Source organism: Bacillus sp. MYb56 (assembly GCF_002976445.1).
GTDB lineage: Bacteria > Bacillota > Bacilli > Bacillales > Bacillaceae_G > Bacillus_A > Bacillus_A mycoides.
The window spans coordinates 1-57,671 of record NZ_PCOH01000024.1 but is presented as its reverse complement, the minus strand read 5'-3'; the positions used below and the strand labels follow the sequence as shown (position 1 = coordinate 57,671).

At 35.8% G+C, this 57,671-nt stretch carries 57 protein-coding genes; 38 read left to right on the top strand and 19 right to left on the bottom strand.

Going from position 1 to position 57,671, the window contains the following annotated elements:
- Positions 1-42 precede the first annotated feature (42 nt).
- The gene (locus tag CQ058_RS23205; RefSeq protein ID WP_105589999.1) at positions 43-459 is read right to left on the bottom strand and encodes a pyridoxamine 5'-phosphate oxidase family protein; all 417 of its coding nucleotides are present in this window, start codon (positions 457-459) and stop codon (positions 43-45) included.
- A 179-nt stretch (positions 460-638) separates the two neighbouring features.
- Between CQ058_RS23205 and cax the strand changes: the two genes are divergently transcribed.
- Positions 639-1,694 carry a calcium/proton exchanger gene (gene cax, locus CQ058_RS23200; RefSeq protein ID WP_002191840.1) on the top strand — a complete coding sequence of 352 codons (1,056 nt, stop codon included), beginning with the start codon at positions 639-641 and terminating at the stop codon, positions 1,692-1,694.
- An 81-nt stretch (positions 1,695-1,775) separates the two neighbouring features.
- Positions 1,776-2,573, top strand: coding sequence for a YfkD famly protein (locus CQ058_RS23195; RefSeq protein WP_002125017.1), 798 nt, complete (start codon positions 1,776-1,778; stop codon positions 2,571-2,573).
- Positions 2,574-2,765: 192 nt separating this feature from the next.
- Here the strand turns inward: CQ058_RS23195 and yfkAB are convergent, their stop codons facing one another.
- The gene (gene yfkAB / locus CQ058_RS23190; protein ID WP_002125019.1) at positions 2,766-3,893 is read right to left on the bottom strand and encodes a radical SAM/CxCxxxxC motif protein YfkAB; all 1,128 of its coding nucleotides are present in this window, start codon (positions 3,891-3,893) and stop codon (positions 2,766-2,768) included.
- 213 nt (positions 3,894-4,106) lie between these two features.
- Between yfkAB and CQ058_RS23185 the strand changes: the two genes are divergently transcribed.
- The 6 genes from CQ058_RS23185 (at position 4,107) to truA (ending at position 10,205) form a co-directional block, all read left to right on the top strand.
- Positions 4,107-4,289: an SE1561 family protein gene (locus CQ058_RS23185; RefSeq protein ID WP_002010264.1), complete on the top strand. Its 183-nt coding sequence runs from the start codon at positions 4,107-4,109 to the stop codon at positions 4,287-4,289.
- A gap of 352 nt (positions 4,290-4,641) precedes the next feature.
- A complete protein-coding gene (fumA, locus tag CQ058_RS23180; protein WP_002091168.1) occupies positions 4,642-6,165 on the top strand; it encodes a class I fumarate hydratase in 1,524 nt (507 codons plus the stop codon).
- A 126-nt stretch (positions 6,166-6,291) separates the two neighbouring features.
- Entirely contained in the window at positions 6,292-7,074 is a 783-nt protein-coding gene (gene pdaA, locus CQ058_RS23175; protein ID WP_002029593.1) for a delta-lactam-biosynthetic de-N-acetylase, read from the top strand.
- 59 nt (positions 7,075-7,133) lie between these two features.
- On the top strand, positions 7,134-7,994 hold the full coding sequence (locus CQ058_RS23170) for a DNA-3-methyladenine glycosylase family protein (RefSeq protein WP_002191841.1): 861 nt from the start codon (positions 7,134-7,136) through the stop codon (positions 7,992-7,994).
- A gap of 10 nt (positions 7,995-8,004) precedes the next feature.
- On the top strand, positions 8,005-9,384 hold the full coding sequence (gene rlmD, locus CQ058_RS23165; RefSeq protein ID WP_002029595.1) for a 23S rRNA (uracil(1939)-C(5))-methyltransferase RlmD: 1,380 nt from the start codon (positions 8,005-8,007) through the stop codon (positions 9,382-9,384).
- Positions 9,385-9,467: 83 nt separating this feature from the next.
- Positions 9,468-10,205: a tRNA pseudouridine(38-40) synthase TruA gene (gene truA / locus CQ058_RS23160; RefSeq protein WP_002125027.1), complete on the top strand. Its 738-nt coding sequence runs from the start codon at positions 9,468-9,470 to the stop codon at positions 10,203-10,205.
- Between the two features lie 52 nt (positions 10,206-10,257).
- On the opposite strand, the gene CQ058_RS23155 is transcribed toward truA, so the two are convergent.
- Together CQ058_RS23155 and CQ058_RS23150 are read right to left on the bottom strand one after the other, a co-directional pair.
- Positions 10,258-10,455 carry a hypothetical protein gene (locus tag CQ058_RS23155; protein WP_002140273.1) on the bottom strand — a complete coding sequence of 66 codons (198 nt, stop codon included), beginning with the start codon at positions 10,453-10,455 and terminating at the stop codon, positions 10,258-10,260.
- A gap of 81 nt (positions 10,456-10,536) precedes the next feature.
- Positions 10,537-11,940 (bottom strand): sigma-54 interaction domain-containing protein, encoded by a 1,404-nt coding sequence (locus tag CQ058_RS23150; protein ID WP_002191842.1) that lies wholly within the window; start codon positions 11,938-11,940, stop codon positions 10,537-10,539.
- Between the two features lie 301 nt (positions 11,941-12,241).
- Here CQ058_RS23150 and CQ058_RS23145 point away from each other — a divergent pair, with 301 nt between their 5' ends.
- The 3 genes from CQ058_RS23145 (at position 12,242) to CQ058_RS23135 (ending at position 15,406) form a co-directional block, all read left to right on the top strand.
- Positions 12,242-12,496, top strand: a complete 255-nt coding sequence (locus CQ058_RS23145; protein ID WP_002010281.1) for a biotin/lipoyl attachment domain-containing protein — start codon at positions 12,242-12,244, stop codon at positions 12,494-12,496.
- A gap of 106 nt (positions 12,497-12,602) precedes the next feature.
- Entirely contained in the window at positions 12,603-14,024 is a 1,422-nt protein-coding gene (locus CQ058_RS23140; protein ID WP_002125032.1) for an amino acid permease, read from the top strand.
- 47 nt (positions 14,025-14,071) lie between these two features.
- A complete protein-coding gene (locus CQ058_RS23135; protein WP_105589998.1) occupies positions 14,072-15,406 on the top strand; it encodes an acetylornithine deacetylase in 1,335 nt (444 codons plus the stop codon).
- An 84-nt stretch (positions 15,407-15,490) separates the two neighbouring features.
- Here CQ058_RS23135 and CQ058_RS23130 read toward each other — a convergent pair whose 3' ends face one another.
- Positions 15,491-16,144, bottom strand: coding sequence for a helix-turn-helix domain-containing protein (locus CQ058_RS23130; protein ID WP_002029602.1), 654 nt, complete (start codon positions 16,142-16,144; stop codon positions 15,491-15,493).
- A gap of 137 nt (positions 16,145-16,281) precedes the next feature.
- On the opposite strand from CQ058_RS23130, the gene ytaF reads away from it, so the two are divergent.
- Positions 16,282-16,893, top strand: a complete 612-nt coding sequence (ytaF, locus tag CQ058_RS23125) for a sporulation membrane protein YtaF (protein ID WP_002191844.1) — start codon at positions 16,282-16,284, stop codon at positions 16,891-16,893.
- A gap of 163 nt (positions 16,894-17,056) precedes the next feature.
- Here ytaF and CQ058_RS23120 read toward each other — a convergent pair whose 3' ends face one another.
- Together CQ058_RS23120 and glsA are read right to left on the bottom strand one after the other, a co-directional pair.
- A complete protein-coding gene (locus CQ058_RS23120; RefSeq protein WP_002139535.1) occupies positions 17,057-17,401 on the bottom strand; it encodes a DUF3969 family protein in 345 nt (114 codons plus the stop codon).
- Positions 17,402-17,575: 174 nt separating this feature from the next.
- On the bottom strand, positions 17,576-18,505 hold the full coding sequence (gene glsA / locus CQ058_RS23115) for a glutaminase A (protein ID WP_002029606.1): 930 nt from the start codon (positions 18,503-18,505) through the stop codon (positions 17,576-17,578).
- 324 nt (positions 18,506-18,829) lie between these two features.
- On the opposite strand from glsA, the gene nagE reads away from it, so the two are divergent.
- From nagE to CQ058_RS23050, 12 genes are all read left to right on the top strand, one after another.
- Positions 18,830-20,323, top strand: a complete 1,494-nt coding sequence (nagE, locus tag CQ058_RS23105) for an N-acetylglucosamine-specific PTS transporter subunit IIBC (RefSeq protein ID WP_002191847.1) — start codon at positions 18,830-18,832, stop codon at positions 20,321-20,323.
- 264 nt (positions 20,324-20,587) lie between these two features.
- A complete protein-coding gene (locus CQ058_RS23100) occupies positions 20,588-21,838 on the top strand; it encodes a serine hydrolase domain-containing protein (RefSeq protein WP_002191848.1) in 1,251 nt (416 codons plus the stop codon).
- Positions 21,839-22,178: 340 nt separating this feature from the next.
- Entirely contained in the window at positions 22,179-22,580 is a 402-nt protein-coding gene (locus CQ058_RS23095; protein ID WP_002125041.1) for an LSm family protein, read from the top strand.
- Between the two features lie 16 nt (positions 22,581-22,596).
- Complete coding sequence (locus CQ058_RS23090) at positions 22,597-22,791, top strand: LSm family protein (RefSeq protein ID WP_002125042.1); 195 nt, start codon at positions 22,597-22,599, stop codon at positions 22,789-22,791.
- A gap of 13 nt (positions 22,792-22,804) precedes the next feature.
- Positions 22,805-24,352: a glycosyltransferase family 2 protein gene (locus tag CQ058_RS23085; protein WP_002140281.1), complete on the top strand. Its 1,548-nt coding sequence runs from the start codon at positions 22,805-22,807 to the stop codon at positions 24,350-24,352.
- On the top strand, positions 24,342-25,586 hold the full coding sequence (locus CQ058_RS23080; RefSeq protein WP_002191850.1) for a nucleotide sugar dehydrogenase: 1,245 nt from the start codon (positions 24,342-24,344) through the stop codon (positions 25,584-25,586). Before CQ058_RS23085 ends, CQ058_RS23080 begins: the two co-directional genes overlap by 11 nt.
- The gene (locus tag CQ058_RS23075) at positions 25,583-26,548 is read left to right on the top strand and encodes an NAD-dependent epimerase/dehydratase family protein (protein WP_002140285.1); all 966 of its coding nucleotides are present in this window, start codon (positions 25,583-25,585) and stop codon (positions 26,546-26,548) included. The genes CQ058_RS23080 and CQ058_RS23075 overlap by 4 nt, the downstream gene beginning before the upstream one ends.
- The gene (locus CQ058_RS23070; RefSeq protein ID WP_002191851.1) at positions 26,541-28,085 is read left to right on the top strand and encodes a glycosyltransferase family 2 protein; all 1,545 of its coding nucleotides are present in this window, start codon (positions 26,541-26,543) and stop codon (positions 28,083-28,085) included. The genes CQ058_RS23075 and CQ058_RS23070 overlap by 8 nt, the downstream gene beginning before the upstream one ends.
- Positions 28,057-28,275 (top strand): hypothetical protein, encoded by a 219-nt coding sequence (locus CQ058_RS23065; RefSeq protein ID WP_002125049.1) that lies wholly within the window; start codon positions 28,057-28,059, stop codon positions 28,273-28,275. Before CQ058_RS23070 ends, CQ058_RS23065 begins: the two co-directional genes overlap by 29 nt.
- Before the next feature lie 152 nt (positions 28,276-28,427).
- Entirely contained in the window at positions 28,428-30,677 is a 2,250-nt protein-coding gene (gene pflB, locus CQ058_RS23060; protein ID WP_002029623.1) for a formate C-acetyltransferase, read from the top strand.
- Positions 30,678-30,746: 69 nt separating this feature from the next.
- Entirely contained in the window at positions 30,747-31,478 is a 732-nt protein-coding gene (pflA, locus tag CQ058_RS23055) for a pyruvate formate-lyase-activating protein (protein ID WP_002191852.1), read from the top strand.
- A 411-nt stretch (positions 31,479-31,889) separates the two neighbouring features.
- Positions 31,890-33,056, top strand: coding sequence for a diglucosyl diacylglycerol synthase (locus CQ058_RS23050; protein ID WP_002139554.1), 1,167 nt, complete (start codon positions 31,890-31,892; stop codon positions 33,054-33,056).
- A gap of 449 nt (positions 33,057-33,505) precedes the next feature.
- Here CQ058_RS23050 and CQ058_RS23045 read toward each other — a convergent pair whose 3' ends face one another.
- The 4 genes from CQ058_RS23045 to CQ058_RS23030 form a co-directional block, all read right to left on the bottom strand.
- Positions 33,506-33,625 (bottom strand): YfhE family protein, encoded by a 120-nt coding sequence (locus CQ058_RS23045; RefSeq protein WP_000358484.1) that lies wholly within the window; start codon positions 33,623-33,625, stop codon positions 33,506-33,508.
- A gap of 110 nt (positions 33,626-33,735) precedes the next feature.
- On the bottom strand, positions 33,736-34,293 hold the full coding sequence (locus CQ058_RS23040; protein ID WP_002091129.1) for a GNAT family N-acetyltransferase: 558 nt from the start codon (positions 34,291-34,293) through the stop codon (positions 33,736-33,738).
- A 240-nt stretch (positions 34,294-34,533) separates the two neighbouring features.
- Positions 34,534-35,664 (bottom strand): amidohydrolase, encoded by a 1,131-nt coding sequence (locus CQ058_RS23035; RefSeq protein WP_002010318.1) that lies wholly within the window; start codon positions 35,662-35,664, stop codon positions 34,534-34,536.
- A gap of 147 nt (positions 35,665-35,811) precedes the next feature.
- A complete protein-coding gene (locus tag CQ058_RS23030) occupies positions 35,812-36,717 on the bottom strand; it encodes a TIGR01777 family oxidoreductase (protein ID WP_002191853.1) in 906 nt (301 codons plus the stop codon).
- Between the two features lie 81 nt (positions 36,718-36,798).
- On the opposite strand from CQ058_RS23030, the gene recX reads away from it, so the two are divergent.
- A complete protein-coding gene (gene recX, locus CQ058_RS23025) occupies positions 36,799-37,611 on the top strand; it encodes a recombination regulator RecX (RefSeq protein WP_002029629.1) in 813 nt (270 codons plus the stop codon).
- 9 nt (positions 37,612-37,620) lie between these two features.
- The gene (locus CQ058_RS23020) at positions 37,621-37,938 is read left to right on the top strand and encodes a YfhH family protein (protein WP_002010323.1); all 318 of its coding nucleotides are present in this window, start codon (positions 37,621-37,623) and stop codon (positions 37,936-37,938) included.
- Positions 37,939-38,000: 62 nt separating this feature from the next.
- Here the strand turns inward: CQ058_RS23020 and CQ058_RS23015 are convergent, their stop codons facing one another.
- Both CQ058_RS23015 and CQ058_RS23010 read right to left on the bottom strand, forming a co-directional pair.
- Positions 38,001-38,153, bottom strand: a complete 153-nt coding sequence (locus CQ058_RS23015) for a YpzG family protein (RefSeq protein ID WP_002010325.1) — start codon at positions 38,151-38,153, stop codon at positions 38,001-38,003.
- 32 nt (positions 38,154-38,185) lie between these two features.
- On the bottom strand, positions 38,186-38,344 hold the full coding sequence (locus CQ058_RS23010; RefSeq protein ID WP_002191855.1) for a small, acid-soluble spore protein K: 159 nt from the start codon (positions 38,342-38,344) through the stop codon (positions 38,186-38,188).
- A 122-nt stretch (positions 38,345-38,466) separates the two neighbouring features.
- On the opposite strand from CQ058_RS23010, the gene CQ058_RS23005 reads away from it, so the two are divergent.
- Positions 38,467-38,733 carry a YfhJ family protein gene (locus tag CQ058_RS23005; protein WP_002010328.1) on the top strand — a complete coding sequence of 89 codons (267 nt, stop codon included), beginning with the start codon at positions 38,467-38,469 and terminating at the stop codon, positions 38,731-38,733.
- A gap of 24 nt (positions 38,734-38,757) precedes the next feature.
- Here the strand turns inward: CQ058_RS23005 and CQ058_RS23000 are convergent, their stop codons facing one another.
- Positions 38,758-39,738 carry a metal-dependent hydrolase gene (locus CQ058_RS23000; protein ID WP_002029634.1) on the bottom strand — a complete coding sequence of 327 codons (981 nt, stop codon included), beginning with the start codon at positions 39,736-39,738 and terminating at the stop codon, positions 38,758-38,760.
- A gap of 149 nt (positions 39,739-39,887) precedes the next feature.
- Between CQ058_RS23000 and mutY the strand changes: the two genes are divergently transcribed.
- Positions 39,888-40,985 (top strand): A/G-specific adenine glycosylase, encoded by a 1,098-nt coding sequence (gene mutY, locus CQ058_RS22995; RefSeq protein WP_002191856.1) that lies wholly within the window; start codon positions 39,888-39,890, stop codon positions 40,983-40,985.
- 239 nt (positions 40,986-41,224) lie between these two features.
- Here mutY and CQ058_RS31885 read toward each other — a convergent pair whose 3' ends face one another.
- Positions 41,225-41,401 carry a hypothetical protein gene (locus CQ058_RS31885; protein ID WP_002091123.1) on the bottom strand — a complete coding sequence of 59 codons (177 nt, stop codon included), beginning with the start codon at positions 41,399-41,401 and terminating at the stop codon, positions 41,225-41,227.
- 125 nt (positions 41,402-41,526) lie between these two features.
- On the opposite strand from CQ058_RS31885, the gene CQ058_RS22985 reads away from it, so the two are divergent.
- The 4 genes from CQ058_RS22985 to CQ058_RS22970 all read left to right on the top strand — a co-directional run bounded on the left by CQ058_RS22985 (position 41,527) and on the right by CQ058_RS22970 (position 44,916).
- The gene (locus tag CQ058_RS22985) at positions 41,527-41,808 is read left to right on the top strand and encodes a gamma-type small acid-soluble spore protein (RefSeq protein ID WP_002125062.1); all 282 of its coding nucleotides are present in this window, start codon (positions 41,527-41,529) and stop codon (positions 41,806-41,808) included.
- A 188-nt stretch (positions 41,809-41,996) separates the two neighbouring features.
- Positions 41,997-42,251, top strand: a complete 255-nt coding sequence (locus CQ058_RS22980) for a YgaB family protein (RefSeq protein WP_002010338.1) — start codon at positions 41,997-41,999, stop codon at positions 42,249-42,251.
- 319 nt (positions 42,252-42,570) lie between these two features.
- Positions 42,571-43,101 carry a nucleoside tri-diphosphate phosphatase gene (gene ntdP, locus CQ058_RS22975; protein WP_000506630.1) on the top strand — a complete coding sequence of 177 codons (531 nt, stop codon included), beginning with the start codon at positions 42,571-42,573 and terminating at the stop codon, positions 43,099-43,101.
- A gap of 54 nt (positions 43,102-43,155) precedes the next feature.
- Positions 43,156-44,916: an ABC transporter ATP-binding protein gene (locus CQ058_RS22970; protein WP_002191857.1), complete on the top strand. Its 1,761-nt coding sequence runs from the start codon at positions 43,156-43,158 to the stop codon at positions 44,914-44,916.
- A 13-nt stretch (positions 44,917-44,929) separates the two neighbouring features.
- On the opposite strand, the gene CQ058_RS22965 is transcribed toward CQ058_RS22970, so the two are convergent.
- From CQ058_RS22965 to hemL, 3 genes are all read right to left on the bottom strand, one after another.
- Positions 44,930-46,018: an aromatic acid exporter family protein gene (locus CQ058_RS22965; RefSeq protein WP_002063696.1), complete on the bottom strand. Its 1,089-nt coding sequence runs from the start codon at positions 46,016-46,018 to the stop codon at positions 44,930-44,932.
- Between the two features lie 269 nt (positions 46,019-46,287).
- The gene (locus CQ058_RS22955; protein WP_105589996.1) at positions 46,288-50,724 is read right to left on the bottom strand and encodes a glutamate synthase-related protein; all 4,437 of its coding nucleotides are present in this window, start codon (positions 50,722-50,724) and stop codon (positions 46,288-46,290) included.
- 203 nt (positions 50,725-50,927) lie between these two features.
- Positions 50,928-52,226, bottom strand: coding sequence for a glutamate-1-semialdehyde-2,1-aminomutase (gene hemL / locus CQ058_RS22950; protein WP_002191859.1), 1,299 nt, complete (start codon positions 52,224-52,226; stop codon positions 50,928-50,930).
- Between the two features lie 127 nt (positions 52,227-52,353).
- Here hemL and CQ058_RS22945 point away from each other — a divergent pair, with 127 nt between their 5' ends.
- The 6 genes from CQ058_RS22945 (at position 52,354) to perR (ending at position 56,648) form a co-directional block, all read left to right on the top strand.
- Positions 52,354-53,367 carry an ABC transporter ATP-binding protein gene (locus CQ058_RS22945; protein ID WP_105589995.1) on the top strand — a complete coding sequence of 338 codons (1,014 nt, stop codon included), beginning with the start codon at positions 52,354-52,356 and terminating at the stop codon, positions 53,365-53,367.
- The gene (locus CQ058_RS22940) at positions 53,360-54,151 is read left to right on the top strand and encodes an ABC transporter permease (protein ID WP_002140292.1); all 792 of its coding nucleotides are present in this window, start codon (positions 53,360-53,362) and stop codon (positions 54,149-54,151) included. The genes CQ058_RS22945 and CQ058_RS22940 overlap by 8 nt, the downstream gene beginning before the upstream one ends.
- A 4-nt stretch (positions 54,152-54,155) precedes the next feature.
- Positions 54,156-54,941 carry an ABC transporter permease gene (locus CQ058_RS22935; protein ID WP_002125070.1) on the top strand — a complete coding sequence of 262 codons (786 nt, stop codon included), beginning with the start codon at positions 54,156-54,158 and terminating at the stop codon, positions 54,939-54,941.
- A 72-nt stretch (positions 54,942-55,013) separates the two neighbouring features.
- Entirely contained in the window at positions 55,014-55,418 is a 405-nt protein-coding gene (locus CQ058_RS22930; RefSeq protein ID WP_002125072.1) for a potassium channel family protein, read from the top strand.
- Between the two features lie 44 nt (positions 55,419-55,462).
- Positions 55,463-55,918 (top strand): thioredoxin-dependent thiol peroxidase, encoded by a 456-nt coding sequence (gene bcp, locus CQ058_RS22925; RefSeq protein ID WP_002029647.1) that lies wholly within the window; start codon positions 55,463-55,465, stop codon positions 55,916-55,918.
- A gap of 301 nt (positions 55,919-56,219) precedes the next feature.
- Positions 56,220-56,648 (top strand): peroxide-responsive transcriptional repressor PerR, encoded by a 429-nt coding sequence (gene perR / locus CQ058_RS22920; RefSeq protein ID WP_000237831.1) that lies wholly within the window; start codon positions 56,220-56,222, stop codon positions 56,646-56,648.
- Between the two features lie 203 nt (positions 56,649-56,851).
- On the opposite strand, the gene CQ058_RS22915 is transcribed toward perR, so the two are convergent.
- Positions 56,852-57,208 (bottom strand): YgzB family protein, encoded by a 357-nt coding sequence (locus CQ058_RS22915; protein ID WP_002125074.1) that lies wholly within the window; start codon positions 57,206-57,208, stop codon positions 56,852-56,854.
- Between the last annotated feature and the right edge of the window lie 463 nt (positions 57,209-57,671).

Sequence of the window (57,671 nt, the reverse complement as noted above, 5' to 3'; positions counted from 1 at the left end):
CTTTCGACAAAACAAGCCCACCTAAGGGGGCTTGTTTTTATTTTATAGTCGTAAAAACTCGGGCTCGGTCGTACCAGCACCATCGATGTAATAAATTGTATCGGGATTGATTTTTATTAGTACGTAATTAGGGTCTTCCGCACCGAGTAACCAGCGTTTTAAGCTATTAGTCCAAAATTTGTTTTTTAATGTTTGATCTTCTTCGATGGAAGCTATGCCTTCAACTTCAATGTAATCCTCATCTAATTTCTTTCCTTCACGTCCAAGTAGCACATGTACATTGGAATTTTTTTCAATATCTGTTATCTTTTTTGAATTTCGATCTGTTGCAACATATAGTACAAAATCTTCGTGGAAAAACATCATAAAGGCGCTATGTGGCTTATCGTTACGTACAGTAGATAATACACCAGTGCGTTGACCTTGAATAATAGTTGCGATTTTTTCTTTTAAGTACATATTTTTTGCCTCTTTTCATAATTCATAATTTTTTCTGTCTGGACAAGATAATTTAAATATCTTTCATACTGTTTTCTTCAATCCGATTTTTTAAACGTAATTGTGATGAAATCGGACAAGTTAGGAGATGAATAATAATAATATCGAGGAGAAATACATACGATGGAAGGATGAAAAGCATGTTTAATAAAATATTTCTCATAGTAGCGCTTATAGGTGTACCACTTTCTGTAATCGGAAAAACACTTCATTGGCCACAAACTATTATGTTTGCTGTATACTGCATTACTATTATTGCATTAGCTGGTTTTATGGGGAGGGCGACAGAAAGTTTAGCAATTGTTTCTGGGCCTCGGATAGGTGGTTTATTAAATGCAACTTTCGGTAATGCCGTGGAACTTATCATTTCAATTTATGCACTCCAGGCAGGATTAACAGAAGTTGTTTTAGCTTCCTTAACTGGTTCTGTACTTGGAAACTTATTACTGGTAGGAGGGTTATCCTTCTTTATAGGTGGCCTTAAGTATAAAAGACAAAGTTTCAATGTTTATGATGCAAGACATAATTCAGCTTTATTAATATTTGCTGTTGTCGTAGCTTTTGTTATTCCAGAGATTTTTTCAATGAAGATGGATGCTGGAAAGACGTATCAATTAAGTATTGGTGTTTCTATTATCATGATCATTATGTATCTTGCTGCATTGCTATTTAAGTTAGTTACGCACCGCGGTGTATATCAACATAAAAGTGATGAAGTAGCGCATGAGGAAGAGCCAGAGTGGTCCAAAGGTAAAGCGCTACTCATTTTAGCGATAGCAACACTTGCAGTTGCTTATGTGTCAGAGGCACTCGTACATACTTTTGAAACGGTCGCAAAGTCGTTTGGCTGGTCAGAGTTATTTATAGGGGTTATTATCGTTGCAATTGTTGGTAATGCAGCAGAACATGCATCTGCGATTATTATGGCATATAAAAATAAAGTAAATATCGCAGTAGAAATTGCAGTAGGTTCTACATTACAAATCGCCATGTTTGTTGCTCCTGTTTTAGTACTTCTTTCGATGTTTTTTGCACAAAAGATGCCGTTAGTATTTACAATACCAGAGCTTGTTTCCATGATTACAGCTGTTTTCTTAACTATTGCTATTTCAAATGATGGGGATACAAACTGGTTTGAAGGAGGCACTTTATTAGCTGCGTATGTCATTATGGGAATTGGTTTTTATTTATTATGAAAAATAGGGATAACAATGCTTCAGAGGGAAAACACTAAATACAGTAATTTATATACCTTTACATAGGAAGGAGCCAGACAGGTGAAACGAGTATACAGCATATGTCTTTCAACCATGGTCTCGTTTATTTTATTATTTCCTAACAGTAGTTTTGCAAAGACAACGGTAGAAGTAAAAATGCCTTCATCTGTTTTAAATATTTCAAAGGATAATACATTTCCAAATGATGCACAAGATTTACCGCGTTTACAGCCAAGTAAGTTTGCGCAAGAACTATTGAAAACAGCAAATATCAAAATTGAAAACCCAGATTTAATTCGAATGTTTAATGAAACGACAATTTCGAATGCGCCGCTTGCAGTAGGGTACCGAGCGAAAATTTATTTAGGGCAATGGGCATTAAATTATGAGTCAATAGACACATCGATTAATTGGGAATATAAGCAAGTAAATCGAAATGTATATGATAATCGCGGAGGGGATCGCTTATACCCACTTCGCTATAAGCAAGAAACCCAAAAGACAATCGAAGGTGATTTAACAGCAGATATGAAAGATACTACAGATGTGAAAAAAATGATGCTTCTAAAAGCGCTTGAAAAAGTACAATTGCCACTTTCATTTAAAACAACCATTGGTTATGGTACCGGACATGAGCGTGTTTATAATATTAGTCCAAGTCAACTTGGATATTTATATGCGTATACACCAGCAGTAAATGAAAAAGGAAAAGTAACATTTGGAGAAGTCTACCTTGTGTTAAAAGGGAATCAAAAAAAGCTTGTCGTGAAAAATATTACATCTCAAGGAATCGGAGCCGCTATTCCAATTCATGATCATTTATTTTTTAAATTTGTTTCTTCATCGCATGCACAATGAAATAAAAAACGTCAGCCTATAAGCTGACGTTTTTTATTTATCCCGCTATTTGCGGGCAGTAAAACTCCCACCTCAAAATTCGGCTGGAGCAAAGAAGTTAGGTGGGAGGCCCTGCTGCCCGTAAACTCCCGATTGGTGTGGGCTAATAATCAGTGGGGGATGAACAAAACAACCACTGATTAAAGTTTCACTTTATAACATAATGTTTGATGTTTTTGATAAGAAATCTTCTTTTGGATAGTAGCTATTTTTTACAAGAACGTTTGGTCCAAGGCATTTCACGGCAGGACAATGGCAACTTAATGATTTTGCTGTTTTTGAGTCACACCATTTGTCGTAAGCTTCTTGTAGTGTATTTGTTTGTACATTACCTAGAAGCGGGACATCACCGAAGTCGGTCACGATAATATTTCCATCGAAAATATTTACGTTCAAACGAGAACGACCATCTGGATCATTGCGGACAGTTACATTTTTACTTTCATGTAATTTCTTTAGTGTAGCTAAATCGTGTTCATTATCACTACATGCATAGAAAGGTAATGTTCCGAATAACATCCACACATTTTCATCACGGATCTCTAATAAATGTTCAACTGCATTTCGAATTTCTTCTTTTGTTAAAATTTCAAGTGTGCTAGCGAAGTCACTCGGATACATCGGGTGAACTTCATGACGTTTACAGCCCATTTCTTCAACGATTTGACGGTGAATATGTTCAATATGTGGTAGAGTTCGTTTGTTTAACATAGTTTCGGCTGATACGAGTACACCTGCCTCTGATAGAGCTTTACTATTTGTAATCATTCTTTCAAATAATTTAGCGCGCTGTTCATAAGTAGGCTTACGCTCCATCATTGCAAATCCGCCTTCAACGAAGTCATCGATTGTTCCCCAGTTATGTGAAATGTGCAATACATCTAAGTAGGGAATAATTTGTTCGTAACGTGCTAAATCTATAGTTAAGTTTGAGTTAATTTGAGTGCGAACGCCTCGTTCATGGGCGTATTTTAAGAGTGGTGTTACATAGTTGTCGACGGATTTTTTTGAAAGCATAGGTTCTCCGCCTGTAATACTTAAAGAACGTAAATGAGGAATCTCATCTAATCGTTTTAATAAAAGCTCCATCGGAAGCGGGTTTGGATCTTTCGGCTGTAATGTGTAACCAACAGCGCAATGCTCGCAACGCATATTGCATAACGTCGTCGTTGTAAACTCAACGTTTGTTAATAGTAGTTTGCCGTACTCTTCAAGGTCCATATACGCTTCCCATGGATCGTAAGAAGGAGTAATCGGCTTCATTATTTGTGATATCGTCATATGAAATACTCCTTTGACTATTGAAATAACAATTTGTCCATTCTCTATAATAGAAGAATATGAGCTTTTTATAAAGTGAAACTTTTTTGTGAAAAAAGAGAGAGGGCTTACATTATAATGAATTACTGTGACGAAATTGATGAAATTACATGCCCATAGCAATCATTTTTGCGGTATAATAAAAGCAACTCGAATTAAAAGGAGAGTGCCTTCATGGGAAAAGCAATTCAAGGTAAAGATTCACAACTAGTATATTTGAAAGAACGTTTAAATATGTTCATTGAAGTAATTGATACGATTGAACCAGAAGAGGTAGAATTAGAAGATGTAGATCGTCTTCTTGCAATGTTAGATGAATTAGAACTGAAATGTGAGCAATTTAAAAAAGACGAATAATATATTAAAAAGGCTGCCACTACAAAATTGGCAGCCTTTTTCTGTGCGAATAATAGAAGGAATATAGAAAAAAAGGTATAATCAAGTTGTGAAAAATTTCATTTATACTTTAATAGCGTGAAATAAAGTGAAACTTTACTCAGTGGGGGGTCATTCCCCACTGAGTATTAGTTGAACCAATCGGGCGTTTACGGGCAGTTGATCTCCAACCTAACTTCTTTGCTCCACCTGAATTTTGAGGTGGGAGTCTTACTGCCCGTTAATGCGGGATAAATAAAAAGCTGAAGAGCATAACAATGGAATTTTCATCTCATAACGTTTTGGTAGCGTTCACAATTGAGGGGGAAGTACAATGGAAAAGCTTCAAGAAAGCATGTATCAACTAGTTGTTGAAACGTCAACGAACTTACCGAAGGATGTTCGTCGTGCGATTCAACAAGCGAAAGAGCGAGAAAATGCAGGGACTCGTTCAGCGATGGCACTTGGCACAATTACGAATAACATTAAAATGGCAGATGATAATATCTCGCCAATTTGCCAAGATACAGGGATGCCAACGTTTAAAATTTATACACCAGTTGGTGTGAATCAATTAAAACTGAAGGAAGCTATCTATAGTGCGCTTGAGCGGGCGACAAAAGATGGTAAACTTCGTCCAAACTCTGTTGATTCTCTTTTTGGAGACAATAGCGGAAACAATTTAGGACCAGGTACACCTGTTATTAAGTTTGAACAATGGGAAAAAGATTACATTGATGCACGTTTAATTTTAAAGGGCGGCGGTTGTGAGAATAAAAATATTCAATATAGCCTGCCTTGTGAAATAGAAGGACTTGGACGAGCTGGGCGTGATTTAGAAGGAATTCGTAAATGCCTTCTTCATGCAGTATATCAAGCGCAAGGTCAAGGGTGTAGCGCAGGAGTAATCGGCGTCGGTATCGGGGGAGACCGCACATCAGGTTACGAATTAGCAAAAAATCAATTATTCCGTACATTAGATGATGTAAATCCAGTTCCAGAATTACACAAGCTTGAAGAGTACGTATTAGAGAATGCGAATAAGCTTGGCATTGGTACGATGGGATTTGGCGGAGAAACAACTTTATTAGGTTGTAAAATTGGAGTATATAATCGTTTGCCAGCGAGCTTCTACGTATCTGTTGCGTATAATTGTTGGGCATATCGTCGTCTTGGCGTAACAATTCATCCTGAAACAGGTGAAATTATGGATTGGTTATACCAAGAAGGTGAAGATACACTTCAACAAGACGCTGCGCAAGAACAAACAGAGCAGCGTGAAATCGTATTACAAGCTCCAATTACAGAAGAGCAAATTCGTGAACTTCGTGTTGGTGACGTTGTTACAATTAACGGCATGATGTATACAGGACGTGATGCGATTCATAAACATTTAATGGATAACGATTGTCCAGTAGATTTAAAGGGACAAATTATTTATCACTGTGGTCCAGTTGTAGTGAAGGATGAGAATGACAATTGGCAAATTAAAGCGGCAGGTCCAACGACAAGCATTCGTGAAGAGCCATATCAAGGCGATATTATGAAAAAGTTCGGTATTCGTGCTGTAATTGGTAAAGGCGGTATGGGTGCTAAAACATTAGCAGCTTTAGAAGAACACGGTGGTGTGTACTTAAATGCAATTGGTGGTGCAGCGCAATATTATGCTGAATGTATTAAAGAAGTGAAAGATGTTGATTTCTTACAATTCGGTATCCCAGAGGCAATGTGGCATTTACGTATCGATGGTTTTAAAGCAGTTGTAACGATGGATTCTCATGGTAAAAGTCTACATGCTGATGTTGATAAAACATCACTTGAAAAATTGGCGAGCTTTAAAGAACCTGTATTTAAGTAAAGAGAAGTGCATCTCGAATTATTCGAGGTGCATTTTTTTGGTATATATAGAAAAACATGTTCAGCATGAAAGAAAGCAGGGAAACAGAAACTACAGGTACGATTATATATGGAAAGGAGACTATTTATGAAATATAAATGGTTATATATAGGTCTCATTTTTTCAATTATGATGGCACTTGTTCCAGTTTCAACATTTGCTTATACGAATACACCACATAACTGGGGAATCCCACGTCCTAAAAATGAAACGGTGCCAGATGCAGGGAAACTATATACAGAATTACTACAAAAAAATGGTGGGTTTTATTTAGGAGATACGAAGAAAAAAGATATTTATTTAACATTTGATAATGGATACGAAAATGGATATACAGGAAAGATTTTAGATGTACTGAAGGAGAAAAAAGTACCAGCAACTTTCTTTGTGACGGGACATTATATAAAAACACAAAAAGATTTATTATTAAGAATGAAAAATGAAGGACATATTATTGGTAATCATTCTTGGAGTCATCCAGATTTTACAACAGTAAATGATGCAAAACTTCGTGAAGAATTAACGAGCGTAACGGAAGAGATTAAAAAAGTTACTGGGCAAAAAGAAGTGAAATATGTACGCCCTCCGCGAGGCGTGTTTAGTGAAAGAACGCTAGCGCTTACGAAAGACATGGGATATTATAACGTGTTTTGGTCGCTTGCATTTCTTGATTGGAAAGTAGATCAGCAAAGAGGATGGCAATACGCTCATAATAATGTAATGACTATGATTCATCCAGGATCTGTTTTGTTACTTCATGCAATATCAAAAGATAATGCAGAAGCACTTGCGAAAATCATTGATGATTTGCGCGAGAAAGGGTATCATTTTAAAAGCCTAGATGATTTAGTAAAAAGCAATCAACCGTAAGCATGTATGCTTGCGGTTTTCTCATGCTATAATGATGTGTAAAAAGGATGGGGAAACGTATGTGGAGCGAACATGTTACGTTAGAATATCCGTACCATTTTGAGGAAGTACTAAAGCGTTTATCTTTCGACCCGTTAAACGTTATTCAATTAGACGAGAAAGTAATTTATGTCCCGCTTTTTATAGACGAAGAACAGATTGTTGTTCGTTTGCAAGGGATTGGTACTGTTCAAAATCCACAGTTTTGGATCTCTAGTCAGGCAGGAGATCAAGAGAAAGTAATGAAACGAATGAGATCCATTTTTCACTGGAATGAACCGTTTCAAAATATACAAAATCATTTTTTAAACACATCATTACGTCCACTATTTGAAACATATGCTTATACTCCAATTATTTTAGAATTTGATTATTTCGCTTGTCTTCTTCGCTGTATAATTCATCAACAAATAAATTTGAAATTTGCTACTGTGCTAACAGATCAATTTGTAAAACGATATGGGACAGAGAAGAACGGCGTTTTCTTTTTCCCAACACCAGAAAGAGTAGCAAACATTTCAATAGAAGAATTGAGAGAGCAGAAGTTTAGTCAGCGAAAAGCCGAATATATAGTAGGATTAGCAAAACATATTGTAGGCGGTAAATTAGATTTAGCAAGGATACAAAACGAAACAGAAGAAGTATCGGCACAATTGTTACCAATAAGGGGTATTGGAGCATGGACAGTGCAAAACTTTTTAATGTTTGGGCTTGGTCGGAAAAATATGTTTCCAAAAGCAGACATTGGAATTCAGCGCGCAGTGCAAGGTGTATTTCAATTAGATAATAAGCCTGATGATGCATTTTTAGAAAAAGTGAAACAAGAGTGTGAACCATATTGCAGTTATGCAGCGTTATATTTATGGAAAAGTATAGAGTAGAGGTGTAATAATGATACAAAAGCAACAAGAGAGTAAGTTGGAAGTTGGTCAAACGTTTCCTGTGACAATTAAACGTCTTGGGATTAACGGAGAAGGCGTTGGTTATTTTAAGAGACAAGTTGTTTTCATTCCAGGGGCATTACCAGGAGAAGAAGTTGTTGCTGAAGCAACGAAAATTCAGCGTGGCTTCGCTGAAGCGAAAGTGAAAAAAGTTCGTAAATCCTCACCACATCGTGTGAAAGCACCATGTTCAGTATATGAGGAGTGTGGTGGCTGTCAATTGCAGCATTTAGATTATAAAGAACAATTAAATCAAAAGCGTGATATCGTTGTACAAGCATTTGAGAAGTACATGAATAACAGTCTGGAAGAGAAAATTCGTCCGACGCTTGGTATGGAAAATCCATGGCATTATCGTAATAAAAGTCAATTGCAAGTGGGGCGTAAAGACGAAAAGGTTATTACAGGGTTATATAAGCAAAACTCACATCAGTTAATTGATATTTCTCATTGCATGATTCAGCATAAAGCAACGAATGAAGCGACAAAAGTTGTAAGACGTATATTAGAAAAATTAAATGTTTCTATTTACAATGAGAAAAAACAAAAAGGTTTAGTACGCACAATTGTGACACGTACTGCAGTTCAAACAGGGGAAGTGCAAGTCACACTTATTACAACAAAAGAAGAATTACCAAATAAAGATCAATTTATCGCAGAAGTGCAAAAACAAATGCCAAGTGTTAAATCAATTATGCAAAACGTAAACTGGCGTAAAACATCTGTTATTTTCGGTGATAAAACATTTAAATTAGCTGGAAAAGAAGTAATTCAAGAAACACTAGGTGATTTATCATTTGAATTATCAGCACGCGCATTCTTCCAATTAAATCCAGAACAAACAGTTGTTTTATACGATGAAGCGAAAAAAGCAGCTGCTTTAACAGGAAACGAGAAGATTGTGGATGCGTATTGTGGTGTCGGTACGATTGGACTTTGGCTTGCGAATGATGCAGCGGAAGTACGTGGTATGGATGTAATTCCAGAAGCGATTGAAGATGCAAAGAAAAATGCAAAACGCCACGGATTCACAAATGCAAAGTATGAAGCTGGTAAAGCGGAACAATGGTTACCAAAGTGGGTAAAAGAAGGCTGGCGTCCAGATGTCATTGTTGTCGACCCACCGCGTACAGGTTGTGATGATAAATTACTTGAAACGATTTTAAAAGTGAAACCGAAACAAGTTGTTTACGTGTCTTGTAACCCTTCCTCATTAGCACGTGATGTGGAAACATTAATGGAGAGCTATGAAGTGGAGTATGTACAACCAGTTGATATGTTCCCGCATACTGCGCATGTAGAAAATGTAGTGAAACTTGTTAGAAAGTAACATTCAATAAGGATATGTCCCTCACAAAGCAGGAGCTATGTGAGGGTATATTTTATTTAGCGAATGGAAGTAAGGAGAATATAATGAACAATTATAAATTGACGATTCAATATGATGGTGCGCGTTATAAAGGGTGGCAACGTCTTGGTAATAATGACAATACGATTCAGGGGAAAATCGAAAGTATAATATCTGAAATGGTCGGAAAAGAAATTGAAATTATCGGCTGTAGTAGAACGGATGCTGGTGTACACGCTTTGAATCAAGTAGCTAACTTTCAAAGTGATGAGAAGTTAGTAGAACATAAAGTAAAAAAGTATTTAAATCAATATTTACCAAATGATATTAGTATTACGAGTGTAGAAGAAGTACCAGATCGTTTCCATGCTCGTTACAATTCTAAAGCAAAAACATATCTTTATAAAATTTGGAATGAAGAGCATACGAACCCATTTATGCGTAAATACAGCATGCACGTGAATAAACAATTAAATGTGAAAAGCATGAAAGAAGCTGCGAAACATTTAGTTGGTTCACATGACTTCACTGCCTTTTCAAATGCAAAGTCTAAGAAAAAATCTATGGTTCGAGAAGTGTATACACTTGATGTTTCCGAAGAATCAGGATTTGTACAAATTAGAGTAAGTGGTAACGGATTCCTTCATAACATGGTGCGGAAAATTGTTGGAGCATTAATTGAAGTTGGATTAGGGCAATTAGAGGCGGACGCAATTCCAAACATTTTAGAGGAAAAACAACGTAATCAAATTAATTGTCTTGCTGAGGCGAGTGGATTGTATTTGGAGAATGTTGAATTTTAATAATAAGTAAAAAAATCGAGCTGATAAGGCTCGATTTTTTTGCACTCTGAAATTAAGAAGATTTCTCTTTCTTCATACGTAGCTTCAAATTCCAAAAAGCAGCAAGCATAATAGCTGCAAAGGAGCCGCTAATTGTGCCTAAGAGCTTTGCATGAGGAAAGCTGCTCATATCAATGAATAGCATTATACATAGAATGGTAGGGAAAAGACCTAAGTAGTGTAATAACTTCAACTTCTTATCATTACTCATATACATTGCCCCTTTCTAGCATATTATACGTTTATTATAACATATTTTACCAATTTCTTTACACTTGGAGAAAGATTCATTTCATATGTGTAAGTGCAATTTTTTAATTCGATATTGTAAGTTTTGTCTACTCAATCCTAAAAATTTTGCGGCTTGTGAGATATTACCTTTATTTTCTTTAAGAATTTGATGGATATATTTCTTTTCCATTTCTTCGATTATACGTTTTAAAGTTTGTGGCGTATCAGTATTGTGACTAGTTAGCGGAGTCTGCATATTCAGTTCCTTTTTTGCTAGTTCGCGAAAGTGCGTTGGCATATGGAACGCTGTAATGATATCTTCATCTTCTATTAAGTTCATGGAGCCTTCAATTATATGTTCTAGTTCTCTCACATTACCAGGCCAATCGTATTTATAGAAGAAGTTATTTACGTTTAAATCTACATCTTTTACGCTAAGATCAAATTGGATATTGTATTTTTCAATAAAGTGTTGAACAAGATATGCAATATCTTCTTTTCGTTCCCGTAAAGGTGGAAGACATAAAGTAACAACGCTTAATCGGTAATATAAGTCTTGTCTTAATCGATTGTGTGCTATGGCTTCAAGAGGATCTTCATTAATAGTTGCTATAATACGAACATCAATTTCTTTTTCTTGCGCCCCCCCAATTCTTCGTATTGTTTTCTCTTGTATAGCACGCAATAATTTAGCTTGAAGTGCTGGGCTTAATGAGTTGATTTCATCTAATAACAAAGTTCCCCCATTTGCCTCTTCAAATAAACCAGGTTTATCTATTGCTCCTGTAAAAGCACCTCGATTTGTACCAAATAGTAAACTTTCCATTAAGGTTTCTGGTATAGCGGCACAGTTTTGCGAAATAAATGGTTTTGTTGAACGCTGGCTTTCATTATGGATGCTTTGTGCAAATAGCTCTTTACCGGTCCCTGTTTCCCCGATGATAAGTATGGAGGATGGCGTACGTATTACTCTCTTTGCTTCTGTAATGACCGATTGAATAGCTCTAGAATCACCAATTATGTGATCAAAGGTAAACTTAGTATTTTGTTTTCGAGAAAGGTTCGTTTTCATTGTTTGTTTTAAATGACTAATCTCTTTTGAAATTTCAATAGCGCCTTTAATTTTTCCATTTTCTATTATAGGAAAAGTATCGTTAATCGTCGTAATCTCTTGTCCTTTATTGTTAAAATACGTTTGTTTTATATTTTTGTTTGTTTTTCCAAGTTTTAAAGCCTCTATAAGAGTACTATTTTTATTTTCTTCAAATGCAAATACTTCTAAAGGATTTTTATCTAGCACATCTAAGCGATCCATTGATTCAATTTCCATCATTTTACGGTTATAGATAATCGTTTTACTTTCCTCATTAATAATATGGATCCCAATATCTAGTTCATTGAGTAAAGTTTCGTATAGCACATTCATTTCAATAATCTTTTTAAAATTGATTTCTTCTGTATGCATGTATTATCTTCTCCTCGTTATACCCTATGAAGACTGACTTTTTATAATTTTATTAAAATTCTTATAAAATCGCAAAATTTTTTTGCTATTTTCTCTTAAAAATTTTCAAATGATAGAAAAATTTTGCGGTTATGCAGATTTTTTTCGTAAGAAATCCTAATTTTACATAGGTATTGAGGTTGGTACGTATTTTGCATGAATAGTAGTTAAGATCTCTAAATTTAAAGAGTAGGGGGATTATGAATCTTTATAGTGTATGCAACGTTTCAGTTTCAATTAATAAGAGGGAGGAATTTATAAAGTGAAGACGGTTATAGAAGGCGTGTATAGTCCTTGTTACGGGAAAGTAGAGAAATTATTTGTTACTGAAAGTTCTTACGTATATGAGTGGGAAAAATTAGCGTTAATTGAAACAATAGATAAGCAGCAGGTGGAAATTAAAGTGGGAATCAGTGGTTATATCGAATCATTAGAAGTGGTAGAAGGACAAGCTATCGCTGATCAAAAACTATTAATAACAGTGAGGGATGACCTTTTAATAACAGGTAGTGATTAATATAAGTAGTATGTATTTTTGCTCTTTTAAATAATTATTTTTACTATGAAGAATTTTAAAAACGCTTACATTAAATGGGTTTGCAAAGTGAAAAGGGGGGATTTATATGATGGATCAAAACCAAGGATTAAAAAGAGAATTGAAAAGTCGGCACATATTTATGATTGCACTCGGAGGGGTTATTGGTACTGGGCTTTTTTTAGGATCCAGTTATACAATTCATGAAGCTGGACCTGGAGGAGCGATTGTAGCGTATCTTGTCGGTGGATTTGTTATGTATTTAACGATGCTCTGTCTTGGAGAGTTAGCGGTTGCGATGCCTGATGCAGGATCGTATCAAACATATGCTACAAAACATATTTCACCTGCAGCGGGTTATGTAGTGGGATGGATGTCGTGGCTAAACTGGACGGCTACGATAGGCATTGAATTAATTGCAGTTAGTATATTAATGAAACGTTGGTTTCCAGATGTATCATCATGGATTTGGTGCGTAGTGTTTGCTGTATTACTCTTTGTTATTAATGCGTTATCTTCAAGAAGTTTTGCGGAAGTTGAATTCTGGTTTGCAAGTATTAAAGTAATTACAATTATTGCATTTATCATTTTGGGCGGGGCAGCAATGTTTGGTTTTCTAGATATGAAAGGAAATGAACCAGCGCCGATGTTTTCTAGCTTTACTGATTATGGTGGATTGTTCCCAAATGGATTATCAGCCATTTTAATTACGATGATTGCAGTTAATTTTTCCTTCCAAGGAACAGAACTAGTTGGTATTGCAGCTGGTGAGAGTGAAAATCCAGAGAAAACTATCCCGAAGGCAATTAATAATACAGTTTGGCGCATACTTATTTTCTTTGTACTATCTATTTTTATTCTTGCGGGACTATTTCCTTGGCAGCAAGCAGGAGTGATAGAAAGTCCATTCGTAGTTGTATTTGATAAAATTGGTATTCCTTATGCGGCTGATATTATAAATTTCGTTATTATTACAGCTGTACTATCAGTTGCGAATTCAGGATTATATGCAACTTCCCGTATGCTATGGTCTATGTCTAATCAAGGAATGATTAGCCCGATTTTTGGTAAATTATCTAAAAACGGTGTTCCTATTTATGCATTGATTGTAAGTACGTTTGTAGGGTGTCTCTCATTACTATCAGGTATTTATGCGGAAGATACAGTTTATTTATGGCTTCTTTCTATTGCTGGGTTTGGAGCGATATTAGTTTGGGCATCTATTGCTTTATCTAACCTATTAGCTAGAAGGACATACGTGAAGCAAGGGGGAGATATTAAGGATTTGAAATTTAAAACACCACTGTATCCATTTGTTCCAATTCTTGCTTTAGTATTAAATTTAACAGTAATTGTAGCTATGGCTTTTATTCCAGAACAAAGAATGGCATTATATTGTGGTATTCCATTTATGATCGTTTGTTTACTGTTTTACCGTGCTACTAGAAATAAGAGAAGTAAAGTAGAACATACTGAAAAGACAAATACAACCGAATTAGAAAGTTTATAATAGTGATTAATTTGGAGACTGTAAGATTGTAAACAGTCTCTTTTTTTGTGAAAATAAATTTGGAAACATACTACGTATGCAAAGGGGAATTAGCAATGAATCAAGAAGTTTCACAGCTATTAGAACAGATTGATTTACGAAAAGAGGAGCTACTAGAACTTACAAAAACTTTAATTCGTTTTGAAACACCAGCACCACCAGCAAGAAATACAAATGAGGCGCAAGAATTTGTTGCGGAGTTTCTAAAAAAACGAAATTTTAGTATTGATAAATGGGATGTATATCCAAATGATCCGAATGTTGTTGGAGTGAAAAAGGGGACAGCAAGTGAGTCACATAAAAGTCTCATTATTAATGGACATATAGATGTTGCAGAAGTATCAAAGGACGAACCGTGGGAAACAAAGCCGTTTGAGACGTTTATAAAAGATGGTTGGTTAGTTGGGAGAGGCGCGGCAGATATGAAAGGTGGACTAGCTGGAGCCTTATTTGCTATGCAGCTTTTAGAAGAAGTGGGGATTGAATTACCTGGAGATTTAATTTTTCAATCGGTAATTGGCGAAGAAGTAGGAGAAGCAGGGACACTTCAATGTTGTAAGCGTGGTTATGATGCTGATTTTGCAGTAGTAGTTGATACAAGTAATTTACATATGCAAGGGCAGGGCGGCGTAATTACTGGATGGATTACAGTGAAAAGCCCGCAAACGTTTCATGATGCAACACGTAGACAAATGATCCATGCTGGAGGACGTCTATTTGGAGCGAGTGCGATTGAGAAAATGATGAAGATTGTCCAAAGCTTACAAGAGTTAGAGCGTCATTGGGCAGTCATGAAAACATATGAAGGCTATCCATCTGGAACAACAACAATTAATCCAGCTGTTATTGAAGGAGGACGTCATGCGGCATTTATTGCGGATGAGTGCCGATTGTGGATAACCGTACATTTTTATCCAAATGAAACGCATGAACAAATAATAGAAGAAATAGAAGAGTATTTAGGAAAAGTGGCAGCAGCAGATCCATGGTTAAGAGAGAACCCACCACAATTTAAGTGGGGCGGAGAATCAATGATTGTGGATCGTGGCGAAATTTTTCCTTCTTTAGAAGTAGATAGCGAACATTTTGCTGTCAAAACGCTAAGTTCAGTACATGAATCTATTTTATCTAAAAATGCAATTTTAGATATGTCAGCAACGGTAACTGATGGCGGATGGTTTAGTGAGTTTAACATTCCAGCTGTTATTTACGGACCAGGTACATTAGAAGAAGCTCATTCAATAAATGAGAAAGTTGAAGTTGAGCAGTTAATTGAATTTACAAAAGTAATAACAGCGTTCATATATGAATGGTGTCATACAAAAAATAGATTAGTATATTGAAATTGTACAGGTATGTACTTGTACGCTTTTTTAGTGAACTATTTCAGAGTTGAACATAAACAACTGAAATAGTCCTTTATTTTTCTATGTTTTTCGTTTTATTTCAATTAATTTCTCTTTAGCTAATTCAACGGCAATCGCATCATCTAAATAGCCGATTGGAAAAAGATAATCGGGGATAATGTCTGTTGATAAAATGAAATATAGTAAGGCACCCCCAATAATTGCACGCTCTTCGGTTGAAATGGTTTCTGTACAAAATTGTTGGTACATATTTGTTAATTGCTCAATGAAAGGACCAGCACTATCAATTTGTTCTATTTTACTTTTGAAACTCTCGTGAATACGTTTTTCGCCTTCAGTAGTTTGAGCATAGCGCTCGTAATTTTCAAGTTCTTGTTTTACACGAGTTGTTGTGTATTCGAAGTCGAATAGGTTAGAGGATTGTAATGTTTGTTGAATTGTATCGAGAGATGTGTACATATCTGCTTTTTCCTTATTTATGTGTGGAGAGTTAGGGTACATTTCATCAAGTAATAATTGCGGTGGAACTTGTAGACAGTTTGCGAATTTTTGTAAATGGTTTTGCTTCGGTTGTTGTTTGCCATTAATTATTCTTGAAATTGTTGCAGGATCAATATTTGTAAGTGTTCCTAGTTGGCGCATAGATAGAGCGCGCTCCTTTAACAGTTTCTTTATTAATTTACCGAGCCGCTCATTTGGATTTCCATTGGGCATAATGTAGGCACTCCTTTTCTATTGTCTATCGTTGAAAAAATGTTGAGCATTTATTACAAGTATATGAAACAGACAGGCACAGTTGCTCAACATTTTCATAATATGCAACGAAAAGTGAGAAAAGGGGTGACTGTACGATGAGTACGGCAGGTTTATTTTCAATTTTTTTAATCGGGATTGCGTCTAATTTAGATAATGCAGGTGTTGGGATTGCATATGGCATTCGTAAAATTCGAATTTCGTGGCTTAACAATTTTATCATCGCATTTTTTGGATTTTTATTTACTTTACTAGCTGGATTTTTTGGGAATTGGATCGCATTATTTATTTCAGAGTTCACAGCAAACATTATTGGAGCAATCGTTTTAGGAATAATCGGGGTGTTTATTTTATGTCAGCCTTTCTTGAGTCAAAAAGATACCGTAGAATCTAAAGATAGTAGTGTACTTATGGGGGTTTTACGTAATCCAGAAAAAGCAGATTTTGATGGTTCTAAAACAATTAGTTTTTCTGAAGCAATTGTTTTAGGAGTTGCATTGTCCATAAACAATATTGCAGGTGGATTTGATGCTGGAGTAACAAATTTAAATCTTTGGCTTACGGCATGTATTTCTGGAGTTTTTAGTTTTATTTGTATTAGTGGTTTTACGTATGTTGGTAAAAGATTTTTAGCTGAATACTTAGGGAAATGGGCAACTGTAATTGCAGGTGTGTTATTAATTCTTATTGGAATTGATCAATTGTTGTAAGAATGATAGGGAAAACAGTATTCGAGTATTTCCTTGGAAATACACTAAGAAATTGCATATATCGACGTGAAATCTTTTCACGGTAATGAAAGATTGTAAGTATTATACAAATCTTTGTGTGTAAAAAGGTTTAAAAAAGTAAAAGCACCTGCATAGGTGCTTTTTAGCGTATATCTTCAATTAGTTGTGCACATTCATCATCATGCATACTGTACTCACTTAAAACTTGAATACAAAGCCATTTCAGTTCTTCGATACTATGCTCAAGTTCTTCGGGAAGTACATGGTAAATGTCTTCAAGTCCCATTCCGAAATGAATAAGTTCTAATACTTGATCATCGATGTTCCGATCCATTAATAGTTCAAGCACTTCTAAATTGAATATGTATCGGTGAGATTCATCGAGTGAAACAACTTTTAGTTTCAAACTTTCTACAATACTCAATATAAAAAGAAGAATTGTTTTTTCGAGAACAGGTTGTTTCTCCATTTGAAATATGAGTTTCATCTTTTACACCTCCACATACAGCGCTAGGTTGTACTATATTATTCAGGAGGGGGGAGCAAATATGCATAATAAAGAGAACTTTTATTACTGTTTTTTTGAATTGTGTTGATGCCTGGTAGAACGGATTTTTTGTGAAATAAAAAATCCTGCCAATATAGCAGGATAACTTCTAAATTAAAACATACTCCAACCTTCTTGGGCAGAAAGTAATTCAAGAATTTTAAAACCAGCGATACTATTTCCGTTTGCATCTAAAGCTGGTCCGAAAATACCGATTCCCATTTCGCCTTTTACGCAGCCGAAAATGCCGCCCGCTACACCACTTTTTGCAGGGATTCCAACACGAATTGCAAATTCACCAGATTCATTATACATCCCGCAAGTAACCATAAATGTTTTACAAATTTTCGTAATATGTTTAGGGATGATCTGTTTCTTTTTATAAGGATCATATCCATCCATTGCAAAGATTAAACCAATACGTGCTAGGTCGATACAGTTAACCTCAATTGCACATTGACGCGTATATAAATCCATAAGTTCTTCAATATCGTTATCGATGATGCCATTTTGTTTCATATAGTAACAAAGAGAACGGTTTAAGTAAGCTGTTTCTAATTCAGAAGTGGCAACTTTAGAAGAATAACTAATAGTAGGATTGTCTGTTATATCACGCACAAATTGAAGAATGCGTTCCATCTTCTCCTCGTTATCATTACCAGCTAGCATACTTGTAATAGCTAATGCACCCGCATTAATCATTGGATTAAGAGGCTTGGAAGAACTTGTTGTTTCAAGCTTAATAATAGAATTAAATGGGTCACCAGTTGGTTCCATTCCAACTTTAGAAAATACATATTCTTCACCACGGTCTAAAAGGGCAAGAGCAAGTGTAATTACTTTAGAAATACTTTGAAGAGTAAATAGTGTTTGTGAGTTACCAGCATGGATATATTCTGTTTCTTTATGGAAAATGGCAATCCCTAGATCATTTGGATTTGCATTTCCTAGTTCGGGGATATAAGTAGCAAGTTTTCCTTTTTTCGTATATGGTTTTACTTGTTCTAACAACTGCTGTAAGTTGTTTGTTTCAATGCACTGCATAGTACCAACGCTCCTATTTCGAATTAGCTAAGTTTACTTTTCCCGATATGCTCGGAAATAAATAATAACATGAAAAAGTGGAATGATAAAACGAAAGTTGAATGTTCTATAGTGAGTCTTCAGTTTCGATTATTCCGTGTTATAAAAGGAAAATTTTCCTTTTATATAACAGTTTGGAAATAGGAGATTTATCCATAAAAAGTTCGGAAATAAAAACTACACATCTATACAACTATATGTTATTATGGTTATGTAAATAGAAAGCGTTTTCTAAAGCGTACTTATAATGATAACGATTTCATAAATTTGATAGGGGGAATTAAAATGTTGCAGTTTCTACAACGTATTGGTAAAGCGTTAATGCTTCCAATCGCCGTACTACCAGCAGCAGGATTATTGCTTCGTTTAGGACAAGAAGATGTATTTAATATTCCTGTTATGGCACAGGCCGGTGCAGCAATTTTTGATAATTTAGCACTTATTTTTGCAATTGGTGTTGCAATCGGTTTGTCTATTGATGGTAGTGGAGCAGCAGGACTTGCTGGGGCAATTGGATATCTTGTTTTACAAAATACAACGAACGCTCTAAGTAAGGCATATTCAGCAGCAGAGCTGAATGATAAATTAAAAAGTGTTCAGGATTTAGTCGGTTCAGCAGATCCAACTAAATTAGCAGATACAATGACAAAAGTTTCAAAAGCAGCGGCGTTAACGCCAAAAATAAATATGGCCATACTCGGTGGTATTATTGCTGGGGTTGTTGCTGGATTACTATACAACAAATTCCATAAGATTAAACTACCAGAATGGTTAGGATTCTTTGCTGGAAAACGGTTCGTACCAATCATTACTTCAATTGTAATGCTTCTTTTAGGATTAGTATTCGGTCAAATTTGGCCAACAATTCAAAGTGGTATTGATTCAGTAGCACACGGTATCGTAAACTTAGGTTCAGTTGGTGCTGGTTTATTCGGATTATTAAACCGTTTATTAATTCCAATCGGTTTACACCACGTAATGAATACATACTTCTGGTTTGTACTTGGTGACTTTACAAACGCAGCTGGTGATATCGTTCATGGTGATATTGCACGCTTCTTTGCAAAAGATCCATCAGCAGGTATGTTTATGACTGGTTTCTTCCCAATCATGATGTTCGGTTTACCGGCAGCATGTTTCGCAATGATTGCGGCTGCGAAACCAGAAAAACGTAAAATGGTTACAGGTATGTTAGGTGGCCTAGCATTAACTTCATTCTTAACTGGTATTACAGAACCAATTGAATTCTCATTCATGTTCTTATCTCCAGTACTATATGGTATTCATGCAGTATTAACAGGTCTTTCTTTATTCATTACAACAACACTTGGCATTCATGATGGTTTCTCATTTAGTGCCGGTGCAATCGATTACGTTTTAAACTTCGGTATTGCAACAAAACCAGTGTTACTAGCAGGAATCGGTTTAATTTACGCAGCAATTTACTTCGTAGTATTCTACTTCTTAATTAAGAAGTTCGACTTGAAAACTCCTGGTCGTGAAGATGACGATGAGTTAGCTGAAGAGGGTGATGCACCAGTTGCAGGTTCAATTGGTGAAACTTACGTAGCAGCTTTAGGCGGAAAAGAAAACTTAACAGTTATTGATAACTGTGCAACGCGTTTACGCTTACAAGTGAAAGATGCAGGTTTAGTAAATGAACCAGCATTAAAACGCGCAGGTGCAAAAGGCGTTATGAAATTAAGTAACACAAGTGTACAAGTTATCGTAGGTACAAATGTTGAATCTGTTGCCGATGATATGAAAAAACACGTATAAATAGTTAGATAAGAGGATATCCAAAAAGATTGATAACACCAGTCTTTTACAGGATATCCTCTTTTATTATGTTGAAATTTTAAAGGGAATCTTACTTTTGTAAATTTTCTTTTTCTTTTTTATACATATAGGTTGGTAATATGTTCAGCGCATGATAAAGTAGGGATGACATAGAATGGAATGTCTATAATCTACTGAAATGATTTGGAGAAAGTCTTGTGTAGATGAATTAAATTATCGGTAAATAAGGGGAAAAAGGTAATCATGGATCAGGAAAAAAATACTGTTAATGGGAAAGTACGTCGTCCGATTGTATACATAAAAAGAACAATCATTCTCGCCCTACTATTTTCACTTGTATATTTCATGTATATAAAAATTATTGCGCATAATAAAAAAGAGGAAACTTTAAAAGCAGCAGCAGAAATGAAGAAGCAAGAAGAGATAAAAAAGATAGAAGAAGTGAAAAGGCAAGAAGCTGAAAAACAAAGAAAACAAAAAGAACAGGAAGAACAGATAAAACAGGCGCAAGTTATAGAGAAACCTGCTGAGGGACCGCCTCAAGAAATTAATGAAAACGCTCAATTGGATCAATATTTACAGAGCATGGGATTTAGTGGGACAGCTGTTATTGTGAAGAATGGGAAAGTTCTTGTGAATAAAGGATACGGCATGGCTAATAAAGAGAAGCAAGTGCCGAATAATTCAGAGACGACCTTTTATATTGGTTCTATTTCAAAAGCATTTGTGGCGACTGCTATTATGCAATTAAAAGATCAAAATAAGTTACAAGTAGAGGATACAGTTGCAAAGTATATTCCAGACTTTCCTCAAGGTAATAGCATTCAGTTAAAACATCTATTAACACATACATCAGGCATTCCGGAATATGAGCAGGGAAAAGAGGATATTTCTCATGAAGAACTGATAAAGCGGATAGGAAATCAAAAGCGTATCGGGAGTCCAGGAGAGAAATGGAAGTATTCCGATTCGAACTACTCTATACTTGCTTACATTGCTGAGAAGGTAAGTGGACAGTCGCTCGAAGAATATATAAAACAACATATTTTTGCGACTGCGGGTATGAAACATTCTGGTTTCGGTACAGCGTTGGAACAAACAAGATTCCCATCAACGGGTTATAAAATAGTGAATAACAATATGACAACACCTAATATTCCAAGCATGTCACAACTATATGGTTGTGGTGATATATATACGAGCGCGCATGATTTATATTTATTTAATGAAGCACTCTTTTCTGGAAAATTAATTTCAAAAGAGAGTTATAATCAAATGTTTACAGCCGTGAAAAAGGATTATGGATTTGGCTGGTATGTAGATCCAGGAAGCTATTCAAATCACGGTGTAATGCCAGGTTGGAATTGCTTAAATGGTTTTAGTAAAAATGGTAGTGTATATGTGGTTTTATTATCTAACATTCAAAATAACATTAAATCATTTGGTAAAGTGAATAACGACATTTATACGATGTTGCGGAATATTGAAGTGTAAGAGGCTATCCTTTTGGATAGTCTTTTTTGTATTGAGGAAATATATGTGCGGTTCGATGATGAAATAAATGGAAAATGGGAGGTTTATGAGTATACATAAGCATCATGCACGCAATGCGAAACGAATTTTGTGTATTACGGTGTAGCTGCCATTGTGACAATTGAAAATTAATATATATATAAAGATAGATGGGAAACTATCGATCTTTTTTTATGCTCTGAAACAATTATTTCTTTTAGAAAATGTATGCCTTACCTATCACAAAAAAAGTCTGCTTTGTATAAATTAAGATGTATGGATGTAAATTTTTATACTTTAAAAATAATAGGAGGAGAAGCATATGTGTCTGTTCAGAAAATATTGGCATAAATTATCCAGACTGTTTAATAGACAATTAGGCTATTTTTTAGATGACAAGTTACTGCCTGCTGTGGAACGACTTTTATTTTCACAAAACTTTGCGAGATTTATTCAAAGAAATTCTAAGCAAGCTACGGAAGAGTTTATAGAATCAAGTCAATTTCAATCTATTATTTGTAACATTTTAAAAGAATGCAATACATCACCTTTTAAGGAAATTGCAAAGCAATATTTAGGTAAAAACGTAGAAATTACTGTGACAGTTGGACAGTTAATAGGTGTTATTGTAGCAGTTGGTGACGATTTCTTAACGCTGCAAGAAGGAATAGGAACTGAAGTTTTATTACCATTTACAAGTATTATATCAATGAAAGAAGTGTAAGAAAGGAGACTTATATATGTTATTTACTGATGAATTGCGTAACCATGTTGGTGAATTAGTGCAAGTTGTGACAGCGGCCGAAATTGTTGCAGGTATTCTTTTATCTGTTACGGACGGGGCAGTAAGTGTTCGTACATCTCCTTCTTATGGACCACCTGAAGATGTACTTGTGCGTATTCCTATTATTGCTTATGTTCGCTTGGAAGGGTAAGAGTGATACAAGTATGAGAATATCAGTTGTTATTCCAGCGCATAATGAAGCAAGTACTTTATCACAAGTTTTAGTAGAAGTGGAGAAGCTGAAGCCGTATGAAATTATTGTAGTAGATAATGGATCGACAGATGGAACGAATGAAGTCGCATTACAGCATAGTTGCCATGTAATTTATTATAAACATTCTCTTGGTAATGATGTAGGAAGGGCAATTGGAGCTAGAGAAGCAAAAGGTGAAATTGTATTGTTTTTAGATGGTGACATCGTTATTGAGAGTAAAGAGCTACAACGTTTCGTGAAAGGAGTTCAGCAAGGGCATCAAATTGTTGTGAATAATTTAACATGGTCTGTTTATTTAAAGATGAGACCACACTATACGACAGTTGGAAAATTCATGTTGAATCGTTATTTGAATAAAAAAGAGCTTGTTGTTGGTTCTTTAATCGCAATTCCACATGCGATGAATCGAGATGTTATTGAGAATCTTGGGTGGTGGAATTTAGCAGATCCAGCACTATTTCAAGCGATGGCGATGTCTAGAGGAGTAGATATTGCCGATATGGCTTCGGTCGATGTAATTCACACGAATAAGGTTCGTCCTGTGCATACGGGTACATCACCTGGTTCTCCTTATCCGAAGGCGACTAGTCGTATTATGGGTGATCATTTGTGTGCTTTGCAATACGTAATCGAAACATATGGTAAACGTGGCGGTTTTTCGGAGGGAAACAGGGATAGAGAGTTTATAGGGAAGTATAAACCAGTTTTATTACAAAAGGAAAAAGCGAAATACAGTGCTATTATACCCGTATCAGAAGAAAAAATGACTATAAGATCTGTCATACAGGAAGTGAAAAAGGCAGGTGTAGATGAAATTATAGTTGTTGCGAATGGAGCAGATACCGAGACAATTAAACAAGCAAAGCTAGAGAATGTTATTGTAGTTGAATTCGCGAAGGCACTTGGACATAATGTAGCACGAGCGATAGGGGCTATGCATGCTACGGCAGATATTTGTTTATTTGTTGATGGTGATTTTGCTATTCCGGCAAAAAAGCTAATTCCATTTTTGCATGCTATTGAAGACGGAAATGATGTGGCGTTAAATGATTTGCAATGTTTGTTAGATATGTTTCACCCGGCAGATCCAATTAGTATGGGGAAATATTTCGTGAATTTGGTAGCGAAACGACCAGATTTATGGAACAACTCATTAACGGCAGTGCCACATGCTATGCATAAAAAGGTAATAGAGAAAATTGGATATGATTCCCTTATCATTCCACCATTAGCTCAAATGAAAGCTATTTTAGAAGAATGCTCTATTACAGCAGTGGAATTTGTAGATGTTATAAAAACAAATCGAGTACGTCCAGAGCAACATGGGTTTGTAAATGGAAGAATTCCTGCATTCGATCGTATTTTCGGTGATCAGCTTGAGGCGATTGCTTATTTATTACAACATACGAATGGGCGCGGGAGTTTTACAGACGGAGAAAGGGATAGAGATATAATACTACAATTGAGAAGGGAAGAAGAGAATATAGATGAATGCTAGTAGTAAAGTAACCATTATTGGATTAGGATATGTTGGCCTTCCTTTAGCGGTCCTTTTTGCAGAAAGAGGACATGCTGTACTTGGATTAGATAAAGATAATAGGAAGATAGAATCAATAATTAAAGGAGAAAGTTATATTCCTGATGTTTCTTCTAACGTATTACAAAATTTATTGAACGAGAGAAAATTAATAGTAAATACACCAGATAAAGGTTTTGCGGAGTTCCAAAATAGTGAGTATGTTATTGTGACTGTGCCTACGCCAATTAATGAGAATAAAGAACCCGATTTAAGTGCACTCGTTTCAGCCTCCCATTATATACAACAACACCTTCAAGAAGGACAAACCTTCATTTTTGAAAGCTCCACATATCCAGGTACACTGGAGGAAGTTATCATTCCTATTATTTCTCAAACAGGTAAAAAGGTAGGAGAAGATTATTATATTGGGTATTCTCCAGAGCGAATTGATCCAGCGAATAGCCAGTATTCAGTTGAAACAATTCCAAAAGTTATTAGTGGACAAACCGAGCAGTGTAAACAAAAAGTACAGGATTTGTATAGCACTATATTTGATGTAGTTGTTCCAGTTAGTTCTCCGAAAGTAGCGGAGATGTGTAAGCTATTTGAAAACATTCAGCGCTTAGTTAATATTTCATTAGTAAATGAGTTAAATATACTTTGTGAAAGTTTGAATATTAATTTTTATGAGGTGCTTGAAGCGGCATCTACAAAACCGTTTGGATTTACTCCGTATTGGCCAGGACCAGGAATAGGAGGACACTGTATTCCGGTAGATCCTTTATATTTTCAATGGAGAATAAGAAAGGCTGGAGCAATTAGTCAATTAATTGAGGCAGCACATGTAATTAATGAAGAAATGCCAGCGAAAATAATCGGGAAAGTAAAAGGTGTGGTGCAATCACCCGCAACGGTTTTAATAGTAGGGATTGCATATAAGAAAGATGTAAATGATTTGAGAGAATCACCGGCGTTGCCAATTATTCAATTATTAATAAAAGAAGGATACAAGATAGAATATCATGATCCGTATATTTCTACAGCGAAAATTGGAGATACACTATATCAATCTGTTCCATTAGATGAACAAAGAATTAAACAAGCAAATTGTATTTTAATTGTAACGGATCACGCTAGCATCGATTGGAATCTTTTTAAAGGGATTGAGCGATTAATAGATACACGTGGAATCGTAAAGAAGGTGAGTGTATGAGTGAAAAATGTTTAATTACAGGTGGAGCAGGATTTATTGGTTCGCATTTAGCTGAAGAGTTGGTGAAAAGAGGTTATGAAGTTACTATTGTGGATAACTTCTATAAAGGAAAAAATAAATATCATAATGAGTTAATGAAAGAGCTCCGGGTTATTCCAATAAGCGTTTTAGATAAAAATTCAATTTATGAATTAGTGAATCAACATGATGTGGTGTTTCATTTAGCTGCAATTTTGGGAGTCAAAACTACAATGGAAAAAAGTGTAGAGCTTATTGAAACAAATTTCGATGGAACGAGAAATATTTTACAAGCAGCGTTAAAAGGGAAGAAGAAAGTAGTATTTGCATCTACTTCTGAAGTATATGGAAAGGGAGAGCCGCCATTCTCTGAAGAAGGAGATCGTTTATACGGTGCAACTTCCAAAATACGTTGGAGTTATGCAATTTGTAAAACGTTAGAGGAAACATTATGTTTAGGGTACGCATTAGAAGGTTTACCTGTAACGATTGTTCGTTATTTTAATATTTATGGTCCAAGAGCGAAAGATGGTCCGTACGCAGGAGTAATTCCACGATTTATTCGTGCGGCTTTGCAAGGTGACGATATTCTCGTGTATGGAGATGGAAAGCAGACACGCTGCTTTACGTATGTAAGTGATGCGGTCGAGGCAACAATTCGTGCAATGGATGAGAAGGTAAATGGTGAAATTATTAATATAGGTTCTGAGAATGAAAAAAATATAAGGGTAGTAGCGGAAGATATAAAAAAATTAACGAAGTCTATTTCCAAAATTGTGCACGTTCCATTTGAGGAAGTATATCCACATGGATTTGAAGAGATTCCAAATAGAAGACCAGACGTAACGAAATTAAGAGAACTCGTTCAGTTTCAAGCGAAAGTAACGTGGGAACAAGGATTGAAAGAAACTATTAAATGGTTTCGTGAAGAAAACAATGGCTAAGTCGTTATCAGTTATTATTCCCGTATGTAATGAAGTGGATACGATTTCAGATGTGGTTCAATCGGTAAAACCATTGAATCCAGTAGAGATTATTGTAGTAGCAAATGGTTGTAATGATGGTACAGAAGCGATTGCTGAGAGCTTAGGATGTACAGTAATCCAGCATAAAGAGTCACTTGGTAACGACGTTGGACGCGCAGTTGGTGCAAAACATGCGATAGGTGATGTATTACTGTTTGTAGATGGAGATTTTGCTATTCAAACTTCAAAATTACAATTATTCCTTAATCCGATTTTACATGATCAGGCGGACATCGTTTTAAATAATTTGGACGCATTATTTTTAAAGAAACAAAAACCGCACTCCGTGACAGTATGGCGCCAAATATTAAATGCAATGTTAGAGCGTGAAGAATTAAAAATTGATTCTTTATTATCTGTACCTCATGCGCTGACGAAGGAAGTTGTGCAAAGTATTGGAGACGAATGTTTTGTTAATCCTATTGTGGCTCATCTACGCCTAGCACAAAGTAAATGGAGAATTAGTCGTCATTGTGCAATTGACGTTATTACGCCAAATAAATTTCGTCCATTCGAGCATACTGCATATGGCACGGATCTTTCTCAATCTGAAAAACGAATGATAGGTGATCATATAGAAGCTGTAGCAGAGCGGATATTAGGCAGCGATGGGCGCGGAGGATATTATGATGGAAATAGGAAAAGAGAGAGTGTCTATCATACTCTAAATTTTGAAGATTTTTATCAAGGATGGGGCGTTACATCTAATTTGTATAAAGGAGAGCAATTATCGGTAATTATTCCTGTGCAAAATGAAGAGAAAACAATTGGAAACGTTATAGAAGAGCTTCGCAAAATTGAACCTTTTGAAATCATCGTTGTTGTAAATGGTTCGTCTGATAAAACGGCAACAATTGCAAAAGACAAGGGAGCAACAACAATTGTGTATAAAGAAGCACTTGGAAACGATGTGGGGCGTTCGCTTGGAACTTATTTTGCAAAAGGAGAAATTGTTTTATTTATAGACGGTGATTTTGTTATTCCAGCTAGTGAGCTATATCCCTTTGCAAAAGCTATTGCAGATGGAACGGATGTCGCATTAAATGATTTAAATCATTATTTAGATTTGAGAGTACCACTTCATCTTGTAACAGCATTTAAATATGCATTAAATTTAGCTTGTGATAGAAAAGATTTAGGAGTAGGCTCTCTTATTGCTGTACCTAATGCGTTTAGTCGTACTTGTTTGAAGGAAATAGGGTATAAATCATTATTGTCACCTTGTGTAGCACAAGTGAAAGCTGTACTTTCAGGTTTTGAAATCGCTTGTGTAAGTCGTGTCGATGTTGATAAGATGAACCGTATTCGTCCCAGTGAACATTTCGCAAAAATAGGTCATCCTCCAGCTGTCCTTCGAATTATTGGTGATCATATAGAAGGATTAGAGCAATTAATTGCATTAACAAACAGTCGTGGTGGATTTTACGATGGAAATAGAAAAAGAGATGTTTTATAGTGGTAACAAAAAAAGTGTACAACGTATGTACACTTTTTTGCTCTGTTATAAAAACTATAACAGATTAGGAGATAAGAGTATTACAGCTCTACAATGGGTATCGTTCTTATATTACAAAATAGGACTCGTATATAAGAATACCAAAAAAATACAATTAAAGAAAGGGTTAATTCTAAAGAGTTTTATATGAGGTTAACACTATGCATGTAGTAGTTTGCTCAACATTTCACAAACATGTCACAACTATTTCGTCCACTTCCGAAAAAAAGTAGTATTCTAAGTGTGTAAGCTGTTATATAAAAAATCGTAGTCCTGTACTAATCAAAAATGGAGGAGATTAGGATGACTCAAGTATTAGAAAATGTAAAAAGCGCGTGGGAAAACTTTAAAGGTGAAAAATGGAAAGCAGAGATTGATGTTCGCGATTTCATTTTAAATAATGTAAACGTTTACGAGGGAGAAGACTCTTTCTTAGCGGAAGCAACTGAAGCAACGAAACAACTTTGGGATCAAGTAATGGATTTAACAACAAAGGAACGTGAAAACGGTGGCGTTCTTGATATGGATACAAAAATTGTTTCTTCTATTACATCACATGAACCAGGATATTTAAATAAAGATATTGAAAAAGTGGTCGGTTTCCAAACTGATAAACCATTTAAACGTTCTTTACAACCATATGGTGGTATTCGTATGGCAGAACAAGCTTGTGAAGCGTATGGATATGAAATGGATAAAGAACTTAGCAAGATTTTCAGAGACTGGCGTAAAACTCATAATCAAGGTGTATTTGATGCATACACACCAGAAATGAAAGCGGCTCGTAAATCAGGTGTTATTACTGGTCTTCCAGATGCGTATGGACGTGGACGTATTATCGGTGACTATCGCCGCGTAGCGCTATATGGTATAGATCATTTAATTGAAGCGAAAAAAGCTGATTATAATTTAACTGGCGGTGTAATGAGCGAAGATACAATGCGTTTACGTGAAGAATTATCTGAGCAAATGCGTGCACTTCAAGAGTTAAAACAGATGGCTGCCTCTCATGGATTCGATATTTCTAAGCCAGCTACAAATGCACAAGAGGCCTTCCAATGGTTATACTTTGCTTATCTTGCAGCAATTAAAGAGCAAAACGGGGCAGCAATGAGCCTTGGACGTACCTCTACATTCTTAGATGTTTACATTGAAAGAGATTTAGCAAATGGTACTTTAACAGAAGAAAAAGCACAAGAAATTGTTGACCATTTCATTATGAAATTACGTCTTGTGAAATTTGCAAGAACACCTGATTATAATGAACTATTCTCTGGAGACCCAACTTGGGTAACTGAATCTATCGGTGGTATGGCGTTAGACGGTCGTCCGTTAGTAACAAAAAACTCATTCCGTTTCTTGCATACATTAGATAATTTAGGACCAGCACCAGAACCAAACTTAACAGTTCTTTGGTCTAAACAATTACCAGAGAACTTTAAAAACTACTGTGCAAAAATGTCTATTAAAACATCAGCAATTCAATACGAAAATGATGACATTATGCGTGCTGACTACGGTGATGACTACGGTATTGCTTGTTGTGTATCAGCAATGAGAATTGGTAAACAAATGCAGTTCTTCGGAGCACGTGCAAACTTAGCGAAAGCATTACTATATGCGGTTAACGGTGGTAAAGATGAAAAGTCAAAAGCACAAGTTGGTCCTGAATACGCACCAATTACTTCTGAAGTATTAGATTATGAAGAAGTTATGCGTAAATTCGATATGACAATGGAATGGTTAGCTGGTCTATACTTAAATACATTAAATGTAATTCACTATATGCACGATAAATATAGCTATGAACGTATTGAAATGGCACTTCACGATACAAATGTTCTTCGTACAATGGCAACAGGTATCGCTGGATTATCTGTAGTAGCAGACTCTTTAAGTGCAATTAAATATGCACAAGTAAAACCAATTCGTGATGAAAATGGTATTGCAGTTGATTTTGAAATCGAAGGAGATTTCCCTAAATACGGTAACAATGATGATCGTGTAGATGAAATCGCAGTAAATCTTGTGAAAACATTTATGAACAAGATTCGCAAACATAAAACATACCGTAATTCTGTTCATACAATGTCAATCTTAACAATCACATCTAACGTTGTATACGGTAAGAAAACTGGTAACACTCCAGATGGACGTCGTACTGGAGAACCATTTGCACCGGGCGCAAACCCAATGCATGGCCGTGATACAAAAGGTGCATTAGCATCATTATTATCTGTAGCTAAATTACCATATGAAGATGCACAAGATGGTATTTCAAATACATTCTCTATTATTCCAAAAGCACTTGGTAAAGAAGATGATGTACAAGTACGCAACTTAGTATCTATGCTTGATGGATATGCAATAAAAGAAGGACACCACTTAAATATTAACGTATTTAACCGTGAAACATTAATGGATGCAATGGAGCATCCTGAAAAATATCCACAATTAACAATTCGTGTATCTGGTTACGCTGTTAACTTTATTAAATTAACTCGTGAACAACAAATTGATGTAATAAACCGTACAATGCATGAAAGCATGTAAGTGAAAAAAGTGTCCCTCCGCTTTTAATATATAGCGGAGGGAGGCTGTTTCAATAAAGGAGGAAGTAACATGGTAAAAGGAAGAATACATTCTGTAGAGTCTTGTGGTACTGTTGATGGCCCAGGGATTCGTTATGTCATATTTACACAAGGGTGTTTATTACGTTGTCAATATTGTCATAATGCTGATACATGGGAAATCGGTAAAGGTAAAGAAATAACAGTTGAAGAAGTGATGCAGGATGTGACATGTTACCTTCCATTTATTGAAGCTTCTGGAGGCGGTATAACAGTTAGCGGTGGAGAGCCACTATTACAGCTAGACTTCTTAACCCAGTTGTTTAAAAAGTGCAAAGAAGCTGGTATCCATACAACAATCGATTCTTCTGGCGGTTGTTATTCTGAAGAACCAGAATTCCAAAATAAGCTAGATATTTTAATGAAGTATACAGATTTAGTTTTATTGGATTTGAAGCATATTGATTCAAAGAAACATCGTAAATTAACAGGGAAACCAAATGAACACATTTTACAATTTGCTCGTTATTTATCGGATAGAAAGAAACCAATTTGGGTAAGACATGTATTGGTTCCCGGTGTTACCGATGGTGAAGAGGATTTGCAAAAATTATCAAACTTTATTCAAAGTCTATCTAATGTTAAGAAAGTGGAAGTGCTGCCATATCATAAGCTCGGTGTTTATAAATGGGAGGCACTTGGACATAAGTATCCACTTGCGGATGTGAATCCACCGACAGAAGAAAATGTTGAACATGCAAAACATATTTTACAAGCAGTCTAACCTAAACATTTGGTTAGGCTTTTTGTTTCTTCATAATAAAATCTAGAGTATATATTTAGAAAAGAGTATACTGAAAAGGGAATATCCATATTTTTGTAAAGAATAAGCGGAGAAATTTACATAATTGTAAAGGGAAATCAAAATAGTAAAAAGAATTAAGAAGTAAAAGAGTGAGTATTATGGAATATAGAACATTTGTAAGTTATTGCGAAAGCTCTTATAGGAAAGTATAATGTAAAGATATGAGCACAGATAGGATTAAGGGGTCAATCTTATATGCTTTGCATATCCACGACAGATACATAGCTAACAGGAAAGTATTAGAATCCGAGTATGTAGTTTTTAAGGAAAATGTTTTTCCTATTGTCGTATATGCAATATGGAGAAACAAAAAGCTAGGAGTGGATTTGTTTGATAAAAAACCCCAAGGTTTTAATATTAACTGCACATTACGGTAACGGTCATGTGCAAGTGGCAAAAACATTAGAACAAACATTTCGCCAAAAAGGAATCGAAGATGTAATTGTATGCGACTTGTTTGGAGAATCACATCCAGTTATAACCGATATTACAAAATATTTATATTTAAAAAGCTATACGGTAGGAAAAGAATTATATCGTTTGTTTTATTATGGTGTAGAGAAAATTTATGATAAAAAAATAGCATCTTGGTATGCGAATTTTGGGAGAAAGCGTTTGAAGACGCTATTACAGGTGGAGAAACCGGATATTGTTATTAATACCTTTCCAATCATCGCTGTACCAGAATTGAAAAAGCAAATAGGTATTTCTATTCCTGTTTATAACGTATTAACGGATTTTTGCGTGCATAAAATATGGATCCATCGAGAAGTAGATCGTTATTTTGTAGCAACCGATCATGTGAAAAAGGTGATGGTTGATATCGGTGTACCTGCAGAACAAATTGTTGAAACAGGGATTCCGATTCGTAGCAGTTTTGAGCTAAAGATAAATCCAGCAATTATATATAATAAATATCAGTTATGTAAGGATAAAAAGATGTTACTAATTGTAGCAGGTGCTCATGGTGTGCTAGGGAGTGTAAAAGAGCTATGCCAGTCATTTATGTCAGTACCAAACTTACAAGTAGTTGTCGTTTGTGGGAAAAACGAAGCTTTAAAGCAGGATTTAATGGAACTACAGGAACAAAGTTCTGATGCTTTAAAAGTATTTGGTTATGTTGAAAACATTGATGAATTGTTCCGTGTTACTTCTTGTATGATTACGAAGCCAGGTGGTATTACATTAAGCGAAGCAGCAGCATTACAAGTACCTGTCATTTTATATAAACCTGTCCCAGGACAAGAGAATGAAAATGCGTTGTATTTTGAAAAAAAAGGGGCTGCAGTTGTAATTCGTGATGATAGTGAAGTTTTTGCAAAAACAGAGGCGTTATTACAAGATGATATGAAGCTTCTTCAGATGAAAGAAGCAATGAAAAGTATTTATCGTCCTGAGCCAGCTGGTCATATTGTGGATACAATTTTGGCAGAAAATCATGCAGAGCCGAATCATATACCTATTAAATCACCAGTTCTTGCCGAATCTTTTACTTAATATGAAACCCTCTTTTAAGCATTTAAAGAGGGTTTTTTTATTGTTGTAAAAAAATAAACGTGAATTATTAACTTATCCCGCAAAAGCCCGATTGGTGAGGGCTAATAATCAGTGGGGATAAACAAAACTCCCACTGATTAAAGTTTCACTTTATCCACAAGGGATTACGCTTTCATTAGACAGTAAAATCGGAATATTAACAGCTATATCCACATAATCCACAATTTTTAGAAAATTATCCACAATTCTCACGTTACGAATTCATTTAAATAAATGAATTCGTAAAATACTTTTGTAATTTATGCACAATTCTACGTTTTTTGTGGATAAGGTTGTCCACAAAAAAGGTTCCTTATAAATAAGGAACCTTTTTTACTAATTTATTGGAAAATCTTATGTAATGAAACTGAATAATTAGGGGGGAAACCTTCTAATTATTCAGTTTCACTTTAAATACTTTTTGAGCGATAGCCCGCTGCACGATCTGCTTTTCGAAATTCTCGCTGATAGAGAACTTCTTGTGTACTAGATAATGTGTTTTTTGCTTTATCACGTTTCTTTTTATCCATTACAAATCACCTCGTGTCCTAAAGTCACTATCTATCGTTTCCAAAGACATGGGGTGATATACATATATGTCAAACTAGTAATGATTAATTATCATTTCTGAATTTTTAGATTACGCTTCTTTTAATTGGTGTGCTTCTTGGAATGTTGTATCTCGCATTGTTGCAAGTGTATACTGATCTTTTGGAATTTCATATAAATTATATACTTCTTCATGCGCGTTAATTTCATCATAAACGGCTTTTCTTGTTTCGTTTGCTAGATTTACATATTGTAGTTTTTCGGCAGCTTTAATAGACCGAATATTTATTTTACGAATACGCATAAAAATCGTTTCAATATCTAATTCATAGAAAAGTTCGCTAAAAAATGAATCTTTCGCCAATTTATTATATCCTTTACCATGATATGGTTTGCCAAGCCAAGTTCCGAGGAATCCAGCTTTTTCTTGCACATCAAATAAAGTAATTGTGCCGATGGGGTTACCCCATTCATCTAAAATTGTGCGTGAGATTAATTCTCCACGCTCTTCGGCTTCGATTGTTTGTTTCGTTAAAAATAAATATTCTTCATAAGAATAGGCCTTTTGACGCACAAAAGGGAAGACAGCAGGATCCACCATTAATTCGTATAGAACGTGGCTGTCGTGTAAGTCGCGTTTTTTCAACACACTAACTCCTCCTCACACGAGGGTAGCATGACGAAAAAGCACCCACCCTCGAAATTTTTATATCAATCTTTAAAAAATTTCGGGGTGGGAATCGAACCCACTAGAACCAGTTTCTAACGCTGGTGGCGCACCATTTGCCTTCCCCATTCATCAATTTGAAAATGATAATCACGACACAAATTGATTATGGTTTCATTCAGTTTATAATCGTATAATACTGTATCTAGTCAAAAAAATAAACTAGTTTTTTTTATTTTTTTTGTAAATTATTTTTCCGTCAATCATAGTGAGTACAGGCTTGGCTAAATAATGGAAAGGATGATGTGTCCATAACACGAGGTCAGCATCTTTTCCAACATCAATGCTTCCAATTCTATCCTCCAAACGTAAATTTCGAGCTGGGAAAATAGTGATTCCTTCCAACGCTGTTTTCTCATCTAATCCTTCTCTTACTGCAATGGCAGCGCAAACATTTAAATATTGAATGGGTGTATAAGGGTGGTCGGTTGTAATAGAAACTTCTACTCCATTTTTCGATAAAATATGATAAGTATCCCACGTTTTGTTTTTAAGTTCGATTTTCGAACGTCGCGTAAGAGTAGGTCCAACTGAAACTTTTAAATTGTGTTTCGAAAGCTCTTCAACAATAAAGTGTCCTTCTGTACAATGTTCAATACGTAAATCAAGATTGAATTCTGTCGCAAAGCGTAAGGCTGAAGTGATATCATCTGCGCGGTGAGCGTGGATACGTACCGGTATTTCTCGGCGGAGTGCTTTTAAAATAGGTAGCATTCGAAAATCAGCTTCATGCCCGTAGTGTTGTGCGTCATAGAATGATTCACGAAGTAACCCCATAATTCCCATACGTGTTATTGATTCTTTTGTACCGTTGCTATGGAACTTTTTGGGGTTTTCTCCAAAGGCAATTTTTAAACCAGCAGGTTCCTGAATAATCATATGATCAATACAAGTTCCAGCAGTTTTTATTACGCAAGTAGTACCGCCGATAATGTTTTGGCTTCCGGGCATCACGTGAACAGTCGTAACACCATTTTGTACAGCGTCTTGAAATGCAATATCAAAAGGATGAATCCCGTCTAAAGAACGGATATGTGGTGTTGAAACTTCGGATGTTTCATTTGCATCATTACCAGCCCAACCAGTACCTTCATCGTAGAGGCCAAGGTGAGTATGAACATCAATAAATCCAGGCAAGAGATGAAGAGCTCGTGCATCTATAACGGTCATATCCTGAGTAGTATCAATATGAGGTTTGACCGCGGCAATGCGTTCTCCTATAACGAGTACATCTCCTTGAAACTTTTGGGATGTAATAGGATATACAATGGCTTGTTTGAGCAATATTTTCATAGAGACCTCATTTCCGTCACCTTGTAATGTGTAGAATAGGTTTAGACAAAGTAACTGAAAGGTTTTTCGTGTAGTAATGCTCCGGTGTTTAAAAAGTAAGAAGTCTTGGAGGAGATAGACTACCCGTAAAACTGTATTTTAAAAGTACTACATTGTATGCAAGAGGATATTTTGTAATGCATGGTTAACTGTTGGAAATGTGTATTGATATCCATGTTTAATAGCTTTATTGGGTAATACATGTTGCCCTTCTAATACAAGTATACTCATCTCACCGAGTAAAGCGCGAAGTACAAATGAAGGAACAGGTAGCCAATGAGGTCGCCTAGTTATAGTGGCAATAATTTCACCGAACTCTTTCATCCGTATTGGCGTTGGCGCTGTAATATTAAAAGGTCCGTCAATTTCTTTTTTTTGAATGATGAAATCAATCATGCGAACGACATCGTCTATATGAATCCATGATAACCATTGGTTTCCAGATCCAAGTGTACCGCCGATATATAATTGATAGGGAAGTAGCATTTTTGGAAGAGCTCCTCCATCTGCGCCCAATACGACTCCAAATCTTGTGTAGACAGTTCTTATTCCAATGGAGCGGACTTTAGATGCTTCTTGCTCCCACAAATATACTGTGTTTGCTAAAAAGTCATCTCCTGGAGTCTCTTGCTGTTCTGTAAAAGATTCGGTTTCAGATGTCCCATAGTATCCAATGGCACTTGCATTAATAAATGTGTGTGGCTTTGTTTCAAGGGTTTGTAATTGTTTAATGAGTCCTTTTGTTGTTTGAATTCTACTGTTTAAAATTGATTCTTTTTGTTTTTTTGTCCATCTACTATTAATAGATTCTCCAGCTAGATTAATAACTACATCGATAGAGGAGAGAGGGAAGGTCTGTAAATCCGGTGTCCACTGTACGTATTGAAGGTTAGTGTGTGAAGTTTCAGCAATTTTTTTTCGAGTAAGAATGTAAACAGTAAATCCCTTTTGAATAAAAAAACTAGAAAGGGATTTGCCTATAAAGCCAGAGCCACCAGAAATTGCGATTTTCACAATTATTTCCTCCTCATTATATATATTCTTGAAAAGAAAAAACGTTCCTTGACTATGTTAAAATAATAGAGAGGTGAGAGTATGACTGTCATTACAAAAATAGAAGTGCAAAAACGATCGAAAGAACGATTTAATATTTATATTGATAAAGGTCAAGGCGAAGAGTACGGGTTTAGTGTGAATCAATCAATCTTAATGAAACATGGGTTACAAAAAGGCTTAGAAATTGATGAAGTAGCGTTAGGGAATATTTTGTACAATGAAGAGGTACAAAAAGCATATTTACAAGCGATTTCCTATTTATCCTATCAAATGAGAACAAAACAAGAAATAGAAGATTTCTTACGAAAAAAAGAAGTGGGACAGGCCATCATCTCTGAAGTCGTTTCGAAATTATTACATGATCGATATATTAATGATAAAGAGTACGCTATTTCATACGTGCGAACGCAAAGTAATGTGAATCAAAAAGGTCCAACTGTTATTAGGAGAGGGCTATTAAGTAAAGGTGTTCAGGATTTAATCATTACACATAGTTTACAAGAGTATCCAAAGGAGAAGCAAATGGAGAATGCTTTGTTCCTTATAGAAAAGAAGAAAAAATCTTATCAAAAGCATTCATTTTTACAAATGAAGCTAAAGTTAGATGAAATGCTTGTTCGTAAAGGATATTCTAGAGATGTGATTCAAATTTGCTTGGAAGAATTGAAAGACGAAAAAGATGACGAACAGCAACAAGAAGCGTTACACTATCATGGGAATAAATATTATGAGAAATATAAGAAGTATGATGGTTGGACATTCGAAAATAAGGTGAAGCAAGCGTTATATCGAAAAGGATTCTCTATTGATGAGATAGATATATTTTTACAAATGAAACGTGAAGAGGGATGAGGAAATAAGATGGGTACGCCAAAACGCTACAGTGAAATGACACCACATGAGCTAAGGGAAGAAATTGGGGTTTTGAAGGAGCAAGCAGTAAAGGCTGAGCAACTTGGAATTGTAAATGAATTCGATGTATTAATGAGAAAAATGGCTATGGCTCGTGCTTATATGATAGATATAAATAAATTCCATATTGGTGAGACATATGAATTAGTAGAAGAACCTGGTGTGGTATTTAAAATTACGTATTTCAATGGGGTATTTGCTTGGGGATATAAGCAACATGATAATGAGGAGATTGGAATACCAATTTCCTTGCTACAAGAAAAATAAAAACCAGAGAGCGAATCTCTCTGGTTTTCATCTTTGGTAGGCGTTAAAGGAGATAGGAGATTCTAAAATTGGCGTTTTTTACATTCGTTTGCCAGTATAATGAGAGACTGGGTTTGTTGCGTCTGTCCGTTAACTTGCGCCTTCGCATGTTTTGGACGAGTCCACGTATGGTTAAATAATTCAGAACGACGATCTAAATGGTCACGGTAGCTCATCTTTATCACCTCGTGTAGGAATTTAATTTGTACTACTCTTCCTGCTGATTTGCAGCACGCATACGCTCTTGTGGGTGCGTGTTAATTGTGCCGTTAGGTCGTTTCGAAGCGAAGCGTGATTTCGCTTTCAGTTGACCGTCGATTTTGCTGTTGTTTTTTGACTCAGACCAAAATTCGGCTTGTCTACCCATTAAGAACGCCCCCTCATTATCAGTCGATACCCCTTTAAGAAGTATCACTTATAGAATGTGCAAAATAGAAGAAACTATCCTTTAGAAATTAAGGGAATAAATAGGTAAAAGGAGAATAGAACATGAATGATATTTATGAAACATTAACGAAAGAATTATTAGATAAAAATGACAACCTTTCTTACGCACAAGCTCGTGCATGGGTTGAATTATTGTGGGAAGACTTCCGAACAACTTATGCTAAATCAGGTCGTTACCAAGGTGAGGAAATGACTGAACAAGTGGTACGAACATGGGTTAATAATCATGGAGGGCGCCTTCATGAAATGCGTACAAATAATCCGAAGTATAGCCATTTAATCAATCAAGAAGATCATTTGAAACATTAAAAAAAGCGACGTAGGTCGCTTTTTTTAATGTGGAAGCAATTCCAGTTTCTTTCGAAGTTTCTCTTCGCTGAAAATCCATCCTGTATATGAACTAATAATATTTAAATTTTGATCGAGCTGAACGATTGCGACGAATGGATAATAATCTTTACTTCGATACCGCAAATCAATAAATCGAACTTCATAATAGTTATCATAATCGAAAATATCCCAGCGATATACAGGCGAGAAAGATAAGAAAGCAGATATATTTTCATCTCGCACAGCGGCTTGCATAATGGCGGTATTCGGGAACAGTACGCGATCGAATTTATCGTATACAAGGATGTTACCGCGGTGCCATCTTGCGACGTAGTAATGTTCAGTTGTAACGACGGCTAAATGATAATGATAAAATTTGTAAGAAGGAGAAATAATTACTTTCTCTACATTTTTGAAACGTTTGTATACTACACTTTTAATATTTCGATGCATCATAATGCGGCCGATATAGTAAACAAACATTAATATATACGCTGCTAAAGCAGTATAGCCTTTATGTGCTCCGACAAGCATACAGGCGATAGCAAGTATATGGATAAAGAAAATGACAGTATCAAACGTATTAATTATGCCGAGCGCTACCCATTTTTTTGTGAAGGGCCTTAATGCCTGTGTACCATAGGCATTGAAAATATCCACAAAGACATGAAGAAAGACGGCAATAAATGACCAAAGTAGTAGATGCAGATAGGGAGCGTCTGAAAAGAAGGCGAAAGAGATGCCACTTATAAGGAGTGACCAAAGGATCACTGCAGGGATGGAATGAGTAATCCCGCGATGATTTCTTATATATTTAGCGTTATTACGCAATTTTAAAACTGTATCGATGTCAGGAATATTGGAACCGGCAATTGTTGCAAGCATCACTGCTTGTGGCCCAATATCACTTTGTGCTATAGCTGGATCTAATGTTGCCAAACTGCCTAGAGTAACGCCCATAACAAGGTGAGTGGCTGTGTCCATAGAAATCCACCTCCGTTTTTTATTAATGTAACTCTTTTTATTCGATACCTCAAGTCCTTTGCCTTCTATTTCCTATGTCATCTTACTTAAATTTTTTCCTAAAATCTTTATAATAGTACGTATATGCAAAAAAATGAGGGGGATCAAGTTTGACACTTGAAATATTAAATGAGTTTAACATAGAACAGTTTCAAAATGATTTAATTGGTTGGTTTGAAAAAGAACAACGTGATTTACCGTGGCGAAAAAATAAAGATCCATACCGTGTTTGGGTTTCAGAAATTATGTTACAGCAAACAAGGGTAGAGGCTGTAAAACCATATTACGCAAATTTTATGGGGAAGTTTCCTACGCTTGAAGCGCTAGCAACTGCCGATGATGAAGAAGTATTAAAAGCATGGGAAGGCTTAGGTTATTATTCTAGAGCACGAAATTTACATGCTGCAGTAAAAGAGGTAAAAGAAGTATACGGCGGGACAGTACCGAGCGATGTAAAGAAAATTGAAAAATTAAAAGGAGTGGGACCATATACAAAAGGTGCCATTTTAAGTATTGCATATGGCATACCAGAGCCAGCGGTTGATGGAAATGTTATGCGCGTATTATCTCGTATTTTATCAGTGTGGGATGATATTGCAAAACCGAAAACGAGAAAAGTTTTTGAAGAGATTGTGCGTGAAATTATTTCTATAGAAAATCCATCTTATTTTAACCAAGGTTTGATGGAATTAGGGGCATTAATTTGTATACCGAAAAATCCATCTTGTTTACTTTGTCCTGTACGTGAACATTGCAGAGGGTATGCTGAAGGTGTTCAAAAAGAACTACCAGTGAAGAGTAAAGCGAAAGCACCTACAATGGTACCGCTCGTTGCGGGAGTACTTCAAACTGAAGATGGCCATTACGTAATTAATAAACGCCAAAGTACGGGATTACTGGCTAATATGTGGGAGTTCCCGAATATTGAACTAAGTGAAGGTATTCGTAATCAAAAACAACAGCTTACGGATTATATGAAGGAGAGCTTTGATCTCTCTGTTTCTATTGATGAATACGCGATGAATGTACAACATACTTTTACACATCGTACTTGGGATATCTTCATATTTTACGGAAAAGTAACAGGTAATATTGTCGAAACGGATACATTAAAGTTTGTATCGAAAGAAGCGTTTGAACAGTTACCTTTCTCGAAATCACATCGTACAATTTACGAAAAGTGTGTTGAGAAAATTACAATGCAGTAAAGTGAAACTTTAATCAGTGGGGGTTTTCTTCATCCCCCACTGATTATTAGCCCTCACCAATCGGGCTTTTATGGGCAGCCCGACCCCAACCTAACTTCTTTGCTTTCGCTGCATTTTGAGGTGGGGTCTTACTGCCCGGCAAATAGCGGGATAAATAATAAAAACGTGTTCCAGAACTTTGGAACACGTTTTTTTATATTGAAAATAAATTTGTATTTTGAGGTTGAAAATCCACGCGTTTATAATCCGCCCCGTGACTCGATTTCTTTCACAACTTCTTTATAAATCGTTTGTCCCTCTACATTTAGATAAGGCATAATTTGCTGAAATGAATGATGAAAATAAGCTAATTCATCCTCTTTCCATTCATTTTTGGAAATCATAGTTAGCTCAGTCATATCACGTCCAGTATACATATTCCCACCTCCATCATATGTAGTTTGAATGAGTGATAAGAGATATATACGTGAATTTTTAAAAAGAAAATTAGGGATAACTTCTAAGTGAATTGGTTACATTATTGATTGTGGAGGTGAGAAAGATGAGTAAAAAACAACAAGGTTATAATAAGGCAACTTCTGGTGCTAGCATTCAAAGTACAAATGCTAGCTATGGTACAGAGTTTGCAACTGAAACGAATGTACAAGCAGTAAAACAAGCGAACGCACAATCAGAGGCACAGAAAGCACAAGCTTCTGCTGCTCAAAGTGCAAATGCTAGTTATGGTACAGAGTTTGCAACTGAAACAGATGTGCATGCAGTGAAAAAACAAAATGCACAATCAGCTGCAAAACAATCACAATCTTCTAGTTCAAACGAGTAATGAAAGAAAAACACTTCTCCAATTCGAGAGAAGTGTTTTCTTTGTGTGCGTGTCACTGTAATGAAAATAAAGGGAACGACATAACTTCTAATAAGTCAACAAATATAGTCAAAGGAGAAAGAAGTTCACGATTAGAAAATATGTAATAGGAATTATAACTGGCGAATGAATCAAAAAGGGGGTAAGTGATGAACGATTTTGATAAGTTGGTAGGAGAGCAGTTGGAAACGATGGATGAGCTTTTAAAGTTACAATCACATTTAGAGAAGTATCAGCAAATTGAAATGAGTGGAAGGGATACGTGCGATAAAAAAGAATTGCATTTTATCCGTCAAGAAATATACAGAACAGAAATAGCATTAAAACTTTTGCATGAAAAATTTGAACAGCAAACGAATAATGTGATTCAATCTTTTGAAACCGAAAAAATAATTTCAAATTAAGGGTGAGATATGTTGTTGATTTTAGGTGAAAAGTCCTTTCTTAAACAGAGGTGAGGGGGCTTTTCTTTTTGTTATATCTTCGTTTAATCTTCTAAAATACGTATTGCTAATTCATAGGAAATGTTCCTTCGTTAAAAGGGTTAGTGATGTGGTATTCAATAATACAAACTTCATTATATTCCTCATGAAAACAAGTGTCCTATCGCTTTAGTTTTAAAATTTTGACAAAAAAGTTATAATAGAAAAAAAGTGAATGCAGTTCAAGGGGTAGTTAAGACAACTTAAGAAAAGCATTTGCGGTTGAAAGAAGGGAGCATATATGGGATTTCCCAAAGAAGGAGAAAAGGTACAAATACATAGTTATAAACATAATGGCTCCATTCATAGAATGTGGGAAGAGACAACAATTTTAAAAGGGACGCAGAGCCTTGTGATCGGAGCAAATGATCGTACAGTAGTTACGGAATCAGATGGTCGAACATGGGTTACTCGCGAACCTGCGATTTGTTACTTCCATGCTAATTATTGGTTTAATGTAATTGGAATGCTGAGAGAAGAAGGAGTATATTATTATTGTAATTTAAGTTCTCCTTTTGCATATGACTCTGAGGCATTAAAGTATATTGATTACGATTTAGATATTAAAGTGTATCCGGATATGACATATACACTTTTAGATGAAGATGAGTATGAGAAGCATAGTCAAATCATGCAGTATCCACCTGTTATTGATACAATTTTAAAACGAAATGTAGCACATTTAACACAGTGGATTCATCAAAGAAAAGGTCCATTCGCACCGGATTTCGTAGATATGTGGTACGAAAGATATTTAATGTACAGAAATTAAAACAAACCTGCAGGGAATTTCCCGGCAGGTTTGTCCTATTAGAGGGGGGATTATGTGCAAGGTATAAAAAGATATTTACAATTTGTTAAACCATATCGATGGCTTATTGCTATTACAATTATTATTGGTCTTGTGAAGTTCGGTATCCCGCTTATTATGCCATGGTTATTAAAGTATATTATTGATGATGTTATTCAAGGCACGGGATCGCTTCAAGAAAAAACGTCTCAATTAATAACCGCAATTGGGATTGCTTTTTTTATTTTTGCAGTAGTAAGACCGCCGATAGAATATTATCGTCAATATTTCGCGCAGCGCATTGCCAATACAATACTATACGATTTACGAAAATACATTTTTGGGCACTTGCAAAAATTGAGCTTACGTTATTATTCGAACACAAAAACAGGGGAGCTTATTTCACGTGTAATCCATGATGTAGAACAAACGAAGGACTTTGTAATTACTGGTCTTATGAATGTCTGGTTAGATACTGCAACAATTGTTATTGCCATTATCGTTATGTTTTCTATGAATATAAAATTAACCTTTGTTGCTTTATTAATCTTACCTATTTATGTAGTTGCAGTGAAATATTTTTTCGGGCGCCTTCGAAAATTGACGAAAGAGCGCTCGCAAGCGTTAGCAACTATGCAAGGGTATTTACATGAACGTATTCAAGGGATGCAAGTGACACGTAGTTTTGCATTAGAAGAGTATGAAAGAGGACAGTTTGAAAAGAGAAATAATGAATTTTTAACGAAAGCACTAACTCATACGAGTTGGACAGCGAGAACGTTTTCGGTAGTGAATACGTTAACGGATTTAGGGCCGTTACTTGTTATTGGTTTTGCGGCATATGAGGTAATTCAAGGGTCGTTAACACTGGGTACGATGGTTGCTTTTGTTGGATATATGGATAGTTTATATAGTCCGCTTCGTCGCCTTGTTAATTCATCTACAACATTAACACAGTCTTTCGCCTCGATGGATCGAGTGTTTGAATTGTTGGATGAAAAATACGATATTGTTAATGTGCCAAATGCGGTGCAAACGAAAAGGCTAGATGGGGAAGTTATATTTGATAATGTTTCTTTTCGTTATAATGCGGATGAAAAAGAAATATTGCATAATCTGTCATTAACTATGCGCCCGGGAGAGAAGGTTGCGCTTGTAGGGGCAAGCGGAGGAGGAAAGTCATCTCTTGCTAGTTTAATTCCGCGTTTTTACGATGTTTCTGAAGGTGCAGTTTATATAGACGGGGTAGATGTAAGAAAGTATAATATGAGAAATTTACGTAGTCATATTGGAATTGTGCTACAAGATAATTTATTATTTAGCGATACAATCGGGGCTAATATTTTATATGGCAATCCGAAAGCTACAGAGGCGGAAGTGATTTCAGCTGCCAAAGCTGCACAAATTCATAATTTTATTACAGAGTTGCCAGAGGGCTATGATACTGTCGTTGGGGAACGTGGTGTGAAATTATCTGGTGGACAAAGACAGCGTGTAGCAATCGCACGGGTTTTTCTAAAGAATCCGTCTTTACTTATATTAGATGAAGCAACTTCCGCTTTAGATTTAGAAAATGAACGATATATTCAAGAGGCACTGCAAACGTTAGCTGCAGATCGGACAACAATTATTATTGCACATCGATTAGCGACGATTACGCATGTTGATACAATTATTTATGTTGAAGATGGTGTAATAAAAGAAAAGGGTTCTCATGAAGAGTTAATGAAAAAGAGGGGATTTTATTACAATCTATATCAACTTCAGCATATAACAGAAACAGCTCCTTTAGCGTAAAAGGAGCTGTTTTTTATTCGTCTTCTTTTTTATCTTCGATTTGGAGTTCGCTTTCTGGTTTATGGTATGTGTAGAAGCTATCCACAAGTAAATCTAAATGCTCTACTTCCTCACTGTAGTTAATAATTGAAGAAATAAGAGGGAAGAGGTGTAACCATATTTTATATGCTTCCTCATCGTCTTTATTTTGATAATCCATAAAGATATCAATCAATTCTTGTTTACCGGTTTCAACTTCATCAAGCATCTCAACGGATTGTTGTTTCTTTGCTTTACCAATAAATTTTAATAACACTTGTTCGTGATAATGCGTTAATGAATCAAGTTCGTTTTGAATAGATTCCTGAAACTCTTCTGGCATATAGCGCAGTTCATTTTCGGTGCGATGTAATGATTTTAACGTGCTTAAAGCGCGGCTTGTTGTCGCTAACATTTGTCTGAATAAAACGAGCTTACGAATTTTCGCGAATTGTATTTTTTTCGTATAGCTTCTTTCTTCTTTATACAGCAAATAGTAATGATTTAGTTTAATCATTTTTTCTTTCATGCGATCAATATCGGTTTTTAGCGTTGTAAAATCAGAAGCTTGCCTACTGTTCATACGAATCCATTTAACAATTTCCTCTGTATTATCAACGATGCGATGGTAAAGTTTTGTTTCATATTTTGGCGGCATAAATACTAAATTTACAAGCGAAGCCGCAATAATTCCAATCATAATCGTCGCGAATCGAAGTAAGGCAAAATTAAAGAAATCTTCGCCTTGATACTCCATAATGGCGATAACTGTTACTAAAGCGAGTGATATTGTTTTTTCTAAGCGTAATTGTAAAGTAAGAGCAATTACTAATATACACGTTAATCCAATAATAAAAGGATTATGTCCAAAAGCAGTAGCAAATACGATAGCGAATACAGCACCAATTACGTTTGCTTGAATTTGCTCAAGAGCAGTTAAATACGAGCGGTATACAGACGGTTGAACAGCAAAGATAGCTGAGATTCCCGCAAATACAGGACTCGGTAATTGAAGTAAAATACAAGCAAATAAAGCTAATGTAATGGCAATACCCGTTTTTAAAATGCGAGCACCAAGTTTCATACCCTTATTGATATCCTTTCTCTTGTCATAATGAATGTACAACATGATACTATACATTCATTACAATATGTTAGCAAGTGATATTTTAGTGACGTTAAAAAGTTTAATAAATAAATTACAATCAATTTATAATTTCTCCAAATTCTCTTTAAACATCTATTCTTTAATAAAAAAACCTGCTGAATTTCAGCAGGTTTCAAATTGTTATTCTAGATTACTATGCGATGCTCGCTTCGTCAATTTTTTTATGAAAATAAATATTGTACATATCATTCAGTTGAAATAGATGGATCCGCCTGTTCTTTTTTCGGGATAATTTCATAGAAGTGAAGCTGGATATCATCTAATAATGGTGTTAACAAAGCGACTTCTTCATATTGTTCGTGCTCATTTAATACACGAATGTAGTCTAATAATAATTCATTCACATCTTGCAAACCATTTTTACTAATTGGCTGCAATGTTACATTTGCACCTTTAGCAATTCTTCTTTTTAAAGCGTGCTCTGTTAAACCTAAGTTTGGCTCATGATGTAAATAAACAACACCACCAGTCATGCCGGCACAAATCCATGGACCAGGATCTCCTAAAACAAGAGCACGACCATTTGTCATATATTCAAAAGCAAATCCTTTTATATTAGAATATACTCCGATATTTCCTTGTTCTTTTTCGCGGAGTGGTTTTGTAATTCTGCCTCCAATTATCATATCTGCTCCAGAAAGGCGAATGCCAGCACGAGCATCAGCGTTACCTTGCACGTATAATGCACCTTTTTGAGCACCGTATCCAAATCCTTTTCCGACAGAACCGTTATAATATGTTCCATCTGTTCCTTTTGCTTTCGTTATATAAATGCCACCGCCAAATGAAGTTTTTCCAATTCCATCTTGCGCGCCACCATTTACGTGTATAAATAAGTTCTCGCTATTGTACGCGCCTAATCCGTTTCCGGGAACAGATCCGTTTGTATACTTTAATGTAAGTGGTTCAAGATGAGTGTTTTCATATAATTTGCTACGAATACGATAACAGGATTCTAGACCGCCCATTACGCGTTGCTCTACGCCGACGCTTACTAATTCTTTTGACTGGAGAGAATTTGTTGTTTCAAATTGTTTTTCTTGTACAGATGCCGTTATTTTCACAGATGAATCTTCTATCGTTTGTATTAAATTACGTAAGTCTAATAAGTCCTTGCCTCGAGTTTGTTCTAATAAATCCGATCGTCCGATAATATCTTGTAAGTTTGTGTAACCGAGCTGCCCTGTTAAACGTTTCAATTCTGTACCGAAAGTAGTGAATAGGCTTAATAGCCCTGTAACTGCGCTTTCTAATTCACGTGGAACGAAACGGCGCAGTCCATGTTCTTTCGCTTGAGCTTCAGATTCAATTTGTGTTGCAATTCCGACGTGGCACGTATCAAGATGACAACCACGGCAAGTTGTACAGCCAATTGCAATCATTGATAATGTGCCAAATCCGATCCGGTTTGCTCCGAGGAGCATGATTTTTAAGGCGTCATTTACACTTCGAATACCGCCATCTGCCCAAATCTCTACTTTATGTCTCATATTTGCTTCTAGTAACGCATTGTGAGCAGCTTTAACACCAATCTCTACAGGAAGACCAACATGTTGCAATGCGTGAATACGCGCAGCACCTGTTCCGCCATCAAATCCACTAATGTTAATAAAGTCAGCGCCAGCTTTTGCGATACCGACAGCAATTGTTCCGATGTTAGGAACGACAGGAACTTTTACAGCTACTTTTGCAAGATGATTAGCCGTTTTAATTTCTGTAATCATTTGAGCCAAGTCTTCAATTGAATAAATATCATGGTTGTTAGAAGGTGAAATTAAATCCGAACCAATTGTAGCATTACGTGCTTCCGCAATTTTGGCAGTCACTTTTGAACCAGGCAAATGTCCACCTTCACCAGGCTTTGCTCCTTGACCTATTTTAATTTCAATTAAATTTGATGAATTTAGTAGTTCAGCGTTTACTCCAAATCGGCCAGATGCAACTTGTTGTCCGCGTGTATGTGGGTACTTACCAATCATATCTTTAATTTCGCCGCCTTCACCGTTCAAACTAATCATATTTAGCTGATCGGCAGCTTCTGCATACGCGCGAAAGGCAATTTCATTTTGAGAACCAAATGACATGGAACTAATAATAAATGGTAAATCATGATTGTGAATGCCGATGGACACTTCTTCAGTCGGAACTACATGCTGTGCTTGTTTTGTTTGAACAAGGTGCCTGATTGCGATGGGAGTGTTTTCTTCTAATTCACTTAACTTGTCGCGGTAATCATCATAAGAGTTTCCTTTTGCAACATCACCAATTGCTTTCCAAATCCGCGGGAATATATGAAATGATTTTCGCATTCTAACTTTTGGATTGTTAAAATCCTCAGCTCGAATTTTTGCATCTTCAGCAAGTGATTCAAGTGAAAAAGCTAAATTATTTGAACCGCAGAAGTTTGTAATTTGTAATATATTTGCGATTTCCTCATGTAATCCAATAGAGGAGAAGAGGCGACCGTAACCGCGTAATTCATGAATTCCAATCGTTGAAATTACTTTCTCTAGTCCTTTATTAAGTGCGGTATACAAATTAGTAATTGGTACTTTTGTTTCATCATTTACCGTTGCGAACAATAAATATGGATTAATACCATCTGCCCCTAATCCGTATAGCGTGACGATATCGTGTAAGGAGCGAAGGGCACCGGAACGTATAACGAGAGAGCATTTCCGGCGTAATTTATTTTCAGTTAATGCTTGATGTACTTTAGCAGTAACTAAATGTGGGTCAATCCATAACAGTTCATTTTGATGAGATTTAGCGTCATCTAATAATAGTAGGGAAGCACCATTTTTAACGGCTGCTATCGCTTCGGAACTAATTCGATTTAATGCGATTTGTAGAGTTTCTGATGGACTAAATGTAATGGGAATTGTAGAGACAGAGCTATGAGTAATGAATAGCTGTATAAGTTGTTCGTACGTAATCGTGTGTAAGTCTGCCGCGATCGATTGAGCTAAATTCCCTTCTAAAATAATGGGTGAAAGCATCTCGATTACAAATGGTTGTTTAGAGTTATCTAATAAACCCGGACGCTCTCCGAGTACAGTACGTGTGGAGAAGTGTTCAACTTCTCGATCGCGATCGATTGCTGGATTTGTAACAACGGCTACACTTTCCTTAATGAAATCAGCAATATTTCGTCTATCTGTATCAAGTGCGGCAAGTGGTGAGTCATGCCCAAGTGACCGAATTGGTTCGACGCCTTTTGTCGCCATTTGTTCAAGGAGCTGAATATGTTCTCGATCCCAGCCAAAAGCGACGTATTGATTCGTTTCAACTTGAACCGAAGCACATAATCCCTCAGTTTCTTTCGTTTCAGGTGTAGATAAGTTTACATGATAATTGGTAACATCGATTCGTTTCTTAAAACGGTTATATACTTCAATTTGATAATTGTCGTATTCATAGAGAACGAGCTCATATTGTTGATTCCATTTTAATCCAACTTTTTCTCCAGGAGCGAGTGGTTTCGGCTCTGCTACATATTCAGTTGGTGATACAACTCCAGGTTCAGAAGAGAAAATATAGGAGCTCTCTGTCTCTACTTTCCAAACTGGGCGTAATCCAAGGGAATCGACACTGAAAACAGCTTCATCTTTATAACGTGAAATAATACCAGCTGGACCTTGTGCGAAATGCCCCCAAGCCTCACGTATATAAATGTATAAGTTTTGTAAGTTTGTTTCGTAAAGTTTTATTTCATTAATAATTGGTGGAAATAATATATCCATTGCTTCAAATAAACTGTAGTTATACTGAACGAGAAGGGTTTCTAAGGTGCGGTTTAAATCTTGGGAATCACTGCCCCCGGCAGTAAGTGGTACATTAATCATTTCAGCTTGATCGCGTAATTTTGCAATCGTGTTAATTTCGCCATTATGTCCGAGAATGCTAAATGGTTGTACACGAAAAAAATTAGATAACGTATTAGTAGAATAGCGATTATGTCCTAGTGTCATAGTTGAAGCGATAAGTGGGTGTTGTAAATCATTGTAATAAGCAACGAGTGTATCGCCAGCACCGAGAACTTTATATACAACATGTTCATGACTTAATGAGGCAACATGGATTGCTTCATTTTCTTCGATTTTTATTGTTACAGAAAATAATGTTTGTTCAATATTTTTAACTTCACTTTCGGCGATAAGGGCAATTTGCCAAAATAAAGGTTCTTCTTGTTTACCAAGAGGACCGAGTGCATCTGAGTTTATTACATCATCATTTTCGAGAACAATTGTAAAGCTTTCATTGTTTAGTTGCGTACGAATGTAATCTTTTAACTCAGCAATGTTTTCTTTTTTGTTTAGAAAAAAATGTCCAACGATAAAGTGGGGATGATCCACAATCGTTGGATTATATCCGCTACTTTTCAGTTTTTCATTCCAAAGTGCTTTTGGCATGTCGATATGAATTCCGATACCATCTCCTTCGCCATTAATGAAACCAGCTCTATGATTCATTTTGACTAGCGATTGTATACAAAGATCGATGTTTTCTTTTGTAGGAATTCTTCGTTTTTCCATAACGGAAACGATTCCACACGCATCATGTTCTGCATTTTTATAATTCCGAAATAAAGACGGTGTCCATTTGTTTTTTTTGTTGAGCATCCGTCAATCCCCCCTCTGGAAAATGAATTTTGAATAATCTTACTATTTAAGGCGTGAACTGCCTTGTATACATGGATAGTAAGGATATAAAAGAATATAAAACAGATAATTATGAATAATTATACTATTAATGAGGGATTTATGAAATAGAAAAAAGGAAAAAAGAAAGATGGGCTTTCTTTTTTCCTTTTGTAATGAAGAGATTATTTATTGTTCGCTAGGGTAGAAAATGCTCTGCCAACAGCTTCAATTGTATATTCAATATCTTCTTTTGTATGTTCTGTCGTTAAGAACCATGCTTCATATTTAGAAGGTGCTAAATTAATACCTTCTTGAAGCATCAGCTTGAAGAATCTACCGAACATTTCACCATCTGTATTTTTGGCTGCATCGTAATCTTCAATTGTATTTGTTGTGAAGTATACAGTTAATGCACCTTTTAGACGGTTTACTGTAATATCGATGTTATATTTTGTAGCTTGATCTAAAATTCCTTTTTCAAGTATTGCGCCAAGTGCATCTAATTTCTCGTATACGCCTTCTTGTTGAAGTACTTCTAGACAGGCAATCCCTGATGCCATAGAAGCAGGGTTCCCAGCCATTGTACCAGCTTGGTATGCAGGGCCGAGCGGTGCAACTTGTTCCATAATTTCTTTTTTACCACCGTAAGCACCAATTGGAAGTCCGCCGCCGATAACTTTACCAAGTGCTGTTAAATCTGGGGTTACGCCAAGTAAGTCTTGAGCGCCGCCATACATAAAGCGGAAAGCAGTAATAACTTCATCATAAATTACTAGTGCACCAGCTTCGTGAACAAGTTCGTTAACTTTTTCAAGGAAGCCAGGTTTTGGCTCAACAATACCGAAGTTTCCAACGATTGGCTCTACAAGGATAGCTGCTACTTCATGTCCCCATTTATCTAACGCTTCTTTTAAAGTTTCTACATTATTAAATGGAACAGTAATAACTTCTTGAGCGATACTTTGTGGCACACCCGCTGAATCAGGAATTCCAAGAGTAGAAGGACCCGAGCCAGCTGCTACAAGTACTAAATCGGAATGACCGTGGTAACAACCAGCGAATTTCATAATTTTTGTGCGGCCAGTGTAAGCACGAGCAACACGAATGGTTGTCATAACGGATTCTGTACCAGAGTTCACGAAGCGGACTTTATCTAAAGCGGGCATTGCTTCTTTTAACATTTTTGCGAATTTTACTTCTAATGCTGTTGGAGTACCGTATAGTACGCCGTTTTCAGCCGCTGTTTTAATTGCTTCTGTCACGTGTGGGTGAGCATGTCCAGTAATAATAGGGCCATACGCTGCTAAATAATCGATATATTTATTTCCATCTACATCCCAGAAATAAGCACCTTTTCCGCGTTCCATTGCAACAGGAGAACCGCCTCCAACTGCTTTAAAAGAACGGGAAGGACTATTAACACCACCAACGATATGTTCTAAAGCTTCTTTATGTAACGCTTCTGATTTTGTGAAATTCACTACAATTCATCTCCTTACAAAAATCTATGTATTATTCTAACATGTTTTTTGAAAAGACGTATTGTTTGTGATAGAAGGAGCAGTTGGGTAAACTATTCGTTGTGACATTTAGGAAGGGGGTCCGATTATGAAATCGGTAATTGAGGTACAAGGGTTACGTAAAGAGTTTACAGCTTATTCAAGTCGTCCGGGATTAAAGGGTGCATTTCGCGATTTATTAAATCGTGATTATAAAATAGTACCAGCAGTAAATGATGTTTCTTTTACTGTAAAGCAAGGTGAAATGGTTGGTTATATTGGTGAGAATGGTGCTGGTAAATCAACGACGATTAAAATGCTTACAGGGATTTTGACTCCGACATCAGGACAAATTACAGTGAATGGAATGAATCCACACAAACAGAGAGAAGAATTTGTAAGAACAATCGGCGTTGTGTTTGGTCAGCGTTCCCAGCTTTGGTGGGATATTGCTGTACAAGAATCATTTCGTTTATTGAAGAAAGTGTACGGTGTATCAGACGCTCAGTATAAGGAACATATGGAACATGTTATTGAAACGTTAGATATCGGTCCTTTATTAGATAAACCGGTACGGAAATTATCTCTTGGTCAAAGAATGCGTTGTGAATTGGCAGCGGCGTTAATTCATAATCCGCCGTTATTATTTTTAGATGAGCCAACAATTGGACTAGATGTTCTTGTGAAATTGAAAATACGAGAATTCTTAAAAGAGATGAATGAACGTTATAAAACAACAATTTTATTAACGACACATGATATTACTGATATTGAAGCTTTATGTGAACGCGTCATCATGCTTGATGAAGGGAATATTATGTATGACGGATCTTTAGATAATCTTCGTACGCAGTGGGGAGTAGAGAAGGAAATACATTTTCAGTTTGTTGCCCCAGTTTCATACCAGGAGTTATCAATGGTTATGCCGGATAGTCATGTTGTTTGGTCAAAAACGAAAGAAGAAAACGCATGGGTTGCAAAAATACCGAATGAAGAAGTTATCATTTCTATGTTGATTTCTAAAGTAGTACAAGCCTTTCAAATTAAAGATTTGAAAATTAACGAAGTGTCTACAGAGGAAATTATTCGTAACATTTATGAAGAAGGTATTATGCATGGGTAAGTATATTGAAATGATTCGGATCCGCTTTTTAATGATGCTTGCTTATCGTACAAATTATTACAGCGGGATTTTAATTTATACGATTAACATTGGTGCGTATTATTTTTTATGGCAAGCAATTTATAGCGGGAAAGAGAATATTGAAAGTTTATCTATTTCGCAAATGACTACGTATATTGCGATCGCATGGATGGCACGCGCTTTTTATTTCAATAATATAGATAGAGAAATTGCGATGGAAATTCAAGAAGGACGTGTGGCGGTAGAGCTAATTCGTCCATATAACTATTTAGGTATGAAAGTTATGCAAGGGCTTGGAGAAGGGATATTTCGTTTTGCTTTCTTTTCAATTCCGGGTATGGTTATTGTTACGTTATTATTTTCATTACAAATTACAACAAATTTTCAAACGTGGTTATATTTCTTCTTATCTTTAATATTTAGTTTTATCATTAATACACAAATAAATTTAATGACAGGAATGCTTACATTCTTCTTATTTAATAATAGTGGAATTATGTATGCGAAACGTGTTGTTATCGATTTATTTTCTGGTTTATTATTACCGATTAGTTTTTATCCGTTATGGGCCCAAAAAGCAATGGTGTTTTTACCGTTTCAAGCAATTAGTTATATTCCGAGTATGATTTTCTCTGAAGGTATACAAGGAAATAAGTTATATGAAGCTTTATTATTTCAAGTGATTTGGGCAATTATACTTATTATTCCAATTGTACTGATGTGGAAAACGGCGAGAAAACGTCTAATCGTACAAGGGGGATGACGAGATGATATATATAAAATTATTTTTGCAATATGCAAGTCAATATATAAAAACAAAATTGGAGTATCGTGGCGATTTTATCGTCGGATTACTTTCAGATTTATCACTACAAGCTGTTAATTTAATCTTCATTCTCGTTGTGTTTGGGCATACCCAAGCACTAAAAGGGTGGAGCCGAGAAGAAGTAATCTTTATTTATGGGTTCTTTTTAGTACCGTTTGCCATTTTTTCAGCTTTCTTTAATATATGGGACTTTAATGATCGTTACATTATTAAAGGAGAAATGGACCGTATATTAACGAGACCGATTCATAGTTTATTTCAAATTATATTAGAAAGAATGGAACTTGAATCTTTAATTGGAGCTATTACGGGGATTATTGTGATGGGTTATGCAGCAATGGAGCTGCAATTATCTTTTTACTGGTATGATTTCTTCTTATTCCTACTCATGGTAGGGGGAGGGGCACTTGTGTACGGCGGGATATTTGTTACGCTTGCAAGTTTTGGCTTTTGGTCGGATGCGAAAAGTTCCATTATGCCGCTTATGTATAACATAGGGAATTATGGACGCTACCCTGTTGATATTTATAACCGTGTTATTCGCTTTGTTTTAACGTTTGTTTTACCGTTTGCATTTGTTGGGGTATATCCAGCAGCATACTTTTTAAGAAAAACAGAGTGGAATAGCTATGCTTTCGCAACTCCAATTGTTGGTGTTATCTGTTTTACTATTGCAATTACCCTCTGGAATCAAGGGGTTAAACGATATCGTGGTGCAGGAAATTAATTATAGAAGCTTGTTCGTTTCTAAGGGATAAATCAGCTACAGTCCTCATACATATAAAACGAGGTGGAGGACATGTTATGGGGATTTATTCTATTAATTGCAGCAATCGCTATTTTGAGAAGTGTCCAATTATTATGGAGTTCATATTCAAATTCCAATCGTTTCTTTTCGCTGTACAATTTAGCTACGTTGTTTTTGATTTATACAACGGTACTGATTGCGTTTGGATTAAGTTATGTTGTGCTAGAGGAAATGGGTTTTGCAGTTTTGAAAGAAGATGGGGATAGGTTAAGTGCTCATTCCTTTCAGCTCGTTGAAATATGTTTATATTTTAGCGCGGTTACTTTATTGTCCGTTGGATATGGTGATATAGCTCCGATTGGAATCGGAAGATGGATTGCAATTGGAGAAGCGCTAATTGGATATACATTACCGTTTGCCTTTGTGATGAGATCTGTAATAGACAATGAAAAATAAGGTCGCATTTGATATAGTAAAAGAAAAGAGAAGGAGTGATAACAATGATTACAGTAGGAGAAATGGCACCAGAATTTACATTAGAAGGAAGTAACGGAGAACAAATTCGCTTAGCTGACTTTCGCGGTAAAAATGTAGTCCTATATTTTTATCCGAAAGATATGACTCCGGGATGTACAACTGAAGCATGTGATTTTCGTGATGCATATGGATTATTTCAAGAGAAGGATACGGTTATACTTGGTGTAAGTCCAGATTCAGCAAATAGACATATGAAATTCATTGAGAAGCATGAGCTTCCATTTGTACTTTTAGTAGACGAAGATCATAAAGTAGCAGAATTGTACGATGTTTGGAAGCTGAAAAAGAACTTCGGAAAAGAGTACATGGGAATTGAGCGTTCTACATTCCTTATTAATAAAGACGGTGAGCTTGTAAATGAGTGGCGTAAAGTGAAAGTGAAAGGGCATATTGAGGATGTTCTTTCTTATATAAAATAAATCTATATTAATGAGGAGAAAAAATACATATGTAAGGCATGCGTCTATACATATTTTCTTGCGATACATAAAGTGAAAGTGTAGGGCATACCTCCTCAGATGATAGTATTCCAAGTGCGATTATGTCGCACTTTTTTCTATGTAAATGTATAGGGAATGGGGGAAGATACATAAGAATAAGGCTATATACGAAAATAAACCACATACTTATAGTAGAAATATTGACGATTTATAAGAAAAAGAGTACACTCTTTATAAGAATTATAAAATAATAATCCGTATAGAATCGGGGTGCATGACGGTGGTCAAAGAAGAATTAAAAGAAGCGCTAGAAATGCTGAAAAATACGGGTGTACGCATTACTCCACAGCGTCATGCTATTTTAGAGTACCTTGTGGAATCTATGACGCACCCAACAGCGGATGACATTTATAAAGCATTAGAAGGTAAGTTTCCAAATATGAGTGTTGCAACTGTCTATAATAACTTACGTGTGTTTAAAGAAGTTGGACTTGTAAAGGAATTAACTTATGGGGATGCTTCAAGTAGATTTGATTATGTTACAAGTCAACATTATCATGTGATTTGCGAAAAATGTGGTAAGATTGTTGATTTTCCTTATGGAGGATTGGAACAGCTTGAAGAGGAAGCTGCAAAAACGACAGGCTTCGTTATTAATAGTCATCGCTTAGAAATTTATGGCGTTTGTCCAGAGTGTCATAAGGCGTAATATATAATAAAAAGAAAGAGGCTGACGGCTATACGTCGACCTCTTTCTTTATTATATATGGGAATCGTGTTAGACTCATGAGGATTTAAAATGTTAAGTGAAGAATCAAATTTAATAAGAACAAATACAAGAGGTGATTTCTTAGTTAAGAAATCACCTTTTTAATGAGATGAAACTTCTTTAGTTTTGTAAGCTCCATATACCTATGATTTATAACTCTTCTTATTATATTTCTCATCAAATTCTTTTCCTTCTAGATTTCGATCAAGTGTTAAAGGTTGATTGCAATGCATACATGCGTCGACACGACCGAGCATTTTTGTTGGTTTATCGCAGCTTGGACAAATAATTTGTATCGTTTTTGTAGATAACATACCAATCCAAAAGTAAACAACAGTGCTAGCGATGACAGCTAAAAAACCAACCATCATAAAGGTTGTCATAATAATGATGTTTTCGCGAAAAAAGACACCTAAGTATGCAATGAAGAGGCCGATAAATACTAAACTCAATGCAAAGGTTCGGATTTTATTAATTTTGTTCGAATATTTAATACCCATTCCCACCACACTCCTATAGGAATAATATAACACACAATTTAGAATATTTTATGAAAACGAAGGTGATGATTAAATTTATCACTTATTAAAGAACAGTAGTGTTTTCTTTTAAGATGCAATACAGAAAGAGATTAGGTGGAAGGAGCATGTCTATAAAAGAGGAGTAGTAATTTTTTTCTATAGTTAATTTAGTTTTTTAACGGGATGTGAAATTTTTTCAGAAAAAGTATTGACCCTATATATACTGCGTGATATATTAATAAACGTCGCTGATGCGGAAACGCAGTAAACGACAAAAAAGAAATTTGAAAAACTTAGTTGACATCGAAAAACGAAGATGTTAACATAAGGAAGTCGCAATCGAGCGGCGAAGTAGTTCTTTGAAAACTGAACGAAACAAACAACGTGAACGTCAATTTTTATTTTTAGATGCTAGACAAACTAACTTTATTGGAGAGTTTGA

Coding starts and splice junctions, on each gene's coding strand:
- CQ058_RS22955 (WP_105589996.1), bottom strand. CDS start 50,724: ATGCTCAACAAAAAAAACAAATGGACACCGTCTTTATTTCGGAATTAT.
- fumA (WP_002091168.1), top strand. CDS start 4,642: ATGGAAAAGCTTCAAGAAAGCATGTATCAACTAGTTGTTGAAACGTCA.
- CQ058_RS22980 (WP_002010338.1), top strand. CDS start 41,997: ATGAACGATTTTGATAAGTTGGTAGGAGAGCAGTTGGAAACGATGGAT.
- CQ058_RS22930 (WP_002125072.1), top strand. CDS start 55,014: ATGTTATGGGGATTTATTCTATTAATTGCAGCAATCGCTATTTTGAGA.
- yfkAB (WP_002125019.1), bottom strand. CDS start 3,893: ATGACGATATCACAAATAATGAAGCCGATTACTCCTTCTTACGATCCA.
- rlmD (WP_002029595.1), top strand. CDS start 8,005: ATGATACAAAAGCAACAAGAGAGTAAGTTGGAAGTTGGTCAAACGTTT.
- CQ058_RS23035 (WP_002010318.1), bottom strand. CDS start 35,664: ATGAAAATATTGCTCAAACAAGCCATTGTATATCCTATTACATCCCAA.
- CQ058_RS23095 (WP_002125041.1), top strand. CDS start 22,179: ATGTGTCTGTTCAGAAAATATTGGCATAAATTATCCAGACTGTTTAAT.
- CQ058_RS23170 (WP_002191841.1), top strand. CDS start 7,134: ATGTGGAGCGAACATGTTACGTTAGAATATCCGTACCATTTTGAGGAA.
- bcp (WP_002029647.1), top strand. CDS start 55,463: ATGATTACAGTAGGAGAAATGGCACCAGAATTTACATTAGAAGGAAGT.
- pflB (WP_002029623.1), top strand. CDS start 28,428: ATGACTCAAGTATTAGAAAATGTAAAAAGCGCGTGGGAAAACTTTAAA.
- CQ058_RS23075 (WP_002140285.1), top strand. CDS start 25,583: ATGAGTGAAAAATGTTTAATTACAGGTGGAGCAGGATTTATTGGTTCG.
- CQ058_RS22915 (WP_002125074.1), bottom strand. CDS start 57,208: ATGGGTATTAAATATTCGAACAAAATTAATAAAATCCGAACCTTTGCA.
- truA (WP_002125027.1), top strand. CDS start 9,468: ATGAACAATTATAAATTGACGATTCAATATGATGGTGCGCGTTATAAA.
- CQ058_RS23005 (WP_002010328.1), top strand. CDS start 38,467: ATGAATGATATTTATGAAACATTAACGAAAGAATTATTAGATAAAAAT.
- CQ058_RS23120 (WP_002139535.1), bottom strand. CDS start 17,401: ATGAAACTCATATTTCAAATGGAGAAACAACCTGTTCTCGAAAAAACA.
- CQ058_RS23015 (WP_002010325.1), bottom strand. CDS start 38,153: ATGAGCTACCGTGACCATTTAGATCGTCGTTCTGAATTATTTAACCAT.
- CQ058_RS23140 (WP_002125032.1), top strand. CDS start 12,603: ATGATGGATCAAAACCAAGGATTAAAAAGAGAATTGAAAAGTCGGCAC.
- ntdP (WP_000506630.1), top strand. CDS start 42,571: ATGGGATTTCCCAAAGAAGGAGAAAAGGTACAAATACATAGTTATAAA.
- CQ058_RS22940 (WP_002140292.1), top strand. CDS start 53,360: ATGGGTAAGTATATTGAAATGATTCGGATCCGCTTTTTAATGATGCTT.
- CQ058_RS23155 (WP_002140273.1), bottom strand. CDS start 10,455: ATGAGTAATGATAAGAAGTTGAAGTTATTACACTACTTAGGTCTTTTC.
- CQ058_RS23070 (WP_002191851.1), top strand. CDS start 26,541: ATGGCTAAGTCGTTATCAGTTATTATTCCCGTATGTAATGAAGTGGAT.
- CQ058_RS22965 (WP_002063696.1), bottom strand. CDS start 46,018: ATGAAACTTGGTGCTCGCATTTTAAAAACGGGTATTGCCATTACATTA.
- CQ058_RS23045 (WP_000358484.1), bottom strand. CDS start 33,625: ATGGATAAAAAGAAACGTGATAAAGCAAAAAACACATTATCTAGTACA.
- pflA (WP_002191852.1), top strand. CDS start 30,747: ATGGTAAAAGGAAGAATACATTCTGTAGAGTCTTGTGGTACTGTTGAT.
- CQ058_RS23020 (WP_002010323.1), top strand. CDS start 37,621: ATGGGTACGCCAAAACGCTACAGTGAAATGACACCACATGAGCTAAGG.
- cax (WP_002191840.1), top strand. CDS start 639: ATGTTTAATAAAATATTTCTCATAGTAGCGCTTATAGGTGTACCACTT.
- CQ058_RS22985 (WP_002125062.1), top strand. CDS start 41,527: ATGAGTAAAAAACAACAAGGTTATAATAAGGCAACTTCTGGTGCTAGC.
- CQ058_RS22935 (WP_002125070.1), top strand. CDS start 54,156: ATGATATATATAAAATTATTTTTGCAATATGCAAGTCAATATATAAAA.
- CQ058_RS23130 (WP_002029602.1), bottom strand. CDS start 16,144: ATGCCCAATGGAAATCCAAATGAGCGGCTCGGTAAATTAATAAAGAAA.
- CQ058_RS22945 (WP_105589995.1), top strand. CDS start 52,354: ATGAAATCGGTAATTGAGGTACAAGGGTTACGTAAAGAGTTTACAGCT.
- CQ058_RS23000 (WP_002029634.1), bottom strand. CDS start 39,738: ATGGACACAGCCACTCACCTTGTTATGGGCGTTACTCTAGGCAGTTTG.
- CQ058_RS23010 (WP_002191855.1), bottom strand. CDS start 38,344: ATGGGTAGACAAGCCGAATTTTGGTCTGAGTCAAAAAACAACAGCAAA.
- ytaF (WP_002191844.1), top strand. CDS start 16,282: ATGAGTACGGCAGGTTTATTTTCAATTTTTTTAATCGGGATTGCGTCT.
- nagE (WP_002191847.1), top strand. CDS start 18,830: ATGTTGCAGTTTCTACAACGTATTGGTAAAGCGTTAATGCTTCCAATC.
- pdaA (WP_002029593.1), top strand. CDS start 6,292: ATGAAATATAAATGGTTATATATAGGTCTCATTTTTTCAATTATGATG.
- CQ058_RS23080 (WP_002191850.1), top strand. CDS start 24,342: ATGAATGCTAGTAGTAAAGTAACCATTATTGGATTAGGATATGTTGGC.
- recX (WP_002029629.1), top strand. CDS start 36,799: ATGACTGTCATTACAAAAATAGAAGTGCAAAAACGATCGAAAGAACGA.
- CQ058_RS23185 (WP_002010264.1), top strand. CDS start 4,107: ATGGGAAAAGCAATTCAAGGTAAAGATTCACAACTAGTATATTTGAAA.
- CQ058_RS23100 (WP_002191848.1), top strand. CDS start 20,588: ATGGATCAGGAAAAAAATACTGTTAATGGGAAAGTACGTCGTCCGATT.
- CQ058_RS23085 (WP_002140281.1), top strand. CDS start 22,805: ATGAGAATATCAGTTGTTATTCCAGCGCATAATGAAGCAAGTACTTTA.
- glsA (WP_002029606.1), bottom strand. CDS start 18,505: ATGCAGTGCATTGAAACAAACAACTTACAGCAGTTGTTAGAACAAGTA.
- CQ058_RS31885 (WP_002091123.1), bottom strand. CDS start 41,401: ATGTATACTGGACGTGATATGACTGAGCTAACTATGATTTCCAAAAAT.
- CQ058_RS23065 (WP_002125049.1), top strand. CDS start 28,057: ATGGAAATAGAAAAAGAGATGTTTTATAGTGGTAACAAAAAAAGTGTA.
- CQ058_RS23150 (WP_002191842.1), bottom strand. CDS start 11,940: ATGCATACAGAAGAAATCAATTTTAAAAAGATTATTGAAATGAATGTG.
- CQ058_RS23205 (WP_105589999.1), bottom strand. CDS start 459: ATGTACTTAAAAGAAAAAATCGCAACTATTATTCAAGGTCAACGCACT.
- CQ058_RS23090 (WP_002125042.1), top strand. CDS start 22,597: ATGTTATTTACTGATGAATTGCGTAACCATGTTGGTGAATTAGTGCAA.